The organism is Hydrogenophaga sp. GW823-FHT04C09 (assembly GCF_058796355.1).
Genome location: NZ_JBXAIO010000004.1, coordinates 254,852 through 309,287 on the forward strand (window position 1 = coordinate 254,852; position 54,436 = coordinate 309,287).

Here is a 54,436-nt window from a genome sequence, read left to right on the forward strand (position 1 = left end):
AAGAACGCCCCCGCCAGCAGCGACGCCTGGCATGCCCGTCCTGTCGACAAAACCAGCCAGACCGACGACGAACGCATCAAGGACATCACCGTGTTGCCCCCTCCTGAACACCTGATCCGCTTCTTCCCCATCGGCGGCACGCCGGTGGAAGCGCTCATCAGCCAGACCCGCCAGCGCATCCACCGCATCCTGCATGGGCAGGACGACCGTCTGCTGGTCGTGATCGGCCCGTGCTCCATCCACGATCCGGCCGCCGCGGTCGACTACGCGCGCCGTCTCAAGCCGCTGCGCGAGAAGTACGCCGACACGCTGGAGATCGTGATGCGGGTCTACTTCGAGAAGCCGCGCACCACGGTGGGCTGGAAGGGCCTGATCAACGACCCCTACCTGGACGAGAGCTACCGCATCGACGAGGGTCTGCGCATCGCGCGCCAGCTGCTGATCGAGATCAACCGCCTGGGCCTGCCCGCGGGCAGCGAGTTTCTCGACGTGATCTCGCCGCAGTACATCGGCGACCTGATCGCCTGGGGCGCCATCGGCGCGCGCACCACCGAAAGCCAGGTGCACCGCGAGCTGGCCTCGGGCCTCTCGGCCCCCATCGGTTTCAAGAACGGCACCGACGGCAACATCAAGATCGCCACCGACGCGATCCAGGCCGCCTCGCGCGGCCACCATTTCCTCTCGGTGCACAAGAACGGCCAGGTGGCGATCGTGCAGACCAATGGCAACAAGGACTGCCACGTGATCCTGCGCGGTGGCAAGGCGCCCAACTACGACGCCACCAGCGTGGCCGCTTCGGTGAAGGAACTCGAGGCCGCCAAGCTGCCGCCGCGCCTGATGGTCGACTGCAGCCACGCCAACAGCAGCAAGCAGCACGAGAAGCAACTCGAGGTGGCGCGCGACATCGCGGGCCAGATCGTCGGCGGCTCGCGCAGCATCTTCGGCGTGATGATCGAGAGCCACATCGAAGCCGGCGCGCAGAAGTTCACCCCGGGCAAGGACGAGGTGGGTGCGCTCAAGTACGGGCAGAGCATCACCGACGCCTGCCTGGGCTGGGGCGATTCGCTGCAGGCGCTCGAGGTCCTGTCGGCGGCGGTGCAGACCGCCCGCCACGCGCGGGGCTGATGCCGCCACGGGCTTTCACGGGGTGGATCGCGCACGGCGCGCGGTCCACAATGGGGCGAACCACCGATCAGGAGAACCCGACATGCGCAGCCAAGTCACCGTGAGCTGGGGCGGCACCGCCTCTTACCCGTTCGATCTCGAGGAGGTGCAGCCGATGCCGCACGACCATGCGCGCGCCTGGCTCGACGAACAGTTCACCACCCTGGGCTGTGACCCGATCCGGCCGACCGGCAAGGTGCTGACGGCCGACAAGATCCTGTGCGTGGCCGAAGCCGCTGGGGAGGGCCATTTCCGGGATGCGGCGCACCGTCCCTGGGCGGTGGCCTTTGCCCGCGCCGCGAGCGCGGCGCTGGCCAAACCGGTGGTGTCGATCGACGTGCCGAAGCACGTGCTGACGTACTGAGGGTCAGGCGGCCAGGGCCTTGAGCAGGCGGTCGTGCACACCGCCGAAGCCGCCGTTGCTCATGCAGACGATGTGGTCGCCGGGCTGGGCGGCCGCCGTCACCTGGGCCACCAGTTCGTCGATGTTGCGGCCGATCTGCGCCCGCGCACCCATGGGTGCCAGGGCCTCGGCAGCGTCCCAGTCCAGCCCGCCCGAGTGGCAGAACGCCAGGTCCGCCGCCTCCAGGCTCCAAGGCAGTTGGGACTTCATCGTGCCCAGCTTCATGGTGTTGCTGCGCGGCTCGAACACCGCCAGGATGCGACCGCGCGGCTGGACCAGCTTGCGTTGCAGGCCATCGAGCGTGGTGCGGATGGCGGTGGGGTGGTGCGCGAAGTCGTCGTAGACCGTGATCGCGCCGCCCGCGCGAGGCACCATGCCCCGCACTTCCATGCGCCGGCGCACGTTCTCGAAGCTGCTCAAGGCGCGCGCGGCGTCCGCCGGGGCCACGCCCACGTGCTCGGCCGCGGCGATGGCCGCCAGGCCATTGAGCTGGTTGTGCACGCCGGTGAGTGCCCACTCCACACGGCCGACTGGTTGGCCGCGGTGCAACACGTCGAAGGCGTGGGGTTCGCCCTGGGCGGTGAAATCACTCACCGCCGCACCGAAGCTGCGCAATTCGCTCCAGAGGCCCTTGTGCAGCACGCGCTCCAGGCTTTCTTCCAGGCCGTTGACGACCACACGGCCGTTGCCCGGCACGGTGCGGATCAGGTGGTGGAACTGGCGTTCGATCGCCGCGAGGTCGTCAAAAATGTCGGCGTGGTCGAACTCGAGGTTGTTCAGGATCGCGGTGCGGGGTCGGTAGTGCACGAACTTGCTGCGCTTGTCGAAGAACGCGGTGTCGTACTCGTCGGCTTCGATGGTGAAGGTCTTGCCCTGGCCCAGGCGGGCCGACACACCGAAGTTCATCGGCACGCCACCAATCAGGAAGCCGGGCTGCAGGCCGTTGGCCTCCAGGATCCAGGTCAGCATGCCGGTGGTGGTGGTCTTGCCGTGCGTGCCCGCGACGGCCAGCACATGGCGGCCCTGCAGCACGTGTTCGGCCAGCCACTGGGGCCCGCTGGTGTAGGCCGCGCCGCTGTCCATGATGGCTTCCATCAGCGGGAACTTGGGTGTGCCATCCGCCGTGCGGGCCCGGCTGACCACATTGCCGACCACGAACACGTCGGGCTGGAGAGCCAGCTGGTCGGCACCGAAGCCTTCGATGAGGTCGATGCCCAGCGCCCGCAGCTGGTCGCTCATGGGGGGATAGACGCCGGCGTCGCAGCCGGTCACGCGGTGGCCGGCTTCGCGGGCCAGGGCAGCGAGACCGCCCATGAAGGTGCCGCAGATGCCCAGAATATGAATGTGCATCCCGGGATTCTAGGGGGCGCACCCACCGGGTTTGCGGGTATGGACCGTGCGCGCCGTGGGCGCCGCCGCCAGCGGGCACAATCCCCCTCCATGGATGCCAGCCGAGACGACACTTCCCACGAGATCGCCGCCGTGGCCGCCCGACTGGTGGTCGAGGAGGGCCTGGAATATGCCGCGGCCAAGCGCCGCGCGGTCAAGCAGCTGGGCTTGCCGGCGCGCACGCCCCTGCCCGACAACGCGATGCTGGATGCCGCGGTGCGCGAGGACATCGCCGTGTTCTGCCCGGAAACCCAGGCCGTCGAGTTGCGCGCGTTGCGCGAACTCGCCTTGCTCTGGATGGACCGCCTGCAGGCCTTTCGCCCCCACCTGGGCGGCGCCGTCTGGCACGGCACGGCCACCCGGCACAGCGATATCTATCTTCAGCTGTTCTGCGAAGACCCCAAGGCGCCTGAGTGGACGCTGCTCGATCACCGCGTCGAATACCACCCGGGCACGGTCAACGGCTGGCGCGGCGAACCCGTGGAGGCGTTGACGCTGCGCGTGCGAAGCGAGGCGCTGGGCCAGTGGGTGCTGGTGCATCTGATGGTGCACGACCTGGACGACCAGCGCGGCGCCCTCAAGCCCGACGCCCAGGGGCGCAAGCCGCGCGGTGACGCGGCGGCCTTGCGCCGCCTGCTGGCCGGGGAGGTGGCGGCATGAGCCTGCAACGAAGAACCCTCTGGATGGCCGGCGTGGCGGTGGTCGCTGGCGGTGCCGGCGCCTTGCTGGCCACGCGGCGCCTTCAGCTCCAGCCGGTGATGAGCGAGGCCGAGGCCGCGTTCTGGGCCGGGTCGTTCGACGGACCGAACGGTGAAGCCGTGCGCATGAGCGATTTCCGTGGCAAGCCCTTGCTGGTGAATTTCTGGGCCACCTGGTGCCCGCCGTGCGTGGAGGAGCTGCCGATGCTGAACCAGTTCCACACCGCGCAGGCCGCCAAGGGCTGGCAGGTGCTGGGCCTGGCGGTCGATCAGCCCAGCGCGGTGCGCAGCTTCATGCAGAAGCTGCCGCTGAATTTCCCGGTGGGCATGGCAGGCTTCGCGGGCACGGAACTCAGCCGCAGCCTGGGCAACGCCACCGGGGCCTTGCCCTTCAGCGTGGTGTTCGGGGCCGACGGGGCGCTGCTGCACCGAAAGCTCGGCAAGGTGTCGGAGACCGATCTGGCGCAGTGGGCCGAGTTGGGTTGACCTTTCGTCAACCCACTCGAACTCGACGAGAAAAAGAGGTAAATTCGTCGTTTTCACAAAAATGACTCTTTGAGTCATCCCTCGCCCCGGGTCGAAAACCCTCCAGCGGGCGAGGTTGGGAAGCCGGTCCATTCGTGTACACTGCGGCACCCCGGCGGGTTGGTCAGCTCTCATTTCGTTGAAATTGAGTGCTTTTAGATCAACTTGACCGAACTTCGTTGGAGAAATCATGGATTTGAGAAAACTGAAGACACTGATCGACCTCGTGTCCGAGTCGAACGTGTCCGAGCTGGAAATCACCGAGGCCGAAGGCAAGGTGCGCATCGTCAAGAGCGCGCCTGTCGTGGCCGCCGCGCCCGTGACCTACAGCATGGCCCCCGCACCGGTGTCTCCACCCCTGGTGCCGGCCGTCGACGTGACGCCCGCCGCTCCGGTGGCCGCCGCCCCTGCCGCGCCGGCCGGGCACACCGTGAAGTCGCCCATGGTGGGCACCTTCTACCGTGCGTCGAGCCCGGGTGCGAAGCCCTTCGTCGAGATCGGTGACACCATCAAGGAAGGCGAGACGATCTGCATCGTGGAAGCGATGAAGATCCTCAACGAGATCGAGGCCGACAAGTCCGGCACCGTGACCCAGATCCTGGTGGAGAACGGCCAGGCGGTGGAGTACGGACAGCCCATGTACGTGATCGAATAAAGAAGAAGGCCCCGAGCCCATGTTCAAAAAAATCCTGATTGCCAACCGGGGGGAGATCGCGCTGCGCATCCAGCGCGCCTGCCGGGAAATGGGCATCAAGGCGGTGATGGTGTATTCCGAGGCCGACCGCGACGCCAAGTACGTGCGTCTGGCCGACGAGGCGGTCTGCATCGGCCCGGCGCCGAGCGCCCAGAGTTACCTCAACATGCCGGCCATCATCTCGGCCGCTGAAGTGACCGACGCCGAAGCCATCCACCCCGGCTACGGTTTCCTGTCGGAAAACGCCGATTTCGCCGAGCGCGTCGAGAAGAGCGGCTTCACCTTCATCGGCCCCACGCCGGAGTCCATCCGCACGATGGGCGACAAGGTGTCGGCCAAGCAGGCCATGATCCGCGCGGGCGTGCCCTGCGTGCCGGGTTCGGAAGGCGCGCTGCCCGACGACCCCGTCGTGATCAAGCGCACCGCCAAGGCGGTGGGCTACCCGGTGATCATCAAGGCCGCCGGTGGCGGCGGTGGGCGCGGCATGCGCGTGGTGCACACCGAAGCGGCCCTGCTGCACGCGGTGCAGACCACCAAGGCGGAAGCCGGTGCGGCCTTCGGCAATCCCGAGGTCTACATGGAGAAATTTCTCCAGAACCCGCGCCACATCGAGATCCAGATCCTGGCCGACCAGCACCGCAACGCGGTGTACCTGGGCGAACGCGACTGTTCCATGCAGCGCCGCCACCAGAAGGTGATCGAGGAAGCGCCTGCACCCGGCATCCCGCGCCGCCTGATCGAAAAGATCGGCGAGCGTTGCGCCGCGGCCTGCAAGAAGATCGGTTACCGGGGCGCCGGCACCTTCGAGTTCCTGTTCGAGAACGGTGAGTTCTACTTCATCGAAATGAACACCCGCGTGCAGGTGGAGCACCCGGTGACCGAGTGGATTTCGGGCGTGGACATCGTGCGCACCCAGATCGCGGTGGCCGCGGGCGAGAAGCTGCCGTTCACGCAGCGCCAGATCGAGCTGCGCGGGCATGCCATCGAGTGCCGCATCAACGCCGAAGACGCCTACAAGTTCACCCCGTCGCCCGGTCGCATCACGACCTGGCACGCGCCGGGTGGCCCGGGTGTTCGCGTGGACTCCCACGTCTACACCAACTACTTCGTGCCGCCGAACTACGACTCGATGATCGGCAAGATCATCGTGCACGGCGACACGCGGGAGCAGGCCCTGGCGCGCATGCGCACGGCGCTGGCCGAGACCGTGATCGAAGGCATCAACACCAACATCCCGCTGCACCGCGAGCTGATGGTGGATGCGAACTTCGTGACCGGCGGCACCAACATCCACTACCTGGAAGAGTGGCTGTCCCAACGTGAGCGCTGAAGCCTTCCAACTGACCCAGCCGCCGGCTGGGTCTCTTTTTGAGCTGGTGCTGCTGGTGCCCGAGGCGGCGGTGGACGACGTGGGCGATGCCCTGGTCGCGCTGGACGCGCTCAGCGTGTCGGTGGAAGACGCCGACGCGATGACCGACGCCGAATCGGCGCTGTTCGGCGAGCCTGGCATGCCGCCGCCCAAGGAGGGTTGGCAGCGCTCGCGCGTGGTGGCGCTGTTCCCCACCGACGCCGCGGCCCGCGACGCCGCGCAGTTGCTGGCGGTGCAGGACTTTTTTGCGGGCTGTGCGGTGCAGGGCGTGCGCCCGGTGCCCGATCAGGATTGGGTGCGGCTGACGCAGTCGCAATTCGAGCCGGTCGAGATCACGCCCAGCTTCTGGATCGTGCCGACCTGGCACGAGCCACCCGCCGCCGCGCAGCAGGTCATCCGGCTCGACCCCGGTCTTGCCTTTGGCACGGGCACCCACCCGACGACCCGCATGTGCCTGCGCTGGACCGCGCAACACGGCCCCGTGGGGCCGCGTGTGCTGGACTATGGCTGTGGCTCGGGCATCCTGGCCATCGGTGCGGCCAAGTACGGTGCGCGCGAGATCATCGCGGTGGACATCGACCCCGCGGCGGTGGAGTCCACCCGACTCAATGCCGAGGCCAACCACGCGGTGCTGTCGGCCGGCTTGCCCGATCTGGCGCGGGGCGAACACGATCTGGTGCTGGCCAACATCCTGGCCACGCCCTTGAAGGTGCTCGCACCGTTGCTGTGTTCGCACGTGCGCCCGGGCGGCCAGCTGGTGCTCGCGGGCATTCTGGCGCGCCAGGCCGATGAGCTGATCGAAGCCTATGCGCCGTGGGTGGCGTTGCAGGTCAGCGACGAAGAGGATGGCTGGATCCTCATGACCGCCGTCAAGGCCTGAGGCTGCCTGTCGCGCCCGCGATAATCGGCGCATGAGTTTCACCACCCGTTGCCCCTCGTGCGGAACGATGTTCAGGGTCGTCGCCGACCAACTGAAGATCTCCGAGGGCTGGGTGCGCTGTGGCCATTGCGCCGATGTGTTCGACGCCACGCTGTACCTGCAGCCGTGGATCCCTCCGGGCGAAGAAAGCACGCCCGACGATTTCGTGGCGGCGGCGCCTGCACCCGAACCGGCGCCGGCATCCGCGCACGCGGCGTTCGACGCCGACCTGGAAGCAGAGCTGGAGGCCGAGTCTCGGCGGTCCGTGGAAACGGTCGAGGAATCTGCCGATGCGATGTGGGGCACCGAGGCCGTCGCGGACGAACGTGCCGTCGAGACCTTGCCGCCACCGATCATCGATGCCCCGCCCGCTCAGGCCCGACCCGATGAGCAGGAGTCCGACTTCCACGCCGAACTGGAGCGCTTCGCCGCCGGTCTGGGTCGTTTGAAAGCCGATGGCGCTGCCGCCGATCCCACGGAACAGGTGGAGTCGGACGAAGAGGCGGTCGTGCCCCACGTCGATGCCATGCCCGATGCCCCCGGACCGCAGGACGTGGGTGACCTGGACGCTGATGGGCCGGACTCGCCCGAGCTGGTGCCCGGCTTCGTGAGGCAGGCGCAGCGGCAGGCCTTCTGGCAATCCCGCGGCATGCGTGCCGTGCTCTCGCTGCTGGCCGTGGTGTTGCTGGTCGTGCTCGTCGGGCAATGGGCCCTGCAGGAGCGCGATCGATTGGCCGCCTGGCGGCCCGGCCTGCAGCCCTGGCTGCAGCGGGCGTGCGAGCCCGTGGGCTGCGTGGTGGCACCGGTGCGCCGCATCGACGCGATCGTCATCGACAGCACTTCGCTGGTGCGCCGGCTCGGCAACTTCTATTCCTTTGACCTCGTGCTCAAGAACACGGCCTCCATGGCGCTGGCTGTGCCCGCGCTGGAGCTGAGCCTGACCGACATCAGCGATCAGGTGATTTCGCGCCGCGTGTTCCTGCCCGAGGAATGGCCCGATGCCCCGGCGCTGTTGCCGGCGAACGGCTCGGTGAACGTGAGTTTTCGACTGTCACTCGCCCTGGGCGACGCCACGCCCATGGCGGGTTACCGCGCCCTGATTTTTTACCCTTGATCTGGAAGATTTTTCATGTCCATTCTGGTTTGCGGCTCGCTCGCCTTCGACACCATCATGACCTTCGAGGGCCGCTTCGCCGAGCAGATCCTTCCGAGCCAGCTGCACATTCTCAATGTGTCCTTCCTGGTGCCGGGTCTGCGCCGGGAATACGGTGGCTGTGCCGGCAACATCGCCTACGGCCTGCGCCAGCTCGGTGCCGATGCGGTGCCGCTGGCCATGCTCGGCAACGACGGCGGCGAGTACCTCGATCGCCTGCGCGAACTGGGCGTGGACACGCGCCACGTGTCGTCCTCCGCCGAGAGCTACACCGCGCAGGCCATGATCATGACCGACCGCGACAACAACCAGATCACAGCCTTCCACCCCGGCGCGATGTCGACGGCGCACGACAACCCGGTGCCCCGGCGCGACGACCTCAAGGTGGCCATCATTTCACCCGATGGCCGCGATGCGATGCTCACGCACGCGCGCCAGCTGCACGAGGCCGGTGTGCCCTTCGTGTTCGATCCCGGCCAGGGCCTGCCCATGTTCAATGGCGAAGAGCTGCGGCAGTTCATCGGGCTGGCCAGCTGGGTCACGCTCAACGACTACGAAGCCCAGATGCTGTGCGACCGCACCGGCCTCACGCTCGACGCCATCGCCGCGCAGGTGCGCGGTCTGATCGTGACGCTGGGCGCGGAAGGTTGTGACGTCTGGGATGGTGGCGCGGCCAAGGTGCGGGTGGCGGGCCTCCCGGCGGCCACGGTGGTGGACCCCACGGGGTGTGGCGATGCGTTCCGCGCGGCCCTGCTGCATGGCCTGGAGCAGGGGTGGCCGCTGCAGCGCTGTGCCGAGTTGGGCAACCGCATGGGCGCGGTGAAGATCGCCAGCCGGGGCGGTCAGAACTACACGCTCTGAGCACGGGCAACGGGCATGAAAAAAGCCCGGCGCTTTCGCGCCGGGCTTGCAGGTCATCTCAACGAGAATCTCAGGGCTTGCTGGACGTGGGGAACGGCCACGCAGCCTGAGGGTTGAGCTTCGTCTGCGCCGCAGGAGCAGCAGGGGCCGCCGGCTTCTTGGCCGGCTCAGCTTTTTTTGCTGGGGCTGCCTTCTTCGCAGGGGCCTTCTTTGCAGGGGCCTTTTTCACAGCGGCTTTTTTGGCCGGCGCTTTTTTGGCTGCAACCTTTTTGGGAGCAGCTTTCTTGGCGACAACCTTCTTCGCCGGCGCTTTCTTGGCAGCGGCTTTCTTCGCCGGAGCCTTCTTGGCGACGACCTTCTTGGCCGCGGCCTTCTTCGCCGGTGCTGCCTTCTTCGCAGCAACCTTCTTCGCCGGTGCTGCCTTCTTGGCCGCAACCTTCTTCACGGCGGGCTTCTTGGCCGCGACCTTCTTGGCCGGAGCCTTCTTCGCCGGTGCTGCCTTCTTCGCAGCGGGTTTCTTGGCCGGAGCCTTCTTAGCCGGTGCGGCCTTCTTGGCCGGGGCTTTTTTTGCAGTTGCCATTGTTTTCTCCTTGATCAAGTTGCAAAGAGCACTTCAGCCAGCCTTGTTGCCGGTGAAGTGATTCAACGCCCTGGAGCCGTGTGGATGCATCCACGGCTGGCCCCAAGGTTTTGAATCCTGTGACAAAACCCTGCGCCCGGCGTCTGCGCGACGGTGACAGGGTTTTGATTGAGCGGAAATCATGTTGTTGGTCGGTATGGGCAATGCGGCTCCGGCTGCGTGGGCATCAATCCCAGGACAATGCCCCGCCGGTTTGGTATTCGATCACGCGCGTTTCGAAGAAATTGCGTTCCTTCTTGAGGTCGATCATCTCGCTCATCCAGGGGAACGGGTTCTCTTCGTTCGGGAACAGGGGCTCCAGGCCGATCTGCGTGGCGCGGCGGTTGGCAATGTAGCGTAGATAGCCCTTGAACATCGAGGCGTTCATGCCGAGCACGCCGCGCGGCATGGTGTCCTCGGCGTAGCGGTACTCGAGCTCGACAGCCTTGAGGAACAGCTCCTTGATCTCTTCCTTGAACTCGCTGGTCCACAGCATCGGGTTCTCCATCTTGATCGCGTTGATCAGATCGATGCCGAAGTTGCAGTGCATGGACTCGTCGCGCAGGATGTACTGGTACTGCTCGGCGGCACCGGTCATCTTGTTCTGGCGGCCCAGGGCCAGGATCTGGGTGAAGCCGACGTAGAAGAACAGGCCTTCCATCAGGCAGGCGAACACGATCAGGCTCTTGAGCAGGCGCTGGTCGGTCTCGGGCGTGCCGGTGTGGAAGTTCGGGTCCATGATCGCCTCGATGAAGGGGATCAGGAACTGGTCCTTGTCACGGATCGACTGGACTTCGTTGTAGGCGTTGAAGATCTCGGACTCGTCCAGGCCGAGCGACTCCACGATGTACTGGTAGGCGTGCGTGTGGATCGCTTCCTCGAACGCCTGGCGCAGCAGGAACTGGCGGCACTCGGGCGCGGTGATGTGGCGGTAGGTGCCCAGCACGATGTTGTTGGCGGCCAGCGAATCGGCGGTGACGAAGAAGCCGAGGTTGCGCTTGACGATGCGGCGCTCGTCTTCGGTCAGGCCGTTGGGGTCTTTCCAGAGCGCGATGTCGCGGCTCATGTTCACTTCCTGCGGCATCCAGTGGTTGGCGCAGGTGGCGAGGTACTTTTCCCAGGCCCATTTGTATTTGAACGGCACCAGCTGGTTGACGTCGGTCTGGCCGTTGATGATGCGCTTGTCGGCCGCGTTGACGCGGCGCGCAGGAGCGGCCGGCGCGGCGGCGGTGTTGATCGAAGCGGAGGGGAGAGGCGCGCGCTCACCGGACGGTGAGGACAGTGAGGCTTGCAGACCCGACGTGCCGGTGGGCAGTGGGCTGTTCGCTGGCTTCGAAGAGGGCGTGGTGTGATCGTCCCAGGTCAACATAGAGGTTTCCAATGTTCGGATTATGAAAGTGTGTGCATGAAATGCAAAGTGATCAGGCGAGATGCGCACATTTTGTGTTGCGGTGTTGCATCGAATTGCATTCGAGGGACACCGCAACACGTGCACGCATGACGGCCGAAATCACTGGCACGCTTCGCAACCCGGGTCGTCGATGGCGCAGAACTTGATGTCGGTGGCGGACTCCACGTCGGTGATATCCGCGGGTGCCGCAGCCGGAGCGGAGGCCGCGGCGGCGCTGGTGTTGCCGACGGAAACGGCGTTGAGCTGACCGGTGCGGCCGGTGGATTTTTCGATCTGCGTGGCCGAGGTCGTGCGCAGGTAGTAGGTGGTCTTGAGACCGCGCAGCCAGGCGAGCTTGTAGGTGTCGTCGAGCTTCTTGCCCGAGGCGCCGGCCATGTAGATGTTCAGGCTCTGCGCCTGGTCGATCCACTTCTGGCGGCGGGCGGCGGCTTCCACCAGCCACAGCGGTTCGACTTCGAAGGCGGTGGCATACAGCGCCTTCACGTCCTGCGGCACGCGGTCGATCGGGCGCAGCGAGCCATCGAAGTGCTTGAGGTCCATGACCATCACGTCGTCCCACAGGCCCAGGCGCTTGAGGTCTTTCACTAGGTAGCTGTTGATGACGGTGAACTCGCCGGACAGGTTGGACTTGACCGAGAGGTTGCCGAAGCAAGGCTCGATGGAGGCATCCACGCCGATGATGTTGGAGATGGTCGCGGTCGGCGCGATGGCCACGCAGTTGGAGTTGCGCATGCCGTCGGCCGCGATCTTCTGGCGCAGGGCGTCCCAGTCCAGGCTGCTGGAGCGGTCCACGTCCACGTAGCCGCCGCGCTCGCGCGCCAGCAGGTCCAGGGTGTCGGGCGGCAGGATGCCCTTGTCCCACAGCGAACCGCGGTAGCTGGCGTAGCGGCCGCGCTCGCGGGCGAGTTCGGTCGAGGCCCAGTAGGCGTAGTAGCAGACGGCTTCCATCGAGCGGTCGGCGAAGTCCACCGCTTCGTTGGAGGCGTAGGGAATGCGCAGTTCGTACAGCGCATCCTGGAAGCCCATGACGCCCAGGCCCACCGGGCGGTGGCGCATGTTGGAGTCGCGCGCCTTCTTCACCGCGTAGTAGTTGATGTCGATCACGTTGTCGAGCATGCGCATGGCGGTCTTGATGGTCGCCTGCAGCTTGGCGTGGTCCAGCACCTTGGCGCCGTCGTCACCGCGCTTGACGTGGTTGAGCAGGTTGACCGAACCGAGGTTGCACACGGCGGTTTCGGTGTCGCTGGTGTTGAGCGTGATCTCGGTGCACAGGTTGGAGCTGTGGACCACGCCGGCGTGCTGCTGCGGGCTGCGCACGTTGCAGGCGTCCTTGAAGGTGATCCAGGGGTGGCCGGTCTCGAACAGCATCGAGAGCATCTTGCGCCACAGGTCGCTGGCGGGCACTTTGCGGTACGGCTTGATTTCGCCGCGCGCGGCCTTCTCTTCATAGGCCAGGTAGGCTTTTTCGAAGTCGGCGCCGAACAGGTCGTGCAGGTCGGGCACGCTGTTGGGCGAGAACAGGCTCCATTCGCCCTTTTCCATCACGCGCTTCATGAACAGGTCGGGAATCCAGTTCGCCGTGTTCATGTCGTGCGTGCGGCGGCGGTCGTCACCGGTGTTCTTGCGCAGCTCCAGGAATTCCTCGATGTCCAGGTGCCAGGTTTCCAGGTAGGTGCAGACCGCGCCCTTGCGCTTGCCGCCCTGGTTGACGGCCACGGCGGTGTCGTTCACCACCTTGAGGAAGGGCACGACGCCTTGCGATTCGCCGTTGGTGCCCTTGATGTGGGAGCCCAGGGCGCGCACGCGCGTCCAGTCGTTGCCCAGGCCGCCGGCGAATTTGGAGAGCAGCGCGTTTTCCTTGATCGACTCGTAGATGCCGTCGAGGTCGTCGGGCACGGTGGTCAGGTAGCAGCTGGAGAGCTGCGAGCGCAGCGTGCCGCTGTTGAACAGCGTGGGCGTGGACGACATGAAGTCGAACGAGGACAGCACCTCGTAGAACTCGATGGCGCGGGCTTCGCGGTCGATCTCGTTGAGCGACAGGCCCATGGCCACGCGCATGAAGAAGGACTGTGGCAGCTCGATGCGCGTCTTGCGCACGTGCAGGAAGTAGCGGTCGTACAGCGTCTGCAGGCCGAGGTAGTCGAACTGCAGGTCGCGCTCGGGCTTGAGCGCGGCGCCCAGGCGGGCCAGGTCGAACTGCAGCAGTTTTTCGTCGAGCAGGTCGTTGTCCACGCCCTTCTTGATGAAGAGCGGGAAGTTCTCGGCGTAGCGCGCACCCATTTCGGCGGCGGGCACTTCCTCGCCCATCACTTCCTTGACGATGGTGTGCAGCAGCAGGCGGGCAGTGGCGTAGGTGTAGTCGGGATCTTTTTCGATCAGCGTGCGCGCGGCCAGGATGGAGGCCTTGTAGACCTCTTCCATGGGCACGCCGTCGTACAGGTTGCGCTTGGTCTCGGCGACGATGGGGTCGGCCTTGACGTCCTTGCCCAGGCCGCTGCAGGCGGCGGCGATCAGGCCTTGCAGGCGCTGCAGGTCCAGCGGCACGCGCTCGCCGCCGTCGAGCACGTGCAGCACGGGCTCGGCCGGGTGCGCCACTTCGGCCAGGTGCGCGCGCTCCTGCGTGCGGCGTTCGCGGTAGAGCACGTAGGCGCGGGCGACTTCGTGGTGGCCACTGCGCATCAGGCCGAGTTCGACCTGGTCCTGCACGTCTTCAATGTGGAAGGTGCCGCCACCCGGGCGCGAGCGCATCAGGGCGCGGGCCACGTTCTGCGTCAGCTCGTCCACCGTCTCGCGCACACTGGCCGATGCGGCGCCCTGGGTGCCGTGCACCGCCAGGAAGGCCTTCATCATGGCGACGGCGATCTTGCTGGGCTCGAACGGCACGACGGCGCCGTTGCGGCGGATGATCTGGTAGTTGGCGAAAACCGAGCTGCTCGCGGCCAGCGAAGCCGCGGCCGGGGTACCGGCGGTGGGCTTCAGCGAGGCGGGGGACGGGGTGGTGATGGGAGAAGCGGTCAGCATGGGTTCCTCTTTCATTTGTTGTTGGGTGAACTGCATCGGGGGCGCGGTGTCCGATGGCAGGTTGGTGGCTTGGGTGCCGGTATCAACGCAGGCCGCAGGGGGTGGACGCGGTCGTCTGAAGGGCATTGTTCAGGCGACGGCCATACTGGGCGGGGTAGGGTTCGGGACTCACAAGGCAACACTATATCTGGTGTGCATGTCCCGTTCAAGCCACTACGGGTAGTGTTTACGAGAAAAAGCGGTCGTTAGACGCGGCGCATTTTTCGTCAGACAAAAAATGCTGGTTCACATCCTCGCGCCCTGTGCGAATGATCGCTGGCGATTGGGCGGTTTGCTTGAATCCCGGTGGGCAACACCAATGCCGGCGGGGGCTTTGGCGCGATTTGTCTTGGCTGGCCGCGCCGTTGCACGGCCGGTGAGAACGGGGCGTTTTTGGCGTGGTCCTGGCTCAGTCGCCAGCGACGCTGTGACCGAGTGTGTCTTGTGGGAAACACGCTTCGGGCCAGTGAAGGTCGGCGCGCAGGCGCGACCAGTCGAAACCCGGTCCGGGGTCCTGCTTGCGTCCCGGCGCGATGTGCTCATGGCCCGCCACATGGCGCACCGGATAACGTTGCACCAGTCGGGTGCACAGCCGCGCCAGGGCGGTGTACTGCGCGGCCTCGAAACGTTCGCCCTCCAGCCCCTCGAGTTCGATGCCGATGGAATCGTCGTTGCAGTTGTCGCGCCCGCGCCAGCACGATGCGCCCGCGTGCCATGCGCGCGCATCGGCATCGACAAACTGCACCACTTCGCCGTCGCGGCGCACGAAGAAATGCGACGACACCTCCATGCCCCGGATCTGCTCGAAGTAGGGGTGGGCGCTCCAGTCCAGCTGGTTGGTGAAGAGCTGTTCCACCTCCGGGCCGCCGTACACGCCCGGGGGCAGGCTGATGGAGTGGATGACGATCAGGTCGATCTGTGCACCGTCGGGACGCGGGCCGAAGTTGGGCGAAGGGTTGTGGCGCGCCGTGCGCAGCCAGCCGCCCTGCCAGGGATCATCGCGCTCGGCGGAATCAGGTCGTGGTGGTGTCGTCATCGTCCGACGGCATGGCGATGCCCAGCCGCTGGATGCGGTAGCGCATCTGGCGCAGGTTCAGGCCCAGGCGGGCCGCGGCCGCGGTGCGGTTGAAGTCGCATTCGCGCAGCGCCTTGAGCAGCACCTGGCGCTCCTGTTCGTCCAGGTAGGTCTGCAGGTCGGCGGGAATCTCTTCGGGCGGGCGGGTCATGGGTGCGCCGAGGCCATCGGCGGGCGCGAGCTGGTCGGGCTGGGTGGGCACTTCGGTCTCGTCGGCCTCGCCGAAGTCGTCCGGTTCGAGCACCTCGCCGCTGCTCAGGGCCAGGGCGCGCTGCAACAGGTTCTCGAGCTCGCGCACATTGCCCGGCAGTTCGCGCGACTGCAGCCAGGCCAGGGCGCGGGCCGACACCCTGGGCACGTTTTGCCCGGATTCGGCGCACAGCCGCGCCAGCAGAGCCTCCACCAGCAGAGGCAGGTCTTCGCGCCGCTCCCGCAGGGCGGGCGAGCGCAGGCCGATGACGTTGAGGCGGTAGAACAGGTCCTGGCGGAACTGGCCCGACTGCACGAGCGCGTTGAGGTCGCGGTGGGTGGCGCTCACCAGCCGCACGTCGACGGCCTCTTCCTGTACGCCGCCAAGCGCGCGCACGCAGCGCTCCTGGATCACGCGCAGCAGCTTGGCCTGCATGGCCAGGGGCAGGTCGCCGATTTCATCGAGGAACAAGGTGCCGCCCCGCGCCGCCTGGAAGTAGCCTTCGCGGTCGGTGGTGGCGCCGGTGTAGGCGCCCTTGCGCGCGCCGAAGAATTCGGCCTCGATCAGGTTTTCCGGGATCGCGCCGCAGTTGACCGCCACGAACGGCCCGCCGCTGCGGTGGCTGCAGTCGTGCACCGCGCGCGCCACCAGTTCCTTGCCCGTGCCGGACTCGCCCAGGATGAGCACCGGTGCCATGCTGGAGGCCACCTTCTCGATGCGCGACTTGATCTGCGCGATGCTGGGCGAGGCGCCCACGATGCGGCGCAGCGATTGCGCGCCGCTGGAGGTGGCGGCTGGTTTTCTGGGGGCGTCGCCCGCACCGCTGGCGTTGGGCGCGGGCGCCGTCGCGCCGTTGGCCATGGCGGCCGGGGACCCGCGCTGGCTTTGCAGTGCCGCCGTCACCGCGCTGCGCAGCTGCTTGAGGTCCACCGGTTTGGTGAGGTAGTCGAAGGCGCCGGCCTTGAGCGACTCCACCGCGTTTTCTGCCGATCCGTACGCGGTGATGACGATGCATTTTTCAGGCCGCTGGGCGTCCGCGAGTTCGCGCAGCAGGTCCAGGCCCAGGCCGTCGGGCAGGCGCATGTCGGAGATCAGCACGTCGAAGCGCTGCTGGGCGAGCCATTCGCGCGCCTGGGTGATGTCCGGCGCGGCCACCACCGCGTGGCCTTCGCGCAGCAGGGTGAGCTCGTACAGCGTGCGCAGATCGGGTTCGTCGTCGACGACCAGCACGGAGGCGGAGGAGGGGGCGGTGGCCATTGGCGTCGTGTTCAGCGGGTCGCCAGGGGGGCGTCACCCGAGAGCGGGTGGCCTTGGTGCTCGGCGCGCGTGGCCACCGAATCGCCCATCGGGTACGACAGGCTTTGCTGTGTCGGCTCGCGGGTGGGCGCCGGGCTGGCGGCGGGGATCAGCGCATAGAACTCGTTGCCCTCGCGCTGGTCCAGGCGTGTGCGGCGGTAGGCGATCTGGGCGCCGTAGCGCTCGCAGAGTTCGCGGCAGATGTACAGGCCCAGGCCGCTGGAGCGGCTCTCGGAGGAGAAGAAGGGCTCGAACAGGTGGCGCATCACGCTGGCTTCGAGTGCCTGGCCGTCGCTCCACACCGAGAGGCGAACATGCTCGCTGCCACTGGGCTGGGTGATCAGGCGGATCGAGGAGGGTTTGCCGCTGGCGTGGCGCAGGGCGTTGTCCAGCAGGTTGATGAGCAGGCGGCGCAGGTGCTCCGGGTCGAAGCCCACATGGGCCGCAGGCGCGTGGGCATGCACGCCCAGGATGCGCTCGGCCTTGCTCTGGCGCACCCACTCGTGCGCGATCTGCCGCACGGTCTGGTCCAGTGGCAGGGAGGGGGCCGAGGTCGTGTCCTGACTGGGCTGCGCGCGCGCCACGTTGAGGATGTCGTCGACGATGCGCGAGAGCCGCTGGGCGTTCTGCTCGATCATGCGGGTCAGCCGCTTCTGGGCCGGTGCCTGCACCTCTTCATCGAGCAGCGCATTGGCCTGCGTGATGGCCGAGAGCGGGTTGCGGATCTCGTGCGCCACCGCGGCGGACATGCGGCCCATCGAAGCCAGTTTCTCGGTGCGCACGCGCGCCTCGACCTCGCGCAGGTCTTCGAGGAACAGCACGCACAGGCCCGCGCTGCGCCCGCTCTGCGCGGTCAGGCGGGTGCGCGCATGCAGGCGCTGGCTCGGCCGGTCCTCGTTGTCGATGGTGGTTTCGGTTTCCAGGGCCTCACCGCGCGCAAAGGTTTCGTTGACCAGATGGGCCAGGTGCTGCCAGCTGGAGCGGGCGGACAGCAGGAGCTTGGCCGCCTGGGGCGAGACCTGGCCGAGCAGCATGGCCTGGGCCGCCGGGTTGGCGCTGCGCACCACGCCGTGCGGGTCCACCACCAGCACGCCCACCGTCAGGCTTTCGATCACCAGTTCGTTCACCTGGGCCTGCGCGCGCGCGGCGGCCTGGCTGCTGGCGGTCAGGGCCTCTTCGCGGGCCAGCCGGATCGCCAGCTGGTTGGCCAGCACGCCCACCAGGAAAAAGCCGGTGCCGGTGAGCGCCGCCTGCAAGAAGCGGGCGGTGGACAGTTCGCTGAACAAGGGCGCATGCAGCGCCGCTTCGCCCAGCAGGTAGAGCGTGACGCTGGCGGCGGTGGCCAGGGCCAGCGTGAGCGAGCCCAGGATGGAGGCCAGCAGCACCGGCAGGGCGAACAGCGCCGTGTAGTTGATGCTGCCGACCTGGAACGACTGCAGCAGCGCGAACACCAGCACATCCACGCCGATGGTCAGCAGCCATTGGACGTGCATCGGGGCGGCCTGCTCCGCCGGGCGCCACAGGTAGAGCGTGACCAGCGCGGCGCAGAGGTGGGCCGAACACACCACCACCAGCCAGTTGGGGCCGCCGGTCTGAGAGACCAGCATGAACACCTGCAGGGCGAGCAGCACGGTGGCGATGAACACCCGGGCCCGCATGAAGGCGCGCCACAGCCGGACGAAGGCACGCATGCGCTGTTCGCGGCTCTGCACATGGCTGCCCTCGAAAGCGGAGTACCAGGACGGGGCGAACTGTGAGCTGACGTCCCGGGCCATGTCAGGCGTCCATCCGGAGGGAGGTCATGCCGAACCGCCTTCGCGCAGCCGGCGGTGCTCGGTGCTGCAGTACGCGCCCTGCTGGCCCCGCACCGCCTCGGTCTCGGGCAGGTGCGTGCCGCATTGCAGGCAGGCCACCATGATGGTGGGGACGTTGGCGCGCGGCTTGGGCGGGGGCGCCTGGCGGGCAGCCTCGGCGCGGTCGCTCAGGCGGTTGTTGCGCCAGATGTAGAACGCCACCATCACCACGGCCAGGACGAGCAGGTATTTCATGGTCAATGCCTCAGCCGCGGTGCAGCATCACTTCGAGCACGAAGCGCGAGCCCGCGTAGCCCAGCAGCAGGAAACCGGCGGCGACGTAAAGCGTGCGCACGGCGACACGGCCGCGCCAGCCCAGGCGCCAGCGGCCCCAGAGCAGCACCCCCATGGTGATCCAGGACAGCAGCGAGAAGGTGGTCTTGTGGTCCCAGATCCAGCGGTGGTTCAGGGTCTCGGAAAAATACCAGCCGGCCAGCAGCGTGGCGCTCAGCAAGGCAAAGCCGGCGGCGACGAAGCGGAAGGTGAGGCGCTCCAGCGTGAGCAGCGGCATGGACGCCTCGCTGGCATTGCCCAGCCGCATGGCCTTTTCGGCGCGCTGCATCAGCCAGGCATGCACCACCGCCGCGGCGATCAGGCCATAGGACGCGATGCCCAAGGCCCAGTGCAGCGGCAGCAGCGCGGAATGCAGGGCCGGGTAGCGCGTGCCCGGGAACACCAGCGCGAGCAGCACGACCACCATGCCCAGGATGGCCAGCGTCCAGCGCGCGCGCATCTGCGGATAGAGCCGGCTTTCGATCAGGTAGACGGTGAGCACCAGCCAGCCGGTGACGGAGAGGGCGGGCGCGAACCCGAAGCGCGCGGGTTGTTCGAACAGGCCGAGCACCAGCACGACCAGGTGCAGCAGCCAGGCCAGGCCGAGCAGGCCGCGGCTTTGCGGCGCCGACATGCGCGGGTGGGCGATGGCGAGCATCGCGTAGGCCAGCGCCGCGCCGCCGGAGAACACGGCAGCGGGCAGGTTGGACGCGAGTGCGGGCAGCAGGCTCATCACCGGGGCAGCGCGCCAAGCGTGAAAAGGAAGGGCGCAGCTAAAATCATCCTCACAGTTTAACGGCCTTGTCCCTCCTGGACGCGCCGGTCCGCCGACCCAGGCGCCCGCCTGACCGCCCGCCCGACGCGGGTTTCCGCCCTTTTCCCCTTCTACCCGAGGCAGCATGGCTTCAGCCCTTTCAGACCGACTTTCACGCATCGTCAAGGAAATGCGCGGGCAGGCCCGCATCACCGAGGGCAATGTCACCGACATGCTGCGCGAGGTGCGCATGGCCCTGCTGGAGGCCGACGTCGCCCTGCCGGTGGTGCGCGACTTCATCGCGCGGGTGAAGGAGAAGGCGCTGGGCCAGGAGGTGGTGGGCTCGCTCACGCCCGGGCAGGCGCTGGTGGGCATCGTCAACCGCGAGCTCGCCGCGACCATGGGCGACGGCGTGGCCGACATCAACCTCGCGGCGCAGCCGCCGGCGGTGATCCTCATGGCCGGTCTGCAGGGCGCCGGCAAGACCACCACCACCGCCAAGCTGGCCAAGCACCTGATCGAGAAGCGCAAGAAGAAGGTGCTCACGGTCTCGGGCGACGTCTACCGCCCGGCCGCCATCGAGCAGCTCAAGACCGTGACCGCGCAGGCCGGCGCCGAATGGTTCCCCAGCACGCCCGACCAGAAACCGGTGGACATCGCGCGCGCCGCGATCGATTACGCGCGCCGGCATTTCTTCGACGTGCTGCTGGTCGACACCGCCGGCCGCCTGGCGATCGACGAGGCGCTGATGCGCGAAATCCAGGAACTGCACGCCGTGCTCAAGCCGGTGGAGACGCTGTTCGTGGTGGACGCGATGCAGGGCCAGGACGCGATCAACACCGCCAAGGCGTTCAAGGACGCGCTGCCGCTCACCGGCATCGTGCTCACCAAACTCGACGGCGATTCGCGCGGCGGCGCGGCGCTTTCGGTGCGCGCCATCACCGGCGCGCCGATCAAATTCGCCGGCGTGTCCGAGAAGATCGACGGTCTGGAGGTGTTCGACGCCGACCGCCACGCGCAGCGTGTGCTCGGCATGGGCGACATCCTGGCGCTGGTCGAGCAGGTCACGGCCGGCGTGGACATGGCGGCGGCGCAGAAGCTCGCGGCCAAGGTCAAGAGCGGCGAGGGCTTCGACCTCAACGACTTCCTCGACCAGTTGCGCCAGATGAAGCAGATGGGCGGCCTCTCCAGCCTGATGGACAAGCTGCCCGCCGCGATGGCCGCCAAGGCCAGCGAGGTCGACATGGGCCGCGCCGAGAAGGACATCAAGCGCAAGGAAGGCATCATCTGCAGCATGACGCTCAAGGAGCGCCGCAAGCCCGAGATCATCAAGGCCACGCGCAAGCGCCGCATCGCCGCCGGCGCGGGCGTGCAGGTGCAGGAAGTCAACCGCCTGCTCAAGGAGTTCGAGCAGATGCAGGACATGATGAAGAAGATGAAGGGCGGCGGCATGATGAAGATGATGAAACGCATGGGTGGCATGAAGGGCATGCCCAAGCTGCCCGGCATGGGTTGAGGGAGCCACCGCCATGACCGCGCCCACCGACGACCTCCACACCATTCAGGATCTCGCTTCGCTGCAGGCGCTGTTCGGCCCGGTGGGCGACGCGTCGGTGCGCAAGGAGGTCTCGCGCCTGCACCCGGTCTACCAGCGCTGGATCGAGGCCTCGCCGTTCGCGGTGCTCGCCACCGTCGGCCCCGACGGGCTGGACGCCTCGCCGCGCGGCGATCCGCCCGGGCTCGTGAGCATTCAGGACGAACACACGCTGCTGCTGCCCGAGCGCGCCGGCAACAACCGCATCGACAGCCTCAAGAACATCCTGGCCGACCCGCGCGTGGCCCTGCTGTTCCTGGTGCCCGGCGTGGGCGAGACGCTGCGCGTGAACGGTCGCGCGCGCATCTCGGTGGCGCCGGACCTGATGCAGCGCCTGGCCATGGACGGCAAGCCGCCACGGTGCGTGCTGGTCATCACGGTGGACACGGTGTTCTTCCAGTGCGCCCGCGCCATGAAGCGCGCCAGCCTGTGGGACGCGCGCGAAGCCGCGGCGGCGGTGCCCACGGCCGGCGAGATGCTCGCGGCCCTGACGCACAACGCCATCGACGGCGTTGCCTACGACCGCGCCTTGCCCGCGCGCCAGCGCGACACGCTGTACTGAGGCGTCAGCCCAGGGTGCGGGCCAGCGCCTGCGCCGCCGCCTCCAGGCGCGGCAGCTGCAACCGGGCCTGTGCCAGCGCCATGCGCGCGGCCGGTGCCTGCAGGGCGAGCGCGCAGCGCACCGTGCGCTGGCCGGGCGCGAACACCGGCACCGCCACGCACACCAGGCCTTCGACGAACTCCTCGGCGTCCACCGCGTGGCCGTCGCGCCGGATCGCCTCCAGCTCCGCTTCGAGGGCCTCGCGCAGCGTCAGCGTGTTGGCGGTGTAGCGCGTGAGCACCAGCCCGTCGAGCACGGTGCGGCGCTGGCGCGCGCCCATCCAGGCCAGGAACAGCTTGCCGCTGGCCGAACAATGCGCCGGCACGCGCGTGCCCGGGCGCAGCTCCAGCCGCAACGGAAATGCCGACTCCACGCGGTCGAGGTAGACCACCTCCGCGCCCGACAGGGCGGTGAGGTTGCAGCTCTCGCCCACCTCGGCCACCAGCTGGCGCAGCACCGCGTGGCGCACGCCCTGCTGCGTGCTGTTGCTCAAGGCGGCCTCGGCCATGCGCAGCAGGCGCGTGGCCATCGCGTAGCGCCGGCCGTCGGGCTCGCGCACCAGCCAACCGCCTTGCTCCAATTGTGCGAGCATGCGGTGCACGGTGGGCTTGGGCCAGCCGGTCAATGCGACCACCTCGGGCAGGGCCATCGGTTGGGCGTGGCGCGTGAGCAGGTCCAGCAGCTCCATCAGCCGCAGGCCCGGGCTGTTGTCGGTTTCTGTGTTCATATCTCGAAAAATGAGACGAATCCATAAATTATTCCGAGACGAATTCTAGAGACCCCTACATTGCGGGCACAACTTCGAGGAGATGGGTGGTTTGACGACGACGCCGAGCTTTCACAACGCCGTGGTGACCGGCGCCTGCGGTGGCCTGGGCCAGGCGCTGGCGCGTGAGCTCATCGCCGGTGGCGCGCGCGTGGCCCTGGTCGGCCTGCAGCGTCCCGCGCTGCAGGCGCTGGCCGCGCTCGAGCCGGAGCGTTGCGCGATCTACCAGCCCGACGTGTCGGACGCGGCCGCGATGCAGGCCATGGCCGCCGACTGGATGGGCCGTTTCGGCGCGCCCGACCTGGTGATCGCCAACGCGGGCGTGGCCGGCGGCTTCGACACCGCTCAGGCCGGCGACCTCGCCGTGATGCGCCGCATGCTCGAGATCAACCTGCTCGGCGTGGCCACCACCTTCCAGCCCTTTCTGGCGCCCATGCGCGAGAGCGGCCGGCGCGGCGCGCTGGTGGGCGTGGCCAGCCTCGCGGGCTGGCGCGGCATGCCAGGCAACGGTGCGTACTGCGCGAGCAAGGCCGGCCTGATCGCCTACCTGCAAAGCCTGCGCGCCGAGCTGCGCCCCACGGCGCTGCGCGTGCACACCATCAGCCCGGGCTACCTGCGCACACCGCTCACGGCCGGCAACCGCTTCGCCATGCCCGGCCTGCTCGAAGCCGACGAGGCCGCGCGGCGCCTGCTCGCGGGCGTGGCCGCCGGCACCGAACACATCGTGCTGCCCCGGCGCATCGGTTGGCTTTCGCACGCGCTGGGCCTGCTGCCCGCGCGCCTGCACGACCGCATCCTGCTCGGCCAGCCGCGCAAGCCGCGCGCGGGCGAACCCGGCGCGACCGACATTCCAGGCCTGAAAAAATGACGACACCCACCGAACAACAGATCGCGCTCATCGGTGCCGGCCCCTCGGGCCTGGCCGGCGCGCGCTGCCTGCAGAAACACGGCATCCCCTTCCAGGGCTTCGAGGCCCACACCGACGTCGGCGGTCTGTGGAACATCCACAACCCGCGCTCCACGGTGTACCAGTCGGCGCACCTGATCTCCAGCAAGCGCATGACGGAGTTCAGCGAGTTCCCCATGCCCGAGCGCGTGGCCGACTACCCGAGCCACCGCGAGCTGCTGGACTACTTCAGCGCCTTCGCCGACCACTTCCGGTTGCGCGAGCACTACCGCTTCGGTGTGCGCGTGCTGAGCGTGGTGCCGGTGAGTGATGCGCCCGGCACGCTGTGGCGCGTCACCACCGAAGACGCGGACGGCCTTCAGACCACCGCCGACTACAAGGGCGTGGTGGTGGCCAACGGCACCCTGGCCGAGCCCAACATGCCGCGCTTCGAAGGCCACTTCTCCGGGGAGCTGCTGCACACCTCGGCCTACAAGAGCGCCGACCAATTCCGCTACAAGCGCGTGCTCATCGTGGGCGCGGGCAACTCGGGTTGCGACATCGCCGTCGACGCCGTGCACCAGGCGCGCAGCGTGGACATCTCGGTGCGGCGCGGTTATTACTTCGTGCCCAAGTACGTGTTCGGCCAACCCGCCGACACCCTCGGCGGCAAGATCCGGCTGCCGCCCTGGCTCAAGCAGAAGATCGACAGCACCATCCTGAAGTGGTTCACCGGCGACCCGGTGCGCTTCGGTTTTCCCAAGCCGACCTACAAGATGTACGAGTCGCACCCGGTGGTGAACTCGCTCATCCTGTACCACATCGGCCATGGCGACGTGGGCGTGCGCGCCGACATCGCGCGTTTTGACGGCCACACCGTGCACTTCAAGGACGGGCGCCAAGGCGAGTACGACCTGGTGCTCGCGGCCACCGGCTACAGGCTGCACTACCCCTTCCTCGACCCCGCGCTGCTCAACTGGCAGGGCATGGCGCCCCGGCTCTACCTCAACATCTTCGCGCCGCGCTTCGACCGCCTCGCCGTGCTCGGCATGGTCGAGGCCAGCGGCCTGGGCTGGCAGGGCCGCTATGAACAGGCCGAGCTGGTGGCGCGCTATTTCAAGGGGCTGGACGAAGGCAAGGCCAGCGCCAGCGCGTTCCGGATCGCCAAGGCGGGGCCGCCGCCCGACCTCTCCGGCGGCTACAAGTACCTGCAGCTCGAGCGCATGGCCTACTACGTGAACAAGAACGTCTACCGCGACACCGTGCGCCAGGCGGCCGAGGCCCTGGCCTGACATCCCGCCCGACGACAAAGACAACAAACACAGGAGACCCGCATGCTGCCCGTGGACGAAATCCGCCTCAACTTCAACCCGGCTTCGCTGGCCGTGCTCAACGCGGTGCTGGCCTTCCTGATGTACGGCATCGCGCTGGACACGCGCCTGGAGGATTTCCGCCGTGTCATGCGCATGCCGCTGGCGTTCACGGTGGGCATCGTGGCGCAGTTCATCGCGCTGCCGGCCATCACCTATGCGCTCACGCTGCTGCTGCAGCCAGGCCCCAGCATCGCGCTGGGCATGATCCTGGTGGCCTGCTGCCCGCCGGGCAACGTGAGCAACATCCTCACGCACCGCGCCAACGGCAACGTCGCGCTCAGCGTCTCGATGACGGCGGTGTCCAACGCCATCGCCATCGTGGCCATGCCGCTGAACTTCGCTTTCTGGGGCGGCATCCACCCCACCGCCGCGCCCCTGCTCAAGACCATCGCGCTGGACCCGCTGGAGATGTTCGGCCACATCCTGCTGATCATCGGCGTGCCCTTCGTGCTGGGCATCTGGTGCGCGCACCGCTTTCCGAACTGGACCGCGCGCTTCAAGAAGCCGGTGCGCATCCTCAGTTTTCTCGCGCTCATCGCCTTCATCGTCGGCGCCATCGCGGGCAACTGGCGCTACTTCCTCGACTACGTGGGCCTGGTGCTGCTGGCCGTGGTGATCCACGACGCGCTGGCCTTCGGCACCGGCTACGCCATCGCGCGCGCCGCCGGCCTGCCCGACTACGACCGCCGCGCGGTGTCGATCGAGGTCGGCATCCGCAACGCGGGCCTGGGCCTGGTCATCATCTTCAGCTTCTTCGGTGGCCTGGGCGGCATGGCCGTGGTGGCCGGCGTCTGGGGCTTCTGGGACATCATCGCCGGCCTGATCCTGGCGGGCTGGTGGGCGCGCAGACCGCTGCAGGGCGGCGTGCCGGGGATCGAAAAGCCATGAGCGCGGCCATGGACAAGGCGCCGGCCGCCCGGCGCGTGCTGGTCACGGGCGCCGACGGTTTCCTCGGGCGCGGGCTGATCGACGCCTTGGCGCGCGAGCCTCACATCGAACACCTGGTGGCGGTGGACGTGCGCGAGGTGCCCGTCGCGCGGCGTTCACCGCGCGTGGCCTACGTGGTGGAAGACGTGCGCGACCGCGCCCTGGCCGCCACGGTGGAGGCGCACGGCATCGACACCGTGGTGCACCTGGCCTCCATCGTCACGCCGGGCAAGGGGTCGAGCCGGGCCTTCGAACATTCGGTCGACGTGGGCGGCACGCGCAACGTGATCCAGGCCTGCCTCGCCCACGGCGTGGCCCACCTCGTGGTCTCGTCCAGCGGCGCGGCCTATGGTTACCACGCGGACAACCCGGCCTGGCTGACCGAAGACCACGCGTTGCGCGGCAACGAGGTGTTCGCGTACGCGCACCACAAGCGCCTGGTGGAAGAGATGCTCGCCGAAACGCGCGCGGGCCACCCGGCGTTGCGCCAGACCGTGCTGCGCATCGGCACCATCCTGGGCGAGCGGGTGGACAACCAGATCACGGCCTTGTTCGAGAAACCGCGCCTGATCGCGATCGCCGGCAGCGACAGCCCCTTCGTGTTCGTCTGGGACGAGGACGTGACCGGTGCGATCGTGCACGCGCTGAGTGGCGAGGCCGTGCCCGGCTGCTACAACGTGGCCGGTGACGGCGCGCTGACCATCCGCGAGATCGCCGCGCGCCTGGGCAAGAAACCGCGCGTGCTGCCGGCGGGCCTGTTGCGCACGCTGCTGCGCGTGGGCAGCTCGCTGGGCGTGAGCCGCTACGGCCCGGAGCAGCTCGATTTCCTGCGCTACCGGCCGGTGTTGCTCAACACCGCGCTGAAGCAGCGTTTTGGTTACACGCCGCGCAAGACCAGCGCGCAGGCGTTCGATGCTTTTGTGGCCGCGCGCGCTGCGCAGGGGCGACCGGTGAAAGTGATGGCGTGAACCCTGTGCCTCTTTCGCGCGGCGATCTGCTGCGCGCGCTCGCGGTGGTGGTGATCTGGGGTTTGAACTTCGTGGTGATGAAGATCGGCCTGCAGGGCATCGGCCCGATGTTGCTGGGCGCCTTGCGGTTTGCGGCGGCGGCCTTGCCGTTCCTGCTGTTCGTGAAGTTTCCGAAGCTGCCGTGGCGCTATGTGGTGGCGTATGGCCTGGCGCAGGGTCTGGGGCAGTTCGGTTTTCTGTTCCTGGGGCTGCAGATGGGGATGACGGCGGGCATGGCGTCGGTGGTGATGCAGACGCAGGCGTTTTTCACGTTGTTGCTGGCGGTGCCGGTGCTGGGTGAGCGGGCGCGCTGGTCGCAGGGGCTGGGTTTGCTGGTGGCCTTGGGTGGGCTGGTGCTGATCGCGACGGCGCACGGGGAGGGGCCGGGGCAGATGACGCTGGCGGGCTTTGTGCTGACCTTGTCGGCGGCGTTCATGTGGGCGGTGTCGAATCTGGTGGCGCGGTTGGCGAGTCGGGTGGCGGATTACGAGCCGTTTCCGTTCATTGTGTGGAGCAGCGTTGTTCCGATTGTTCCGTTCATGGCGTTGGCGCTGTGGATGGATGGGCCTTCGTTGGTGTGGGCGCAGGTGGCGGGCTTGAGTCTGTCGGCGGTGTTGGCGGTGTTGTTTCTGGCGTGGCTGGCGACCTTGTTGGCCTACACGCTGTGGACGCAGTTGCTCCAGCGCCATCCGGCTGGGCGGGTGACGCCGTTTTCTTTGCTGGTGCCGGTGGTGGGGCTTTCGGCGGCCTGGGTTTTCTTTGGCGAACTTCCCTTGTTTCAGCAGTGGCTGGGGACGGGGGCGGTGTTGATGGGGCTGGTGGTGAATCAGCTCGGGGGCTGGTTGGTTTCTCGTCGCTCTTCTTGAGGTTTCTGGCGTCTGCCTCGCGTCAGGCCGGTGGCGATGCCCGACTGCTCCGGCCCTGCTCGCGGGCGGCTGCACTGGTTCGCATGCACCCCTTCATCAACAGCGTTGCTGGTGCGCACCTTCTGTGGCAACCGCGAATGGGGGCCTGCGCATTCGGGCATCGCCACCGTCCTGCGAAACAACGTAGGCACGCCAAGCGTGGTGCGCCAGCATCTCTTTGGGGGCGGGTGGTTTGGGCATGCGGGCGCCGGCCCCATTCGCGGTTGCCACAAAAGTGGGCGTGCTCAAGCGGCGTTGACGAAGGGGTGAAGGCGGACCCGGGCAGTCGCCCGCGAGCGGCCGGCGCCCGCATGACCGGACCACCCGACCCTGCCCACCCGTTGGAATGAAGTAAGCCGTATCCTCACAAACCCCGTCAACCCAAGTGGAGCAAAACCCCATGAACACCCATCGCTGGCTGCAGAAAACCTCCCTCGCCATCGCCCTGGCTCTGGGGGCGGCAACGGCCCAAGCCGGAGCGCCCATGGTCAAGACCTCGGCGCCGGGTTACTACCGCATGATGTTGGGCGACTTCGAGATCACCGCGCTGTCCGACGGCACGGTGGACCTGCCGGTCGACAAGCTGCTCACCAACACCCAGCCGGGCAAGGTCACGACCGCGCTCAACCAGTCCTTCCTCAAGGCCCCGGTCGAAACCTCCGTCAACGCCTACCTCATCAACACCGGCAACCAACTCGTGCTGGTGGACACCGGCGCCGCCGGCCTCTTCGGCCCCACCCTCGGCAAACTGCTCGGCAACCTCAAGGCCGCCGGCTACCAGCCCGACCAGGTGGATGCGGTCATCGTCACCCACATGCACCCCGACCACGTCGGCGGCCTCCTGGCCGGCGACCAGCGTGCCTTCCCCAACGCCACCGTGCACGCCGACCAGCACGATGCCGACTTCTGGCTCAGCCAGGCCCAGATGGAAAAAGCACCGGCCGACGCCAAAGGCTTCTTCCAGGGCGCCATGGCTGCGCTCAACCCCTACATCAGCGCCGGCAAGTTCAAACCCTTCAACGGCAACACCGAACTCGTGCCCGGCATCAAGGCCCAGGCCTCGCGCGGCCACACACCGGGCCACAGCACCTACCTGGTGGAAAGCAAGGGCCAGAAGCTGGTGCTGTGGGGCGACCTGATGCACGTCGCCGCAGTGCAGTTCGCCAACCCCGCTGTCACCATCGCATTCGACACCGACAGCAAGGCCGCCGCCGCGCAGCGCCAGAAGGCCTACGCGGACGCCGCGAAGAACGGCTACTGGGTCGCGGCTTCCCACCTCTCGTTCCCCGGTATCGGCCACCTGCGCCGCGAGGGCAAGGGCTACCGCTTCGTACCGGCGAACTACAGCGTCGTGCGCTGAAACGACAACGCGCCGCAAGAGCGGCGCGTTGGACGGAAACGGGGGAGCCGGTCAGGCCGCGTGCGGCAGGCCGAAGCGGCTGGCATGGCGCCAGGCGCGGCGCAGCACCGCGGGTGACCACGATTCTTCGGGAATCAGCAGCACACCGCGCGAGCGCATCCAGGCACCCAGGTCCACATGGCTGGTGGCCACGGTCAGCGGCACCGCCAGCAGCAGCGGCATCGCCACCGGTGCCAGCCAGATCAGCGCGTTGGCGTTGATCGCGGCCACACCCACGGCCAGCAGGCCGATCACCAGCGTCATGGGGGCCAGCCGCGCCACGGCGTCGCGCCAGGTCACGCCGGCCGCTTCGCGCGGAGGCGACTTCCATTCCAGCTTCAGGCCGGTGATCGCCACCAGCACGAACAGCGAGTGCGCCAGCATGCGGATCGGCGCCTGCATCAGGGCCAGCACGGTTTCTACGGCCGAGCTGCCCAGCAGGCCCACGGTGCCACCGAAGGACTTCTGCTCACCCTTCATGAACACCGCCAGCAGGCCCAGCACGCGCGGCATGAAGAGCATGGTCAGCGTCCACATCCACAGCGCGCGCAGTTCTTCGGGCACGGCCTGCCAGCTCGGGATGGCGCTGGAATCGGCCGCCCACAGCGCGGTGCCGATGGACAGGAAGGCCAGCCACAGCGGGGCCGAGAGGTAGGACATGGCGCCGATGGCGAACATGGTGCGGTGCACGCGGTGGATGCCGGGTTCGGCCATCAGGCGCGAGTTCTGCAGGTTGCCCTGGCACCAGCGGCGGTCGCGCTGCAGTTCGCTCAGCAGGTCGGGCGGCTGCTGCTCGTAGCTGCCGGTCAGGTCGGACACCAGCCACACGTGGTAGCCGGCACGGCGCATCAGCGCGGCTTCGACGAAGTCGTGCGACATGATGCCGCCGGACATGCCGCCCGTGCCCTTGATGGGCGCCAGCGCGCAATGCTTCATGAAAGGCTCGACGCGGATGATCGCGTTGTGGCCCCAGTAGTGGGACTCACCCAGCTGCCAGAACTGCATGCCCAGCGTGAACAGGCGCCCGGTCACGCGCGAGCCGAATTGCTGCGCGCGCGCATGCAGGGTGGCGTGGCCGATGGCCTGGGTGGCGGTCTGGACGATGCCGGCGCGGGGGTTGGCTTCCATCAGCTTGACCATGGACACCAGGCAGTTGCCGCTCATGACGCTGTCGGCGTCGAGCACCACCATGTAGCGGTAGTCCTTGCCCCAGCGGCGGCAGAAATCGGCCACGTTGCCGGCCTTGCGGTGCGTGCGGCGGGTGCGCAGGCGGTAGTACACCTCGATCGACGGCAGCTCGGGCTGGGCGGCCAGCGCGGCGCGCAGGTCTTCCCAGGCCTTGCGTTCGGCCTGGGCGATCTCGGGGTTGTAGCTGTCGGAGAGCACGAACACGTCGAACTGGCCGGCGTGGCCGGTGGCGGCGAGCGATTCGCAGGTGGCGCGCAGGCCGGCGAACACGGTGGCCACGTCCTCGTTGCAGATCGGCATGATGATCGCCGTGCGCGCCTCGGGGTTCATGGCGTGGTCTTTCACGTCGGCCGCGCGCAGCGTGTGGCGGTCACCGAACAGCGAGACCCAGAAGCCCATGAGCGCCGTCACGAAGCCGGTGACGACCCAGGCCGAGAGCAGGCCGAACAGCGCGAGCTGGCCGTACTGCAGCCAGGCGTTGTGGTGCTCGGGCTGTGCATCGGCGAACAGGCTGGTGGCGAACGCGGTGCTCACCACGGTGAGCAGGGCGAACACCAGTCGGCGGCGGTTGGCCGCGCTCTGCCAGGCCATGGGCGCTTCGGCGACCTCGGCGGACGCCACGGCGGGCGTGCGCGGGGGCAGCACGCGGCTGGCCGTGCTCAGCAGCGCGGTGCCGATGCTGTTCCAGAAGCCGCGCCAGGGGCGGGGCACCATGGAGCCGCGGTTGATCGGGGGCGCCGTGACGGAATTGGGGTGGCGCTCTTCGCGCAGCTGGGTCAGGGCATGCTGGGGCATGGGAAGGCTTTCAGGCGCCGCACCGGGGTGCGAACTGGGGTGGGCCGTGCTCATTCGGGAAGCAGCAGATGTGTCCATGTTTCGCTCACGGTGTCGTTGTGGTGTTGCAGAAAGGCGCGCAGCTCGACCGGCTGGGTCGGGTCCACGCGCTCGACGCGCACGGTCACGCGCCAGGTGCGCGTGGCGGGATTGGGGTAGGCCAGGGTTTCGAGCACGCGGCCATTGGTGTTGGCCGTGACCACCGCCTTCACCGGTGCGCCGGCGGGCAGGCTGTCCAGCGCGGGGCCGGCGAAATCGATCACGTATTGCGGCTGGCGCGCCTGCTCGGCCGGCGAGAGGCGGGTGAAGCCATAACCTTTGCGGGTCTGGGTGACCCAGCTCGACGGGGGGCGCTGCTGGGTGTCGCCCTGCCAGGCCAGTTCGTAGCTCAGTTCCAGCGGCTGGCCGGCGGCAGGCAGTTGGGCGGGCACCCAGTAGGCGACGATGTTGTCGTGCGTCTCATCGGGCGTGGGCAGCTGCACCAGCTCCACACGGCCCGCGCCCCAGTCGCCCACCGGCTTGACCCAGGCGCTCGGGCGGCGCTCGTAGCGCGCTTCCACGTCTTCGTAATTGGCGAAGGCACGGTCGCGCTGCATCAGGCCGAAGCCGCGCGGGTTCTGCAGGGTGAAGGAGCTGACCGTGACCGCCTTGGGGCGCTGCAGCGGGCGCCACAGCCACTCGCCTTCGCCGCTGACCATCATCAGGCCGTCGGAGTCGTGCACCTCGGGGCGGAAGTCGCCGGGCATGGGCTGGTTCTCGCCCGAGAGGAACATGCTGGTGAGCGGGGCGATGCCCAGGGTGTTCACCGGGCCGGCGCCGGCGCGCAGGAACACGCGCGTGGTCACCGTGGTGGTGGTCTGCTGGCCGGGGCGGATCACGAAGCGGTAGGCGCCGGTGGCGCGCGGCGATTCGAGCAGCGCGAACACGGTGACCTCGGTCGCGCCCGCGGCGGGGCGCTGCAGCCAGAACTCGGAGAAGCGCGGGAACTCCTCGCCGCTGCCGCCCACGGTGTCGATCGCCAGGCCGCGCGCCGACAGGCCGTACTGCTGGCCCGCGCCGAGCGCGCGGAAGTAGCTCGCGCCCTGGAACACGATCAGCTCGTCCTTGTAGGCCTGGCCGTTGAGCGGGTAGTGCAGGCGAAAGCCCGCGTGGCCCAGGTCGCCCCAGCGGCTGGTGTCGAAGGTGTTCTTGCCGTAGTCGAAATCGGCGCCCCGGTAGGGCAGGTGGTTCACCGTGCCGTCGGCCGTCAGTTCATGGATGCGCACCGGCTCGGTCTGGTACAGGCCGAGGTGAAAAAACTGGGCTTCGAAGGGCAGGTTCTGCGCGCGCCAGACGGACTGGTCGGTCTTGAACCGGATGTCGCGCAGCTGGTCGTAGGTGATGGTGGCGAGCTCGGCGGGCAGCTTGTCGCTGTTTGCCTGATAGGGCTGCTGGGCACGCGCCTTGGCGAGCTGGGTGATCTGGTCCCAGTCCACACGCTGTGCGTGGGCCGACGCCCCGCAGAACGAGGCCAGCAGGGCGCCGAGCACGCCCCAGCCGCGCAGGCGGCGGGTGGTGAAAAACGGGCGAATCGTGAAGGGCATGCCGGTATAAGGGCAAACCCTGTGCCAACCCGAAAAAACCCAATCAGATCAACGACTTTTCCCGTATCCAGATGTGTTTTCGGCGTTTCGCCGCGCTGGCGGGCATTTCAAGCCCCGTTTTTGTCGCCGAATGGCGACAGGCTGGGCCTTCGTTCAGAAAAAAACCAGCAAAAACAAGGGCTTGGCCTTGTCACTCATCGGCGACAGCGTCGCTGGCGGCGCCCGGAGCATCGCTTTTGAACAGCCCCGGGGTCAGGGCGTGTTTCTGCAGCAGGCGGTAGAACTCGGTGCGGTTGCGCTGCGCCAGGCGGGCCGCGTCGGCCACGTTGCCGTCGGTCATCTTGAGCAGGTCCACCAGGTACTCGCGCTCGAAGCGCTGCTTGGCGTCGGCGAAGCTGAGCACCTCGATCGACGGGGTGCGCAGCGCGCGCTGCACCAGCGCGAGCGAGACCAGCGGCGTGGTCGACAGGGCGCAGACCTGCTCGACCACGTTGTAGAGCTGGCGCACGTTGCCGGGCCAGGCCGCCAGGGTGAGCGCCTTGAGCGCCTCGGGCGCGAAACCCGAGCTGCGCTTGCCGTACTTGGCCGCGAGCCGGGCCAGGAAGTGGTTGGCCAGCAGGGCGATGTCCTCGCGCCGCTCGGCCAGGGTGGGCAGCGTGAGCGTGACCACGTTGAGCCGGTAGTACAGGTCCTCGCGGAACTGGCCGGCGGCCATCGCGTCTTCCAGGTCGCGGTGGGTGGCCGAGATGATGCGCACGTCCACCGGCAGCGACTGGCTCGAGCCCAGCGGGCGCACCGCGCGCTCCTGCAGCACGCGCAGCAGCTTGACCTGCAGGGCCGGCGGCATGTCCCCGATCTCGTCGAGCAGCAGCGTGCCGCCGTCGGCCGCCTGGAACAGGCCCTTGTGGTTGGCCACGGCGTCGGTGAACGCGCCTTTCATGTGGCCGAACAGCTCGGATTCGAGCAGGGCCTCGGGGATCGCGCCGCAGTTCACCGCGATGAAGGGGCGGTTGGCGCGCGCGCTGGCCTTGTGGATGGCGCGCGCCAGCATTTCCTTGCCGGTGCCCGAGTCGCCGCGCAGCAGCACGCTGGCGTCGGACTGCGCGACCATGCGCGCCTCGGCCAGCAGGTCGGCCATGCGGTTGGAGCGGCTCACGATCTCGCTGCGCCAGGCCTCGTCCACGTGGGTGTTCTGGTGCGCGGGCGCGCCCAGGGCCAGGGCCTGCGCGATCTTCTCGAGCAGTTCCTTGGCGTCGTAGGGCTTGGTGAGGTAGGTGAAGACGCCACGCGCCGTGGCCTCCACCGCATCGGGGATGGTGCCGTGCGCGGTCAGCAGGATCACCGGCAGCGAGGGGTGGCGCGCGCGGATCTCGTCGAACAGCGCCAGGCCGTCGCGCCCGGGCAGGCGCACGTCGGAGAGCACCAGCTGGGGCCGTTCGATGTCGAGCTGGCTGAGCGCGGCCTCGGCCGAGCCGACCGAGGTCACCTGGTAGCCCGCCGCGCCCAGGCGCATGGCCAGCAGGCGCAGCATGTCGGCGTCGTCGTCGACAACCAGCAGCCGTGCGCGCGGCGCCGAAGGCCGCTCGGGGCTGGCGTTCATGGCGTGGTGGGGCGCGCGCCGTTGGGCGCGGCGGCCGGTGGGCGCGTGGTGAGGCTGCGCTCGATGGCGCGCATGGCTTCCAGCCGTTCGTTGAGCTGGTCGATGCGGCGCTGGCTGTCGCGCAACTGCTGGGCCTGGCGGTCCGTGGTTTCCTCCAGCTTGCGCTGGTCCAGCAGGCGGTTGGCCAGCAGCCGGGCGAGCGGCTTGAGCGGCAGGCTCTCGGGGCCGGGGTGGGCGATCACGCGTTGGAACAGACCGAGCGCGCGCGCGGTGTCGGCCGGCTGGCGCAGGTGGGTCAGCGCCAGGGCCAGCTGCATCTGGCGCAGCGCCACGTTGCCGGGGTCGCCCTGCACCACGATCTCGGCGGCGAGGTCGGCGGGGCTGAGCGCGTGCAAGCGGTCGGCGTAGCTCAGCAGGGCCGTGACCACGTCGGGCACCGGGGTCGTGTCACCGCTGAGCACCATGGGGGGTTGCGAGGGTGGGGCCGTCACCGGCGTCACCAGGGGCGGCGCGGTGGCCACGGTGACCGTGGGGTTGGTCATCTGGATGGTCACCGTGCCGTTGCCGACGGTCTCGGGCGCGGTCGGCGCCGTGCCGCAGGCGGCCTGCGACAGGGCCAGCGCGGCGACCAGGCCGGTGAGGCGCCCTGCGTGGGTGGGGTGGGATGGGCTAATGGGCATGGGGCAGTTCGATGCGGAAGTGGGCACCCTGGCGCTGGGGCAGCAGGGTGATGCGGCCCCCGTGGGCCAGAATGTACTCGTGCACGATGGACAGGCCGATGCCGGTGCCGCGCACGGCGCCGCTCGGTTGCCGTTCGCCACGGTAGAAGGGTTCGAAGATGCGGTCGCGGTCGGCTTCGGCCACGCCCGGGCCCTGGTCCACGATGTCGATGCAGGCGCGGCCCGGCAGGTCCAGCAGCACCAGGCGGATGTGGCCACCGGGCGGCGAGAAACGGATCGCGTTGGACAGCAGGTTGCCCACCGCCGAGGCGATCTTCTCGCGGTCCAGTGGCATCGTGGTCGGCACGCCCTCGACGCGCACGTTCAGCGACTGGGCCTGCCACTGCAGGCGCTGGGTGTCCACCTGGTCCTCGAGCAGTGCCAGCAGGTCGGTGCGCTCGCGCTTGAGCTGGCGGGCTTCGAAGGCCGCCGCGTTGAAGCGCAGCAGCGCCTCGATCTGGTGCTGCAGCAGCTGCGTGTTGTGCTGCAGGATGTTCACCACCTCGGCCTGGCTGGGGTTGAGCGCGCCGGCCACGCCGTCGCCCAGCACCGCCACGCCTTCGTGCAGCGAGGCCAGCGGCGTCTTGAGTTCGTGCGAGATGTGGCGCAGGAAACGCGCCTTGTCGGCATCGAGCTCGGTCAGCCGCAGGCGCAGCCATTCGAGCTGCTGGCTCACGCGGCGCACGTCGGACGGTCCGCGAATGTCGATCGGCACGTCGAGCCGGTTTTCGCCCAGGCCCTGGATGGCCTTCTCCAGCCGCTTGAACGGCCGCGCGAGCCAGATGCCGAAGCCCAGCGCCAGGATGGCCGCGATGCCGATGGAGCCCACCACCTGCTGCGTGAGTTCCTGTCGGCTGGTCTCGAAGCGGGCCTGCAGGGCCTCGTTGCGGCCGGTGATGATGGACTGCACCTTCTGCGCGATGGACGCGCTGTGGCCGTCGATCTCGCGAAAGGCCTGCGCCACCTCGCGCTCGCGGTCCAGCGCGGTTTCGGGCGGGCCGTCCAGCAGCACGGTGATCGCGTCCAGCCGGTCGCGCCAGTTGGTGGCGAAGTCGGGCGGCAGTTCGTTGTCCTCGAGCCGGCGCAGGATGTCGCGCGCGTTGCCGGCGGCTTCGTCGAAGCGCTGGCGCAGCTGCCGGTCGCGCAGCACCAGCGACTGGCGCGCCGCGCGCTCCATGGTCAGGCTGCGCTCGGAGAGCGACTGCGCGGCGGTCGACAGCGCGATCGCCTGCGCCGCGCTCTCGCGGCTCTGCGCCATCAGGGTCTCGAGCGAGAACAGCGCGCGCACCGCCGCCACGCCGAGCAGCGCCCCGATCAGCAGGAAGGCGACCAGCAGCAGCTGCTGGAAGGAGAAGCGCAGCGGTTTCACCGAGGGGTGCTCAATCCAGAAACACCGCGGAACCGGCTTTGCCGGGCGGCAGGTGTTGCCCCATCGAGGGGGTCGCGCGCAGCGCGGCGGGGGTGATTTCCAGACTGCCGCGCAGCGAATGCGGGCGCGCCTCGGTGATGCGCACGTCGAGCATCTGGCCGAGCAGGCGCTCGGCCCGCGGGCCGCCGTCGAAGTTGACGATGCGGTTGCACTCGGTGCGGCCCATCAGCTCGAGCTCGCCGTTCTTGCCGGGGCGGCGCGAGCGGCCCTCCACCAGGATGCGCTGCACCGTGCCTTCGCGGCTGGCGCTGATACGGCGCACGTTCTCCTCGATGACCGCCTGCAGGTGCTGCAGCCGCTTGAGCTTGACCTCGTGCGGCGTGTCGTCGGTGAGGTTGGCCGCCGGCGTGCCGGGGCGCGGGCTGAAGATGAAGCTGAAGCTGGTGTCGAAACCCACGTCGGTGATGAGCTTCATCATCTTCTGGAAGTCGTCCTCGGTCTCGCCGGGGAAGCCGACGATGAAGTCGCTGCTCATGGCCAACTCGGGCCGGATCGCGCGCAGCTTGCGGACGGTGCTCTTGTATTCCATGGCGGTGTAGCCACGCTTCATCGCCATCAGGATGCGGTCGCTGCCGTGCTGCACCGGCAGGTGCAGGTGGTTCACCAGCTGCGGGATCTTGCCGTAGGCCTCGATCAGGCGCGGCGTGAACTCGTTGGGGTGGCTGGTGGTGTAGCGGATGCGCTCGATGCCAGGGATCTCGGCCACGTACTCCAGCAGCAGGGCGAAGTCGGCGATCTCGCTGGTCTCGCCCATCGCGCCGCGGTAGGCGTTCACGTTCTGGCCCAGCAGGGTCACTTCCTTCACGCCCTGGTCGGCCAGGCCCGCGACCTCCACCAGCACGTCGTCGAACGGGCGGCTGACCTCTTCGCCGCGCGTGTAGGGCACGACACAGTAGCTGCAGTACTTGGAGCAGCCTTCCATGATGGACACGAAGGCCGAGGCGCCCTCGACCTTGGCCGGCGGCAGGTGGTCGAACTTCTCGATCTCGGGGAAGCTGATGTCCACCTGCGGCAGCGCCTGGCGCGCGCGCTGGTTGAGCAGTTCCGGCAGGCGGTGCAGGGTCTGCGGGCCGAACACCACGTCCACATAGGGCGCGCGCTTGATGATCTCGGCGCCTTCCTGGCTGGCCACGCAGCCGCCCACGCCGATCAGCACGCCCTTTTCCTTGAGGTGCTTGACGCGGCCGAGGTCGCTGAACACCTTCTCCTGCGCCTTCTCGCGCACCGAGCAGGTGTTGAAGAGGATCAGGTCGGCCTCTTCCACGTCCTGCGTGGGCTCGTAGCCTTGCGCGGCGCCCAGCACGTCGGCCATCTTGTCCGAGTCGTACTCGTTCATCTGGCAGCCGAAGGTTTTGATGAAGACTTTTTTGCTCATGGGGAATTCCGTTCGGGAAAGGGCGTCGCGCCGCGGGCGCGCGCCATGGGCGGGGCCGCGGCCATGGTGACCGCGGCAGGCGCCGGGGGACTCAGTTCGTGGTGCGGGCCGGCGCGCCGGCGGGCAGGGTCTGTTGCGACTCGAAGACGAAGTTGCGCTGCGTGCCGTAGCCCGGGCGCTTGACCTTCGCTTCGGCCTCGGTCAGCAGCCACACCTGGTGGACCTGACCGCGCTGGTCGAGGGTGTAGTTCACCACCAGTTCCTGGTTGACCAGGGTGGAGGACATCACCAGCTTGTTGGTGCTGTCGAGGATGCGCGCGCCCGGTGCGAAGCGCGTGGCGCGGTCGTCCATGGCCACCAGTGGCGGTTGCACCACCACCATGGTGCCGCGCAGCGCCTTGGCCGGGAACTCGCGTTGCACGGCCTGCGCGTGGGCGGCGCTGGCGGGAATCAGGAGGAGGGTGGCGGCGAGCGCGGTGCTCAGGCCGGCGAGGGTGGCCACGAGGGCGGGTCGGCAGCGGTTCATGGTATGTGTCCAGAGGCTGTGAGGAGGGGCGATTGTCTCACGCGGGGGCGGGGCGCTTCTGCATCAGAACCACGTTGGCGCCAGGCACTTCGCAGTGCCAGCCATGGTGGCGCGCCAGCCAGCGCAGCGTGGCCTCGCGGTAGAACACCACGTGGGTCGGGTCGCGGCGGTAGTGCCACTGCGCGAAGCGCGCGTCGTCGGTCTGGAAGCGCGTCATCAGCGCCAGCCAGCCACCCGGGCGCAGCAGCGCGTCCAGGCGGCGGAACTCGGCGGCGGGGTCGTGGAAGTGCTCGGCCACCTCGGTGCAGGTGATGAAGTCGTGGGGGGTGGCCAGTGCGCCCGTGTCGGGGTGGAAGAACGGGTCGTACAGGGCCACCGTGTGGCCGGCCTCGCGCAGCAGGTCGGCCAGCACCGGGCCGGGGCCGCAGCCGTAGTCGAGCCCGCTGCACCCGGGCGCCAGGCGCTGCAGCAGCGGTGTGGCCACCTGGGCCAGGAAGGCGCGGTAGCCCGCGTCGTCGCCGGTGTTGCGGTGCAGTTCGTACTCGGCGCGTTCGGCCTCGGGCGAGGGCCGGTGTTCGGGGAACAGAAAGGTGGCCTCGCAGCGCCCGCAACGGCCATAGGCGCGCTCGCCGATGACCTGGAACGCCCGGCCCTCAAGGCCTTCGCAAACGGGGCAGCGCATGGCGCGAAGGCCGGCCGGCTACTTCCAGCGCACCGGCTCGATGTGCACGCTGCCGCGCTCGCTGGAGAGCGTGAGCGCGCCTTCCTGCACCGTGGCCTGCAGCTGCATGCTGCGCTCGGCGAGCTGGGCCAGCGCGGGCGCCACCTCGGTCGGCAGGCGCCAGGCCTGCAGGCGGTCGAGCCGCGTGAGTTTGCCCTCGATGCCGCGCCACCACACGTCGGCCGCGCTGCCGAATGCGTAGACGACCACCGCGTCGGCCTTGCTGCAGGCCTTGGCCAGCGGCTTGTCTTCCGGCTGGCCGACCTCGATCCACAGGCGCTTGCGGCCGGTGAAATCGGTCAACGAGACGTCCGGGTCGTCCGGGTCGGAGAGGCCGGCGCCGAAAGCCAGCGTGCCGTCGCCCCGGCAGGTGTCCTGCAGCTCGTGCGCGTGCAGCGCCATCGCCACCAGCCGGACCATCATGCGCTCGTCGGTCTCGCTGGGATGGCGGGCCAGGGTGAGCGCGTGGTCGGCGTAGTAGCCGTGGTCGATGTCGGCGATCTGCAGGTTTGCCTTGAAGATGGTGGACTTGATTGCCATGACGAGACGGACCGGAAATGAAAAAAGCGGGCCCCGTTGCCGGAACCCGCTTTTTGAGATGCTGGTGGCGATAGGTGGACTTGAACCACCGACATCAGCATTATGAATGCTGCGCTCTAACCAACTGAGCTATATCGCCAGCGAAGCGCGCATTATAGACAGTTTTTTTGGACGACTCAGCGGTGCTGGAAAGCCGGCTTGCGTTTGTTGACGAAGGCGTCCATGCCTTCCTTCTGGTCTTCGGTGGCGAACATCGCGTGGAACAGGCGGCGCTCGAACATCACGCCGTCCGACAGCGTGCCTTCGAACGAGCGGTTCACCGCTTCCTTGGCCGCCATCACGCTGGGCAGCGAGAGGCCGCAGATCACCAGCGCGGCGCCCAGGGCCTCGTCCATCAGCTTGTCCAGCGGCACGACGCGGCTGACAAGGCCGGCGCGCTCGGCCTCGGCGGCGTCCATCATGCGGCTGGTGAGCACCATGTCCATGGTCTTGGCCTTGCCCACCGCGCGCGGCAGGCGCTGCGTGCCACCCGCGCCGGGGATGATGCCCAGCTTGATCTCGGGCTGGCCGAACTTGGCGTTGTCGGCCGCGATGATGAAGTCGCACATCATGGCGAGTTCGCAGCCGCCGCCCAGCGCGAAGCCGCTCACGGCCGCGATCACCGGCTTGCGGATGCCGCGGATGGTTTCCCAGTTGCGCGTGATGTAGTCGCCGTTGTAGACGTCGGCGAAGGTGTAGGTGGCCATGGCGCCGATGTCGGCGCCGGCCGCGAAGGCCTTTTCGCTGCCGGTGATGACCATGCAGCCGATGCCCTCGTCCGCGTCGAAGGCCTTGAGCGCCGCGCCCAGCTCGTCCATGAGCTGGTTGTTGAGCGCGTTGAGCTGCTTGGGCCGGTTGAGCGTGACGATGCCCACGCGGCCTTCGGTGCGCACGGTGATGCATTCGGGTGGGGTGGCGGCGGTCATGGTGTCTCCTCGGGCAATGGCGTCGGGTTGAAAGCCCACCACTATATCGGGCCCGCCCTCCGGGAAAACATTAGCCGACCGATTGGTTGGTTAATGGTAAATTGCGATCCAACGCCCAACGACAACAGCAGGAGACCGCCGACATGAGCAACAACGCCACCGTGGTGTACGAAGAGCGCGGGGCCGTGGCCCTGGTCACGCTCAACCGCCCCGAAGCCCTGAACAGTTTCACCCGCCAGATGCACCGCGAGCTGTGGGCCGCGCTGGACCAGGCCGAGGCCAACCCGGCGGTGCGCGCGCTGGTGCTCACTGGCGCCGGGCGCGGTTTCTGCGCCGGCGCCGACCTGGCCGAATTCGATTTCGAGCCCGGCCCCGATCTGGTGAAGCGCGCCGACCCCGGCCCGGTGATCGAGCAGGCCTTCAACCCCACGGCGCGCCGCCTGCAGGGGCTGCGCATGCCCACCATCGCCGCCGTCAACGGCGTCGCGGCGGGTGCGGGCGCCTCGCTGGCCATGGCCTGCGACATCGCCATCGCCGCCACCGGCGCGAGCTTCATCCAGGCCTTCAGCAAGATCGGCTTGATACCGGACGCGGGTGGCAGTTGGTTCCTGGTCGAGCGCCTGGGCCTGGCGCGCGCCATGGCCTTGGCCCTGACGGGCGACAAGCTGCCGGCCACGCAGGCCAAGGAATGGGGCCTGGTCTGGGACGTGTCCGACGACTGCGTGGGCGCGGCACTGGCCCTGGCCGCGCGCCTGGCCACCATGCCCACCAAGGCCCTGGTGGCCACGCGCGGCCTGCTGCGCGATGCCGGCACGCGCACGCTGGACCAGCAGCTGGACGTGGAGCGCGACACCCAGTCGGCCCTGGGCCGCACGCACGACTACATCGAAGGCGTGATGGCGTTCCGCGAAAAGCGTCCGGCGCAGTTCAAGGGCGAATGAGGATGAGCCCCGAAGACAAGGCCCGCAAGGTGGGCGAGACGATGTTCGCGGTGGACACCGCGAGCAAGGACACCATGGGCATGGAGCTGCTGGCCTGCGAACCCGGTCGCGCCGTGATGCGCATGGCCGTGCGCCCGCTGCATCTCAACGGCCACCAGATCTGCCATGGCGGCTTCATCTTCACGCTGGCCGATTCCACCTTCGCCTTTGCCTGCAACAGCCACAACAAGAACGCTGTGGCCGCGGGCTGCGGCATCGAGTTCCTGCGGCCCGCGCACGCGGGCGACGTGCTCACCTGCGAAGGCATCGAACAGACGCTGTCGGGCCGCCACGGCATCTACGACATGCGGGTGAGCAACCAGCGCGGCGAAGTGGTTGCGATGTTCCGCGGCAAGAGCGCGGTGATCGCCGGCACCGTGTTTCCCGAGGACGAGCAGCCATGAAGACCTTTCCCCTCGAACCGATCGAAAAAGCCGGCATCGACGAACTGCGTTCGCTGCAACTCAAGCGCCTGCAGGCCACGCTGCGCCACGCCTACCAGAACTCGCCGGTGTACCGCGCGAAGTTCGATGCGGCCGGCGTGCACCCCGACGACTGCCGCAGCCTGGCCGACCTGGCGAAGTTCCCTTTCACGACCAAGAAGGACCTGCGCGACAGCTACCCCTTCGGCATGTTCGCGGTGCCGCGCGAGCAGTGCGCGCGCATCCACGCCAGCAGCGGCACCACCGGCAAGCCGACGGTGGTGGGCTACACGCTCAAGGACATCGACACCTGGGCCACGGTGATGGCGCGCAGCATCCGCGCCAGTGGCGCCCGCCCGGGTGATCTGGTGCACGTGAGCTATGGCTACGGCCTGTTCACCGGCGGCCTGGGCGCGCACTACGGCGCCGAGAAGCTGGGGCTCACGGTGGTGCCTTTCGGCGGCGGCCAGACCGAGCGGCAGGTGCAGCTGATCCAGGACTTCCGGCCCGACATCATCATGGTCACGCCGAGCTACATGCTGGCGATCGCCGACGAGTTCGAACGCCAGGGCTTGGACCCGCGCGAGAGCAGCCTGCGCCTGGGCATCTTCGGCGCCGAACCCTGGACCAACGACATGCGGCTGGCGATCGAGCAGCGCATGGGCATCGACGCGGTGGACATCTACGGCCTCTCCGAGGTGATGGGGCCCGGCGTGGCCAACGAGTGCGTGGAAACCAAGGACGGCCCGACGATCTGGGAAGACCACTTCTACCCCGAGATCATCGACCCCGACACCGGCGAGCCGGTGCCCGACGGCGAGCTGGGCGAGCTGGTGTTCACCAGCCTGACCAAGGAGGCGTTGCCCATCATCCGCTACCGCACGCGCGACCTCACGCGCCTGCTGCCCGGCACGGCGCGCCCCATGCGCCGCATGGAGAAAATCACCGGCCGCAGCGACGACATGATGATCGTGCGCGGCGTCAACGTGTTTCCCACGCAGATCGAGGAGCTCATCCTCAAGCGCGCCGAACTCAGCGCGCACTACCAGTGCGTGCTCACGCGCCAGGGGCCGATGGACGACCTCACCGTGGTGGTGGAGACGCGCTCGGGCCTGTCACCGGACAGCGAGGAGGCCCAGGGGGCCGCGCGCCTGCTGCAGCACGACATCAAGGTGTTCGTGGGCAGCAGCGTGATGGTGCAGTTGAAGCCCGAGGGCGGTGTCGAACGCAGCCAGGGCAAGGCCAAGCGCGTTCTGGATCAGCGAGGGCGCTAGTTCAGCCAGCTGGCGAGCTTGGGCGCATCGCCCACCGCCAGCCGCACGGTGAAGGACTCGGTGGGCCAGTCCAGCGGCAGGCGCAGCAGGCGCTTGTCGCGCGAGACCAGCGCGGTCAGCTTGGCGCGCCGCGCGCGCAGGGGCGGCAGTTCGTCGAGCTTGTGGAGGCGCCAGGCCTCGGCCTCGCCGCCGCGCTGCGCGGGCGCGAACTCCACGCCCAGCCACTCGTCGTTCGCGGCCATGCCGGCGGCCTCAGCCGCGCCGCCGCGCAGCACGGTCTTGAGCACCACGCTGCCCCCGGTCTCGCTCACGCGCAGGCCGAGTTGCTGCGCCAGCGGCGCCTTGTCGTGCGCCACCTTCACGCCATGGTCCTGCAGCAGCGAGGGCAGGGGCAGCTCGTCGGTGCTGTGCACCCAGGCCGCGATCTCACCTTCGTAGCTGCGTTGGCCCAGGCGCTTGAGCGCGCGCAGCACGTCGGCCTCGCGCATCGGGCCGCCTTCGCAGCGCTGCCAGAGTTCGCGCATCACCGCGTCGAGCGAACCGTGGCCTTCGGCGCGCAGCGTGAGGTCCAGGCACAGCGCCACCAGCGAGCCCTTGGTGTAGTAGCTCACCGTCGCGTTGGGCGTGTTCTCGTTCATGCGGTAGTACTTCACCCAGGCGTCGAAGCTGGCCTCGGCGACGGTCTGCACCAGGCGGCCCGGCGTCTGCTGCACCTGGTTGAGGGTCTTGGCCACCAGCTGCAGGTAGGTCGCGTCGTCGATCAGCCCGGCGCGGCGCAGCATGAGATCGTCGTAGTAGCTGGTGAAGCCTTCGAAGAACCAGAGCAGCTCGGTGTGGTTCTCGCTGTCGTAGTCGTAGCGCGCGAACTCGGCCGGGCGCAGGCGCTTGACGTTCCAGGTGTGGAAGTACTCGTGGCTGATCAGGCCCAGCAGCGTGGTGTAGCCGTCCGTGGCCTTGAGGGCGGCGGGTTTTTCGCCCGGCGCGGGCGTGCGCGGCAGATCGGCGCGCTGGCAGATCAGCGCGGTGGAGTTGCGGTGCTCCAGGCCGCCGTAGCCGTCGGCGCTGGCGTACAGCATGAACACGTAGCGCGAGAAAGGCGGGGGCTGCTGGCCGTGCCAGAAGGCGATCTGCGTCTCGCAGATCTTGCGGGTGTCTTCGATCAGGCGCTCGCCATCCATCCACTCGCCCGCGCCGGCCACCACGAAGCGGTGCTCCACGCCGCCGGCGGTGAAGCTGGCGCTCCAGAAGCGGCCCATTTCCACCGGGCAGTCGGCGAGCTCGTCGTAACCCTCGGCGAGGTAGTGGCCGAAGCCCTGGGCGTCCACGGTCTGCGGCGTCAGGCCGGTGGCGACCTGCCAGCCGGCGGTGGCCTCGCCACCCACGAGTTCGAGCGCGTGCGGCGTGTCCTCCTGGCCGAGCACGCGCAGGCACAGGCTGGTGGCGTTGAAGAAACCGCGCGAGGCGTCGAGGAAGGCGGTGCGCACCGAGGCGTCGAAGGCATACACCTCATACCGCAGCTCCAGCGGCTCGCCGGCCTCGGCCTGGGCCTGCCAGCGGTGTTTGTCGAGCTGCCTGAGGGCGACGGGTTGCCCGTTCTGCCAGGCGCGCAGTTGTTGCAGGTTCTGCGAGAACTCGCGCACCAGGTAGCTGCCCGGTATCCACACCGGCAGGGCCACGCGCTGGTTCTTCGCGGGCTGCTCGATGCGCAGCGTCACGGCGAACAGGTGGGCGTGCGCGCTGAGCACCGAGACGGTGTAGCGCACGCCCGCGTTGCGCGCGGCCTTGGCCGCCCTGGCGCGGGTGCTCAAGGCTTGGCTTCCGCGAGCTGTTTCTCGATCTGCTCGGCACCGATGGCGCCGGGCACGCGCGTGCCGTTGGCGAAGATGATGGTCGGGGTGCCAGTGATGCGGGCCTTCTTGCCGAACTCGAAGTTGCGCGCCACGGCAGCCGCGTCGCAAGTCGCCGAGGGCGGGGTCACGTCGCGCACCATCCAGTCGATGAAGGTCTTGCCCTTGTCCTTGGCGCACCAGATGTTGCGCGACTTCTCGCCCGAGTCGGCGCTCAGGATTGGGTACAGGAACACGTGCACCGTCACGTTGTCGATCTTCATCAGGTCGCGCTCGAAGCGCTTGCAGTAGCCGCAGTTGGGGTCCTCGAACACCGCCAGCTTGCGCTTGCCATTGCCGCGCACGATGGTGAAGGCGTCTTTCAGCGGCAGGTCCTTGAAGGCGATGGCGGTGAGCTTGTCCATGCGCTGCTCGGTCAGGTCCACGCGGGCCTTGGTGTCGATCATCGAACCCTGGATCAGGTAGTTGCCTTCGGCGTCGGTGTAGAACAGCTCGCTCTGGTTGACGCGCACCTCGTAGATGCCCGGCATGGGCGTCTTGCTGACCTCGTCGATGGCCGGCAGGTTGGGCAGGCGCTCGGCGAGGTTCTTGCGGATGGTGGCTTCCTGGGCGATGGCGGCCATCGACAGGGCAGCCAAGGCCGCGATCAGGAGGGATTTGAAGAGTTTCATCGTGGGAGCCTTGGAGGGCGTGCGGGATTCGAAAGAGGGTTTCAGAAGTGCGGCTGGCCCATGGCCTGGCGGGCGATCCAGCGCTTGAGCGGGCCGCTGCGGTCGAAGCCGTTGAGGCCCCAGTTGCGCAGCGCCTGCACGCGCGAGTCGCCGTGGGCGAACAGGCCGAACAGACCGTCGGTAACCCAGCCCATGGCGCCCACTTCGGCGGCGCGCGCGCGTTCGTAGCGGCGCAGCAGCTTGAGGTCGCCCAGCTCGCGCCAGTATTCGCGCTGCTGCAGCACGCGCGCCAGCTCGGCGGCGTCGGCCAGACCCACGTTCAGGCCCTGGCCCGCCAGCGGGTGCATGGCGTGCGCCGCGTCGCCGGCCAGCGCCACGCCGCCCTGGGCGGTGCGGGCGATCCAGCGTTGGGCGCGCGAGAGTTCGAGGGGCCAGGCCTGGGCGGGGCTTTCCATGTGCATGTGGCCCAGGGCCTGGGCGCAGCGCGCCTGCACGGCCTGGGTGAAGGTGGTCGGGTCGGCTTGCAGCCAGGCGTCGGCCTGCTGTGCAGGGACAGACCACACCAGCGCCACGGAGTTCCCGAACGCGCCGCCCAGGGGCAGCAGGGCCATCACCTCGCCGTTGGAAAACCACTGCCGGGCGATGCCGCCGTGCGGCTGGTCGCAATGCAGCCGCGCGGCCACCGCCTTGTGTGGGTAGGGGCGCACGTCGAATTCCAGGCCCAGTTCCGCGCGCGTCTGGCTGCGCTTGCCCTCGCACACCACCGTCAGGGCGGCGTTGGGCGCTTCGCTCACGCGCTCGATGCCGCCCTGGAAGCCGATCGCGTCGGACAGGCGCTGCTCCAGCGCGGGCACGTCCACGATCCAGGTCAGCGCGTCCGCGCCCTGGTCGTCGGCCGAGAACTGCAGCTCGCCGCCGTCGTCGCCCCACACCTGCATGGCGCTCACCGGGGTGATGGGGGGCACGCGGTCGTCCTGCGGATCGGCCTCGGGCCAGGCGCGCACCGAGCGCAGCACGTCGCGCGAGGCCGCGTTGATCGCGTAGGCGCGCACGTCGGGGGTGTCCTGCGGGCCGCGTGGCGCGCCGACCAGGGCCACGCGCAGGCGGTCGCGGGCCAGCAGCAGGGCCAGGGTCTGGCCCACCACGCCGGCCCCTCGGATGGCGATGTCGAAACGCCGGGTAGAGCCGGTGCGGGGGGCAGGGGAGTTCATGGGGGGATTCTAGGAGCAGGGCACAATCCGGGCCTTCCCCCGGGCGATACCCGGTACCCCCATCCTGACCATCCACCATGAGTGCTGAACCCATTGCCGCCGACGTGCAGGCCACCATCGCCCAGCTCTGGGTCTATCCGGTCAAGTCCTGCGCCGGCATTTCGCTGACCGAGGTCGAGCTGACCGACACCGGCCTGCTGTACGACCGCGCCTGGATGGTGGTGGACGCGGACGGCGAGTTCGTGACCCAGCGCGAGCTGCCCCGCATGGCGCTCATCCAGACCGCTTTCAAGATGGGCCAGCTGGTGCTGCGCGCCCCCGGCATGCTCGCGCTGCACCTGGCGCTGGACGCGGCCGAAGGCCCGCTCCAGGTGCGCGTGTGGGACGACGAGGTGCAGGCCTACGACATGGGCGATCTGGCCGCGCAGTGGTTCAGCGATTTCCTCGGTCAGCCCCTGCGCCTGGCGCGCTTCGACCCCGAGGTGCGGCGCGTGTGCAGCCTGAAGTGGACCGGGGGCCGCGAGGCCGTCACGCAGTTCGCCGACGGTTTCAGCCTGCTGGTGACCAGCACCGCGTCGCTGGACGAACTCAACACCCGCCTGGGCGCGGCCGGCCACGGGCCGGTGGAGATGCTGCGTTTCCGGCCCAACGTCGTGTTGGCCGGCGTGGAAGCGCACGACGAAGACCGCGTGGGCGCGATGCGCATTGGCACCGGGGACGGCGCGTCCGCGCTGATCGAGCCGGTCAAGCCCTGCGGCCGCTGTCCCATTCCCAACATCGACCCGGCCACCGCCATCTCCAGCCCCGAGGTGAACGACACGCTGCAGGTCTACCGGCAGGACCCGCGCCTCAACGGCGCCATCACCTTCGGCATGAATGCCATCGTGCTCGAAGGCGACGGGCAGGTGCTGCGGATCGGCCAGCCCGTGAGCGCCGACTGGAAGTTCGACTGAACTCAGCCCTGGGCTGATCGTGGCGGGCTGGCCCGCTCGCTCGCGTAGCGCGCCAGCGTGGCCGCCAGTTCGCCCAGGTCGCGCTGCACCGTGGCGAAACTGGCGTTGCGCTCCCGGGTGATCTCGTCCATGTACACCGGGCGGCGGATCTCGATCTGCAGGCTGTGGCGCCCTTGTGCGGGCTGGCCGATGCGAGCGATCAGCTGCACGCCCTTGTACGGGTCGTTGCGGGCCACCGAATAGCCGCGCGAGCGCAGCTCGCGCTCCACCAGGTCGACAAACGCCGGGTCGCAGGTGGTGCCGTCGCGGTCGCCCAGCACGAAGTCCGCGAGTGGGCGGGTGCTGCGGATCTGGAGCCGCTCGTAGGCGTTGTCGGGCATGGAATGCAGGTTCAGGTGCCAGAGCGCGCCGAAGCGGGCCATGGTCTCGTCGATGCATCGCGACAGGGCCGCGTGGTACGGGCGGTAGCAGCGGGCGATGCGCGCCTGCACCTCCGCCACGGTGAGCCGACGGTGGTAGATCGGCGTGCTGGCATCGATGTTGCGCCACACCAGGCCGAAACCCAGGCGGGTTTTCTCGCTCGGGTTCAGCGGCGCCGGCCACGGGCCGTCGAGCAGGTCCGGGTCGAGGTCGTCCTCCGAGCGGTTGCAGTCCATGTAGGTGCGGGGAAAGTGGGCCGCCAGCAGGCTGCCGCCCACCGAGGGCACCGCCGCCCACAGCGCCTCCACATGCGTGTCCTCGCCGCGCCGCAGCAGCGCCCGGGGCACGGCGTGGTCGTAGTCCGCCGGGTAGTCGGTGCCGCTGTGCGGCGAGTCGCACACCAGGGGCACGGGCGTGGCGACAGGGCGGTGCAGCGTGAACGGCGGTGCGTCGATCGGCATGGCTCAGTCCAGCGAGATCTTGGCCATCTTGGCCACGCGCTCGTAGCGCTCCATGGCCTGCTGGATCTGCTGGGCGAACGCCTCGGGCGTGCCGGGGATCAGCGTGGAGCCCGAGGCTTCCATCTGCTTGATGAACTCGGGGTGCTTCATGCCTTTGTGGATGGCAGCGTTGAGCCTGGCCACCACCTCGGGCGGCGTGCCCGCCGGCGCGACCACGCCGAACCAGCCGCCACCGCCCATCTGGGGGAAACCGAGTTCGCCGTAGGTGGGCACCTCCGGCAGCGAGGGCGAGCGCTTCTCGCTCAGCACCGCCAGCGCGCGCAGCTTGCCGGACTGGATGTTCGGCAGGGCCGACGGCAGGTTGTCCGTGATGGCGGTCACCTGGCCCGCCATGGCGTCGGTCATGGCCTGCCCGGCGCCCTTGTACGGCACGTGCAGCAGGTTCATCTTGGACAGGGCCATGAAGTGCTCGATGTTGGCGTGGCCCAGGGAGCCAATGCCCGGCGAGGCGAAGCTGTACTTGCCCGGGTTGGCCTGGGCCAGGGCGATGAACTCCTTCATGTCCTTGGCCGGTGTGGCGGGATGCACCGCGAAGACGCTGGGCGTGGTCGCCACGTTGGTGATCGGCGCGAAGTCCTTCACCGGGTTGTAGCGCAGCTTGTTGCCATAGACCGCCGGGTTGCTGCCGTGCGTGCTGACGGTGGCCATGCCCAGGGTGTAGCCATCGGCCGGCGCGCGGGCGACGAATTCCATGCCCGTCGAGCCACCGGCGCCCGCCTTGTTCTCCACCACGATGGACTGACCGAGCTCGCGACCGCCGTATTCGGCCACCAGGCGCGCGGCCAGGTCGGTCGAGCCGCCGGGGGCGAAAGGCACGATCAGCTTGATCGGCCGGTTGGGGTAGGCGGTCTGGGCCTGGGCGGCAGCGCCCAGAACGAGCGCGGTGGTCAGGGTCAGCGCGGTGCGCAGCAGGGTTCGGGTGGTCATGTGAGGTCTCCTCCTCGGGGATGGGAGCCGAAGGGTAGGAAATCCGACCAAGGCAGGCAAACGACATTTTCGCCGTGTGCGATGACATGATGTAATCAGCCGCATGCGCATCCGAAGCCCTTCTCTGGTGGAGCTGCACGCCTTCCTGGGCGTGGCCCGCCATGGCAATTTCCACCGCGCGGCCGACGAGCTGTGCGTGACCCAGGCGGCGGTGAGCCGCGCGGTGGCCCGGCTCGAGAAACACCTGGGGGTCCAGCTGCTGGACCGCGCGGCCAGCGGCGTGCGCCTGACCCCGGCCGGCGCCGACTTGCGCCGCCAGGTCGAAGGGCCCGTGGCCGCGCTGGAGGCCGCGGCGGGCCAGGTCAGGGCCCTGCCCGAAGCCCTGCGGCTGCGGCTGTCCGTGGTGCCCAGCCTGGGCAACCTCTGGCTGATGCCGCGCCTGGAGGATTTCCGGCACCGCCACCCCGAGATCGACATCGAGTTCCGCCAGTACCACCACGACGAGGACTTCACCCGCGCGGACGTGGATCTGTGGGTGGCGCTCAAGGCGCGGGCCGGCAAGCACTGGCCCCGCCAGGTGGCGGCGCAGTACCTCATCGGCCGCGAGATCGTGGCCGTGTGCGCGCCCGCGCTGGCGCAAGGCATCGACGGCGTGGACGCGCTGCTGAACCTGCCCCTGCTGTACCACAGCAACTACCGCGACAACTGGGCCCTGTGGGCCGATTCCGTGGGCGGGCAACTGCCGCCGCACTGGCGGGGAACGGGCTTCGACCTGGTCATGAACCTGATCGAAGCGGCCCGCGCGGGCATGGGCGTGGCGGTGGTCCAGCGCTGCATGGTGCAGGCCGAACTGGCCACCGGCCGCCTGGTCACCCCCGTGCCCGGCAGCGCCAGCACCGGGCGGGGCTACTACCTGTGCCGTCCGCGCGCGACCGCCGGCTCCCGCGCGGTGGAGGCCTTCTCGCTCTGGGTCCGTGAACAGGCCCGGCGCGCGGGCGGCTGAGCGTCCGGGACGCTTCAGCGCGAGAGATTCACCCATCAGTACAATCGACACCCGTTTCCCCTTGGCAAGACGAGGACAACGTCCTCACGGAACCCGGTACCTCTCACCTCGGTTCGCAGCACTGCCAGACAGGCGCTACACAGTGCCACAGGGGTTGATTCATAAGGAATTTCCATGAGCCTCCAATGCGGCATCGTGGGCCTGCCCAACGTCGGCAAGTCCACCCTTTTCAACGCGCTGACCAAGGCCGGCATCGCGGCCGAGAACTACCCCTTCTGCACCATCGAGCCCAACACCGGTGTGGTGGAAGTGCCCGATCCGCGCCTGCAGCAGCTCGCCGAGATCGTCAAGCCCGAGCGCATCGTGCCGGCCATCGTGGAGTTCGTGGACATCGCCGGCCTCGTGGCGGGCGCGAGCACCGGTGAAGGCCTGGGCAACAAGTTCCTCGCGCACATCCGCGAGACCGACGCCATCGTCAACGTGGTGCGCTGCTTCGAAGACCCGAACGTCATCCACGTGGCCAACAAGGTCGACCCGATCGCCGACATCGAGGTCATCCAGACCGAGCTCTGCCTGGCCGATCTGGCCGCCGTGGAAAAGGCCCTGCACCGCGTGAGCAAGACCGCGCGCTCGGGCGACAAGGAGTCGATCAAGCAGGTCGCCATCCTCGAGAAGTGCCAGGCCGCGCTCAACGACACCCAGCCGGTGCGCACCATCGACTTCAGCAAGGAAGAGCAGGCGCAGCTCAAGCAGTTTTTCCTGATCACCGCCAAACCCGCGATGTTCGTGGCCAACGTGTCGGAAGACGGCTTCGAAAACAACCCGCTGCTGGACCGCCTCAAGGAATTCGCGCAGAAGCAGAACGCGCCCGTGGTCGCCATCTGCGCCAAGATCGAGGCCGAACTCTCCGAGATGGACGACGCCGACCGGCTCGAATTCCTCAAGGAACTCGGGCAGGACGAGCCGGGCCTGAACCGCCTGATCCGCGCGGCCTACCAGCTGCTCGGCCTGCAGACCTACTTCACGGCCGGCGTGAAAGAGGTGCGCGCCTGGACCATCCACGTAGGCGACACCGGCCCGCAGGCCGCTGGCGTGATCCACACCGATTTCGAGAAGGGCTACATCCGCGCCCAGACCATCGGTTTCGACGACTACATCGCCTACAAGGGCGAGCAGGGCGCCAAGGACGCGGGCAAGATGCGCGCCGAAGGCAAGGACTACGTCGTCAAGGACGGCGACGTGATGAACTTCCTGTTCAGCAGCTGAACTCGATCCGCCTTGGCTGAGCCAGCGGGCGTCAGTCCGCGGGCTGCGCCTTGCCCCGCCAGTGGCGGACGTTGAACGGGAACACCGGGCGGTGGTCCTTCATCGCCAGGGCGGCGTCCGGCGTGGCGCCCAGATCGCCCCAGCCACTGCCGTCGCCCCAGTGCCGGAAACCGTGCTGGAGCACGCTGTGGCTCTCGCCGGGAATGCCCAGCGCCGTGGTCTCGTAAACGCCCTCCCGGGCGGGGTTGCCGTTGGTCTCGATCGTGAACCAGGAAGAGAACTCAGTGGACATGGAAGATCCTTTGTCAAACAAAGAGAGCCCCCACCTTAAGACAGAACGACACGCTTCGACTGTTCGCTGGGAAACACTCGATCGGCCGCGTGGCACGTGCTGCCAAAGCATGAAGGGGAAGTGGCATGCCGAAATGGTCACCCGCCTGGACACACCCGAACAGCGCGTAGAGTCGGCGGCATGAACGAACACGCTCCGATCCGTCCCGAACCCCAGCGCCTGGCCAAACGGCTCGCGGCCCAACTGCCGTGCTCGCGCCGCGACGCCGAACACTACATCGCTGGCGGTTGGGTGCGGGTTGACGGCACCGTGGTCGAGGAGCCCATGGCGCGCGTGCGCGACGAGCAGGCCGTGGAGCTCGATCCGAAGGCGCGGCTGGAACCGCTGGTGCCGGTCACGCTGGTCTGGCACAAGCCCTCGGGCCAGGCCCTGCCCGACGAATCGCCTTTGCCCGACGAGCTGGCCGCGCGCTGGTTCGCCCCGGGTGCGCGCTTCAAGGGCGACCGCTCGGGCGTGCGCCCGCTCAAGGCGCATGGCCACAAGCTGCTGCCGGTCTCGCCGCTGGAGGTGCTTGCCAGCGGCCTGATGGTGTTCACGCAGAACCCGGGCGTGGCGCGCAAGATCACCGATGCCTCCTCGCCGCTGGAACACGAGTGGCTCGTGGAGGTGCAGGACGATGCCGAACTCGACGACGACGCGCGGCGCGAAGCGGTGCTGCAGTCGCTGGGCAAGGCGCTGTTCTTCGACGGCTGGGCCGTGCCCACGGCGCGCGCGAGCTGGCAGAGCGAGCGGCGCCTGCGGCTGGCGATCAAGGGCACGCTGCCGGGGCAGGTGGCGCACCTGGCCGAGCGCGCCGGCCTGCGCCTGGCCTCGGTGCGGCGCCAGCGCCTGGGCCGCATCGGCCTGGACGGCCTGCCTTCAGGCCAGTGGCGCTACCTCGCCGCGCACGAGCGTTTCTGAAGCCACGCGGCCCACAGGCTCACGGCCATCGCGACCAGCATCACGGCCAGGCCGACCTGGTGCAGGTTCATCATGCGGCCCTGGGCGATCATCACGCCGCCCAGCGCCGCGCCCAGGGCCTGCCCGCCATACAGGGCCGAGGTGTTGAGCGCCACGGTGGCCGGGGCCAGCTCGGGTGAGATCTGCACCAGCCGCGCCTGCTGCGCCGAGTTGCACGAGAAGCAGCCCAGCGCCCAGGGGATGAGCACGAAGGCCTGGGCCCAGACGCCGTAGCGGCCCAGCGGCCAGAGCAGCAGGCTCAGCACGATGGCGCACAGCGTGATCAGCACGGCCCGGGGCGCGCCGATGCGGTCGATGGAGCGCGTGACCGCGACATTGCCTGCCAGGCCGAAGACGCCGAACCACAGGAAGATCAGCGACAGCAGTCCGCCGCCCGCGCCCAGGGTCTGCGCGAAGTAGGGGGCGAAGTAGGAGAACAGCGTGAACTGCCCGAAGGAGAAGAGCAGCGTCACGGCCACGGCGGTCATCAGCGGGGCCGAGCCCAGGGTGCGGCCCCAGGCCTCGCGCGACAGCGCGGCCGGTTTGATGCCGTCGGGCATCTCGCGCCACACCCAGGCGCCGCTGAGGAACGAGGTCAGCGCCACCAGCCCGAAGGCCCAGCGCCAGTTGAGTTCGCTGCTGATCCAGGCCGACAGCGGCATGCCCAGCACCGAGGCCAGCGACCAGCCCAGGAAGATGAAGGTGATGGCGCGCCCGCGCATCGCCGGGCCGACCAGGAGGCCCACGCTGGCCGCCGCCTGCGGCGTGAAGATGGCCGGCGCGATGACGGCCAGCACGCGCAGCGGCATCAGGCTGGCGTAGTTGGGTGCCAGCGCGCAGGCCAGCAGCAGCACGCCGTACCAGATCAGCGAGATCGTGAGCAGGCGGCGCCGGTCCCAGCCCGCGACCAGGCTGGCGAACAGCGGCGCGCCCAGGCCCATCAGGATGGCCGCGGCCGTGATCAGCTGGCCGGCCTGCGGGATCGACACGCCCAGCGAGTGGCTGA

Annotated in this window: 51 protein-coding genes and 1 tRNA gene (2 of these 52 cut by a window edge); 24 read left to right on the plus strand and 28 right to left on the minus strand. The window is 68.5% G+C overall.

What is annotated here, in order from left to right:
- Window positions 1–1,125 carry the 3' portion of a 3-deoxy-7-phosphoheptulonate synthase gene (locus AC1Q9M_RS13490; RefSeq protein WP_492434248.1) on the plus strand. It extends 9 nt beyond the left edge of the window, so the window shows 1,125 of its 1,134 coding nt (coding positions 10–1,134); its start codon lies beyond the left edge, outside the window; its stop codon occupies window positions 1,123–1,125.
- Between the two features lie 82 nt (window positions 1,126–1,207).
- Complete coding sequence (locus AC1Q9M_RS13495; RefSeq protein WP_291119309.1) at window positions 1,208–1,528, plus strand: hypothetical protein; 321 nt, start codon at window positions 1,208–1,210, stop codon at window positions 1,526–1,528.
- Between the two features lie 3 nt (window positions 1,529–1,531).
- Here the strand turns inward: AC1Q9M_RS13495 and mpl are convergent, their stop codons facing one another.
- The gene (gene mpl, locus AC1Q9M_RS13500) at window positions 1,532–2,917 is read right to left on the minus strand and encodes a UDP-N-acetylmuramate:L-alanyl-gamma-D-glutamyl-meso-diaminopimelate ligase (protein WP_492434250.1); all 1,386 of its coding nucleotides are present in this window, start codon (window positions 2,915–2,917) and stop codon (window positions 1,532–1,534) included.
- 90 nt (window positions 2,918–3,007) lie between these two features.
- Between mpl and AC1Q9M_RS13505 the strand changes: the two genes are divergently transcribed.
- From AC1Q9M_RS13505 to AC1Q9M_RS13535, 7 genes are all read left to right on the plus strand, one after another.
- The gene (locus AC1Q9M_RS13505) at window positions 3,008–3,616 is read left to right on the plus strand and encodes a hypothetical protein (RefSeq protein WP_492434252.1); all 609 of its coding nucleotides are present in this window, start codon (window positions 3,008–3,010) and stop codon (window positions 3,614–3,616) included.
- On the plus strand, window positions 3,613–4,140 hold the full coding sequence (locus tag AC1Q9M_RS13510; protein WP_382154629.1) for a TlpA family protein disulfide reductase: 528 nt from the start codon (window positions 3,613–3,615) through the stop codon (window positions 4,138–4,140). The genes AC1Q9M_RS13505 and AC1Q9M_RS13510 overlap by 4 nt, the downstream gene beginning before the upstream one ends.
- Window positions 4,141–4,369: 229 nt before the next feature.
- Entirely contained in the window at window positions 4,370–4,834 is a 465-nt protein-coding gene (gene accB / locus AC1Q9M_RS13515; protein ID WP_444687322.1) for an acetyl-CoA carboxylase biotin carboxyl carrier protein, read from the plus strand.
- A gap of 19 nt (window positions 4,835–4,853) precedes the next feature.
- On the plus strand, window positions 4,854–6,203 hold the full coding sequence (accC, locus tag AC1Q9M_RS13520) for an acetyl-CoA carboxylase biotin carboxylase subunit (protein ID WP_291119323.1): 1,350 nt from the start codon (window positions 4,854–4,856) through the stop codon (window positions 6,201–6,203).
- The gene (prmA, locus tag AC1Q9M_RS13525; RefSeq protein ID WP_492434255.1) at window positions 6,193–7,122 is read left to right on the plus strand and encodes a 50S ribosomal protein L11 methyltransferase; all 930 of its coding nucleotides are present in this window, start codon (window positions 6,193–6,195) and stop codon (window positions 7,120–7,122) included. The genes accC and prmA overlap by 11 nt, the downstream gene beginning before the upstream one ends.
- A 31-nt stretch (window positions 7,123–7,153) precedes the next feature.
- Window positions 7,154–8,275 (plus strand): DUF3426 domain-containing protein, encoded by a 1,122-nt coding sequence (locus AC1Q9M_RS13530; protein ID WP_492434257.1) that lies wholly within the window; start codon window positions 7,154–7,156, stop codon window positions 8,273–8,275.
- A 15-nt stretch (window positions 8,276–8,290) separates the two neighbouring features.
- A complete protein-coding gene (locus AC1Q9M_RS13535; protein ID WP_382154641.1) occupies window positions 8,291–9,175 on the plus strand; it encodes a carbohydrate kinase family protein in 885 nt (294 codons plus the stop codon).
- A gap of 70 nt (window positions 9,176–9,245) precedes the next feature.
- Here AC1Q9M_RS13535 and AC1Q9M_RS13540 read toward each other — a convergent pair whose 3' ends face one another.
- From AC1Q9M_RS13540 to AC1Q9M_RS13575, 8 genes are all read right to left on the minus strand, one after another.
- Window positions 9,246–9,755: a histone H1-like DNA-binding protein gene (locus AC1Q9M_RS13540; RefSeq protein ID WP_382163865.1), complete on the minus strand. Its 510-nt coding sequence runs from the start codon at window positions 9,753–9,755 to the stop codon at window positions 9,246–9,248.
- A 226-nt stretch (window positions 9,756–9,981) separates the two neighbouring features.
- Window positions 9,982–11,163 carry a ribonucleotide-diphosphate reductase subunit beta gene (locus AC1Q9M_RS13545; RefSeq protein ID WP_291119333.1) on the minus strand — a complete coding sequence of 394 codons (1,182 nt, stop codon included), beginning with the start codon at window positions 11,161–11,163 and terminating at the stop codon, window positions 9,982–9,984.
- A gap of 141 nt (window positions 11,164–11,304) precedes the next feature.
- Window positions 11,305–14,226 (minus strand): ribonucleoside-diphosphate reductase subunit alpha, encoded by a 2,922-nt coding sequence (locus tag AC1Q9M_RS13550; protein ID WP_444687320.1) that lies wholly within the window; start codon window positions 14,224–14,226, stop codon window positions 11,305–11,307.
- Between the two features lie 448 nt (window positions 14,227–14,674).
- Entirely contained in the window at window positions 14,675–15,301 is a 627-nt protein-coding gene (gene ampD, locus AC1Q9M_RS13555) for a 1,6-anhydro-N-acetylmuramyl-L-alanine amidase AmpD (protein WP_492434260.1), read from the minus strand.
- Window positions 15,279–16,787: a sigma-54-dependent transcriptional regulator gene (locus AC1Q9M_RS13560; protein ID WP_492434262.1), complete on the minus strand. Its 1,509-nt coding sequence runs from the start codon at window positions 16,785–16,787 to the stop codon at window positions 15,279–15,281. Before AC1Q9M_RS13560 ends, ampD begins: the two co-directional genes overlap by 23 nt.
- A gap of 11 nt (window positions 16,788–16,798) precedes the next feature.
- Window positions 16,799–18,601, minus strand: a complete 1,803-nt coding sequence (locus AC1Q9M_RS13565) for a sensor histidine kinase (protein WP_444687317.1) — start codon at window positions 18,599–18,601, stop codon at window positions 16,799–16,801.
- A gap of 24 nt (window positions 18,602–18,625) precedes the next feature.
- The gene (locus AC1Q9M_RS13570; RefSeq protein WP_382154656.1) at window positions 18,626–18,874 is read right to left on the minus strand and encodes a PP0621 family protein; all 249 of its coding nucleotides are present in this window, start codon (window positions 18,872–18,874) and stop codon (window positions 18,626–18,628) included.
- Between the two features lie 10 nt (window positions 18,875–18,884).
- The gene (locus AC1Q9M_RS13575; RefSeq protein WP_382154659.1) at window positions 18,885–19,685 is read right to left on the minus strand and encodes a cytochrome C assembly family protein; all 801 of its coding nucleotides are present in this window, start codon (window positions 19,683–19,685) and stop codon (window positions 18,885–18,887) included.
- A gap of 166 nt (window positions 19,686–19,851) precedes the next feature.
- Here AC1Q9M_RS13575 and ffh point away from each other — a divergent pair, with 166 nt between their 5' ends.
- The gene (gene ffh / locus AC1Q9M_RS13580) at window positions 19,852–21,222 is read left to right on the plus strand and encodes a signal recognition particle protein (RefSeq protein WP_382321685.1); all 1,371 of its coding nucleotides are present in this window, start codon (window positions 19,852–19,854) and stop codon (window positions 21,220–21,222) included.
- Window positions 21,223–21,235: 13 nt separating this feature from the next.
- Window positions 21,236–21,862: a pyridoxamine 5'-phosphate oxidase family protein gene (locus AC1Q9M_RS13585; protein WP_492434265.1), complete on the plus strand. Its 627-nt coding sequence runs from the start codon at window positions 21,236–21,238 to the stop codon at window positions 21,860–21,862.
- Between the two features lie 4 nt (window positions 21,863–21,866).
- Here AC1Q9M_RS13585 and AC1Q9M_RS13590 read toward each other — a convergent pair whose 3' ends face one another.
- Complete coding sequence (locus tag AC1Q9M_RS13590) at window positions 21,867–22,628, minus strand: IclR family transcriptional regulator (protein ID WP_382321681.1); 762 nt, start codon at window positions 22,626–22,628, stop codon at window positions 21,867–21,869.
- 91 nt (window positions 22,629–22,719) lie between these two features.
- Between AC1Q9M_RS13590 and AC1Q9M_RS13595 the strand changes: the two genes are divergently transcribed.
- The 6 genes from AC1Q9M_RS13595 to AC1Q9M_RS13620 all read left to right on the plus strand — a co-directional run bounded on the left by AC1Q9M_RS13595 (window position 22,720) and on the right by AC1Q9M_RS13620 (window position 29,125).
- Window positions 22,720–23,535 (plus strand): SDR family oxidoreductase, encoded by an 816-nt coding sequence (locus AC1Q9M_RS13595; RefSeq protein ID WP_444687315.1) that lies wholly within the window; start codon window positions 22,720–22,722, stop codon window positions 23,533–23,535.
- Window positions 23,532–24,845, plus strand: a complete 1,314-nt coding sequence (locus AC1Q9M_RS13600) for a flavin-containing monooxygenase (protein ID WP_492434268.1) — start codon at window positions 23,532–23,534, stop codon at window positions 24,843–24,845. The genes AC1Q9M_RS13595 and AC1Q9M_RS13600 overlap by 4 nt, the downstream gene beginning before the upstream one ends.
- A 42-nt stretch (window positions 24,846–24,887) precedes the next feature.
- Window positions 24,888–25,814, plus strand: coding sequence for a bile acid:sodium symporter family protein (locus tag AC1Q9M_RS13605; RefSeq protein WP_382321679.1), 927 nt, complete (start codon window positions 24,888–24,890; stop codon window positions 25,812–25,814).
- On the plus strand, window positions 25,811–26,821 hold the full coding sequence (locus AC1Q9M_RS13610; RefSeq protein ID WP_492434270.1) for an SDR family oxidoreductase: 1,011 nt from the start codon (window positions 25,811–25,813) through the stop codon (window positions 26,819–26,821). Before AC1Q9M_RS13605 ends, AC1Q9M_RS13610 begins: the two co-directional genes overlap by 4 nt.
- A complete protein-coding gene (locus AC1Q9M_RS13615) occupies window positions 26,818–27,726 on the plus strand; it encodes an EamA family transporter (RefSeq protein ID WP_492434272.1) in 909 nt (302 codons plus the stop codon). Before AC1Q9M_RS13610 ends, AC1Q9M_RS13615 begins: the two co-directional genes overlap by 4 nt.
- Before the next feature lie 439 nt (window positions 27,727–28,165).
- Window positions 28,166–29,125, plus strand: a complete 960-nt coding sequence (locus AC1Q9M_RS13620) for an MBL fold metallo-hydrolase (protein ID WP_382321673.1) — start codon at window positions 28,166–28,168, stop codon at window positions 29,123–29,125.
- A gap of 51 nt (window positions 29,126–29,176) precedes the next feature.
- Here the strand turns inward: AC1Q9M_RS13620 and mdoH are convergent, their stop codons facing one another.
- The 11 genes from mdoH to AC1Q9M_RS13675 all read right to left on the minus strand — a co-directional run bounded on the left by mdoH (window position 29,177) and on the right by AC1Q9M_RS13675 (window position 40,644).
- Window positions 29,177–31,147 (minus strand): glucans biosynthesis glucosyltransferase MdoH, encoded by a 1,971-nt coding sequence (gene mdoH, locus AC1Q9M_RS13625; protein ID WP_444687311.1) that lies wholly within the window; start codon window positions 31,145–31,147, stop codon window positions 29,177–29,179.
- A 50-nt stretch (window positions 31,148–31,197) separates the two neighbouring features.
- A complete protein-coding gene (locus AC1Q9M_RS13630) occupies window positions 31,198–32,769 on the minus strand; it encodes a glucan biosynthesis protein G (protein WP_382321668.1) in 1,572 nt (523 codons plus the stop codon).
- Window positions 32,770–32,959: 190 nt separating this feature from the next.
- Entirely contained in the window at window positions 32,960–34,369 is a 1,410-nt protein-coding gene (locus AC1Q9M_RS13635) for a sigma 54-interacting transcriptional regulator (RefSeq protein ID WP_382154692.1), read from the minus strand.
- Complete coding sequence (locus AC1Q9M_RS13640; protein ID WP_382321665.1) at window positions 34,366–35,049, minus strand: hypothetical protein; 684 nt, start codon at window positions 35,047–35,049, stop codon at window positions 34,366–34,368. Before AC1Q9M_RS13640 ends, AC1Q9M_RS13635 begins: the two co-directional genes overlap by 4 nt.
- Window positions 35,039–36,457 (minus strand): sensor histidine kinase, encoded by a 1,419-nt coding sequence (locus AC1Q9M_RS13645; protein WP_382154698.1) that lies wholly within the window; start codon window positions 36,455–36,457, stop codon window positions 35,039–35,041. Before AC1Q9M_RS13645 ends, AC1Q9M_RS13640 begins: the two co-directional genes overlap by 11 nt.
- 10 nt (window positions 36,458–36,467) lie before the next feature.
- Window positions 36,468–37,892, minus strand: coding sequence for a tRNA (N6-isopentenyl adenosine(37)-C2)-methylthiotransferase MiaB (gene miaB, locus AC1Q9M_RS13650; RefSeq protein WP_444687308.1), 1,425 nt, complete (start codon window positions 37,890–37,892; stop codon window positions 36,468–36,470).
- A 91-nt stretch (window positions 37,893–37,983) separates the two neighbouring features.
- On the minus strand, window positions 37,984–38,418 hold the full coding sequence (locus AC1Q9M_RS13655) for a hypothetical protein (protein WP_444687307.1): 435 nt from the start codon (window positions 38,416–38,418) through the stop codon (window positions 37,984–37,986).
- 37 nt (window positions 38,419–38,455) lie between these two features.
- Window positions 38,456–39,100: a class I SAM-dependent methyltransferase gene (locus AC1Q9M_RS13660; protein WP_492434277.1), complete on the minus strand. Its 645-nt coding sequence runs from the start codon at window positions 39,098–39,100 to the stop codon at window positions 38,456–38,458.
- An 18-nt stretch (window positions 39,101–39,118) separates the two neighbouring features.
- Window positions 39,119–39,679 carry a YaeQ family protein gene (locus AC1Q9M_RS13665; RefSeq protein WP_291120512.1) on the minus strand — a complete coding sequence of 187 codons (561 nt, stop codon included), beginning with the start codon at window positions 39,677–39,679 and terminating at the stop codon, window positions 39,119–39,121.
- Window positions 39,680–39,741: 62 nt separating this feature from the next.
- Window positions 39,742–39,818 (minus strand) — tRNA-Met (locus AC1Q9M_RS13670).
- A 37-nt stretch (window positions 39,819–39,855) separates the two neighbouring features.
- A complete protein-coding gene (locus AC1Q9M_RS13675; protein WP_444687305.1) occupies window positions 39,856–40,644 on the minus strand; it encodes an enoyl-CoA hydratase in 789 nt (262 codons plus the stop codon).
- Window positions 40,645–40,787: 143 nt separating this feature from the next.
- Between AC1Q9M_RS13675 and AC1Q9M_RS13680 the strand changes: the two genes are divergently transcribed.
- Genes AC1Q9M_RS13680 through paaK form a run of 3 tightly spaced genes read left to right on the plus strand, consistent with a single transcriptional unit; the run spans window position 40,788 to window position 43,320 of the window.
- Window positions 40,788–41,585 carry an enoyl-CoA hydratase-related protein gene (locus AC1Q9M_RS13680; protein ID WP_444687304.1) on the plus strand — a complete coding sequence of 266 codons (798 nt, stop codon included), beginning with the start codon at window positions 40,788–40,790 and terminating at the stop codon, window positions 41,583–41,585.
- A 2-nt stretch (window positions 41,586–41,587) separates the two neighbouring features.
- On the plus strand, window positions 41,588–42,028 hold the full coding sequence (gene paaI, locus AC1Q9M_RS13685) for a hydroxyphenylacetyl-CoA thioesterase PaaI (RefSeq protein WP_382328305.1): 441 nt from the start codon (window positions 41,588–41,590) through the stop codon (window positions 42,026–42,028).
- Window positions 42,025–43,320: a phenylacetate--CoA ligase PaaK gene (gene paaK / locus AC1Q9M_RS13690; protein WP_382328307.1), complete on the plus strand. Its 1,296-nt coding sequence runs from the start codon at window positions 42,025–42,027 to the stop codon at window positions 43,318–43,320. Before paaI ends, paaK begins: the two co-directional genes overlap by 4 nt.
- Here paaK and AC1Q9M_RS13695 read toward each other — a convergent pair.
- The 3 genes from AC1Q9M_RS13695 to AC1Q9M_RS13705 are packed head-to-tail and all read right to left on the minus strand — an operon-like array spanning window position 43,317 to window position 47,049.
- The gene (locus AC1Q9M_RS13695) at window positions 43,317–45,128 is read right to left on the minus strand and encodes a M61 family metallopeptidase (RefSeq protein ID WP_382321654.1); all 1,812 of its coding nucleotides are present in this window, start codon (window positions 45,126–45,128) and stop codon (window positions 43,317–43,319) included. The genes paaK and AC1Q9M_RS13695 overlap by 4 nt on opposite strands.
- On the minus strand, window positions 45,125–45,838 hold the full coding sequence (locus AC1Q9M_RS13700) for a DsbC family protein (protein WP_291120718.1): 714 nt from the start codon (window positions 45,836–45,838) through the stop codon (window positions 45,125–45,127). The genes AC1Q9M_RS13695 and AC1Q9M_RS13700 overlap by 4 nt, the downstream gene beginning before the upstream one ends.
- A 41-nt stretch (window positions 45,839–45,879) precedes the next feature.
- The gene (locus tag AC1Q9M_RS13705) at window positions 45,880–47,049 is read right to left on the minus strand and encodes an FAD-dependent monooxygenase (RefSeq protein WP_492434281.1); all 1,170 of its coding nucleotides are present in this window, start codon (window positions 47,047–47,049) and stop codon (window positions 45,880–45,882) included.
- Between the two features lie 77 nt (window positions 47,050–47,126).
- Between AC1Q9M_RS13705 and AC1Q9M_RS13710 the strand changes: the two genes are divergently transcribed.
- Entirely contained in the window at window positions 47,127–48,002 is an 876-nt protein-coding gene (locus AC1Q9M_RS13710) for an MOSC domain-containing protein (RefSeq protein WP_382321650.1), read from the plus strand.
- Between the two features lie 2 nt (window positions 48,003–48,004).
- Here the strand turns inward: AC1Q9M_RS13710 and AC1Q9M_RS13715 are convergent, their stop codons facing one another.
- A complete protein-coding gene (locus AC1Q9M_RS13715) occupies window positions 48,005–48,883 on the minus strand; it encodes an N-formylglutamate amidohydrolase (protein ID WP_492434284.1) in 879 nt (292 codons plus the stop codon).
- A 3-nt stretch (window positions 48,884–48,886) separates the two neighbouring features.
- Window positions 48,887–49,870: a tripartite tricarboxylate transporter substrate binding protein BugE gene (locus AC1Q9M_RS13720; RefSeq protein ID WP_444687299.1), complete on the minus strand. Its 984-nt coding sequence runs from the start codon at window positions 49,868–49,870 to the stop codon at window positions 48,887–48,889.
- A gap of 103 nt (window positions 49,871–49,973) precedes the next feature.
- On the opposite strand from AC1Q9M_RS13720, the gene AC1Q9M_RS13725 reads away from it, so the two are divergent.
- On the plus strand, window positions 49,974–50,873 hold the full coding sequence (locus tag AC1Q9M_RS13725) for a LysR substrate-binding domain-containing protein (RefSeq protein ID WP_444687298.1): 900 nt from the start codon (window positions 49,974–49,976) through the stop codon (window positions 50,871–50,873).
- A gap of 174 nt (window positions 50,874–51,047) precedes the next feature.
- The gene (gene ychF, locus AC1Q9M_RS13730; protein WP_382154740.1) at window positions 51,048–52,139 is read left to right on the plus strand and encodes a redox-regulated ATPase YchF; all 1,092 of its coding nucleotides are present in this window, start codon (window positions 51,048–51,050) and stop codon (window positions 52,137–52,139) included.
- A gap of 31 nt (window positions 52,140–52,170) precedes the next feature.
- Here ychF and AC1Q9M_RS13735 read toward each other — a convergent pair whose 3' ends face one another.
- On the minus strand, window positions 52,171–52,431 hold the full coding sequence (locus AC1Q9M_RS13735; RefSeq protein WP_382154743.1) for a hypothetical protein: 261 nt from the start codon (window positions 52,429–52,431) through the stop codon (window positions 52,171–52,173).
- Window positions 52,432–52,611: 180 nt separating this feature from the next.
- Here AC1Q9M_RS13735 and AC1Q9M_RS13740 point away from each other — a divergent pair, with 180 nt between their 5' ends.
- Window positions 52,612–53,391: an RNA pseudouridine synthase gene (locus tag AC1Q9M_RS13740; RefSeq protein WP_382321637.1), complete on the plus strand. Its 780-nt coding sequence runs from the start codon at window positions 52,612–52,614 to the stop codon at window positions 53,389–53,391.
- Here the strand turns inward: AC1Q9M_RS13740 and AC1Q9M_RS13745 are convergent.
- A protein-coding gene (locus tag AC1Q9M_RS13745) for an MFS transporter (RefSeq protein ID WP_382321635.1) crosses the window boundary here: on the minus strand, window positions 53,364–54,436 show its 3' portion. 106 nt of this gene lie beyond the right edge of the window; only the last 1,073 of its 1,179 coding nucleotides appear in the window; its start codon lies off the right edge, out of view; the stop codon is at window positions 53,364–53,366. The two genes, AC1Q9M_RS13740 and AC1Q9M_RS13745, sit on opposite strands and share 28 nt — an antisense overlap.

What these genes read in the sequence shown, in the direction of transcription:
- AC1Q9M_RS13495 (WP_291119309.1), top strand. Translation starts at nt 1,208, where the DNA reads ATGCGCAGCCAAGTCACCGTGAGCTGGGGCGGCACCGCCTCTTACCCG.
- mpl (WP_492434250.1), bottom strand. Translation starts at nt 2,917, where the DNA reads ATGCACATTCATATTCTGGGCATCTGCGGCACCTTCATGGGCGGTCTC.
- AC1Q9M_RS13505 (WP_492434252.1), top strand. Translation starts at nt 3,008, where the DNA reads ATGGATGCCAGCCGAGACGACACTTCCCACGAGATCGCCGCCGTGGCC.
- AC1Q9M_RS13510 (WP_382154629.1), top strand. Translation starts at nt 3,613, where the DNA reads ATGAGCCTGCAACGAAGAACCCTCTGGATGGCCGGCGTGGCGGTGGTC.
- accB (WP_444687322.1), top strand. Translation starts at nt 4,370, where the DNA reads ATGGATTTGAGAAAACTGAAGACACTGATCGACCTCGTGTCCGAGTCG.
- accC (WP_291119323.1), top strand. Translation starts at nt 4,854, where the DNA reads ATGTTCAAAAAAATCCTGATTGCCAACCGGGGGGAGATCGCGCTGCGC.
- AC1Q9M_RS13530 (WP_492434257.1), top strand. Translation starts at nt 7,154, where the DNA reads ATGAGTTTCACCACCCGTTGCCCCTCGTGCGGAACGATGTTCAGGGTC.
- AC1Q9M_RS13535 (WP_382154641.1), top strand. Translation starts at nt 8,291, where the DNA reads ATGTCCATTCTGGTTTGCGGCTCGCTCGCCTTCGACACCATCATGACC.
- AC1Q9M_RS13540 (WP_382163865.1), bottom strand. Translation starts at nt 9,755, where the DNA reads ATGGCAACTGCAAAAAAAGCCCCGGCCAAGAAGGCCGCACCGGCTAAG.
- AC1Q9M_RS13545 (WP_291119333.1), bottom strand. Translation starts at nt 11,163, where the DNA reads ATGTTGACCTGGGACGATCACACCACGCCCTCTTCGAAGCCAGCGAAC.
- AC1Q9M_RS13550 (WP_444687320.1), bottom strand. Translation starts at nt 14,226, where the DNA reads ATGCTGACCGCTTCTCCCATCACCACCCCGTCCCCCGCCTCGCTGAAG.
- ampD (WP_492434260.1), bottom strand. Translation starts at nt 15,301, where the DNA reads ATGACGACACCACCACGACCTGATTCCGCCGAGCGCGATGATCCCTGG.
- AC1Q9M_RS13560 (WP_492434262.1), bottom strand. Translation starts at nt 16,787, where the DNA reads ATGGCCACCGCCCCCTCCTCCGCCTCCGTGCTGGTCGTCGACGACGAA.
- AC1Q9M_RS13565 (WP_444687317.1), bottom strand. Translation starts at nt 18,601, where the DNA reads ATGGCCCGGGACGTCAGCTCACAGTTCGCCCCGTCCTGGTACTCCGCT.
- AC1Q9M_RS13570 (WP_382154656.1), bottom strand. Translation starts at nt 18,874, where the DNA reads ATGAAATACCTGCTCGTCCTGGCCGTGGTGATGGTGGCGTTCTACATC.
- AC1Q9M_RS13575 (WP_382154659.1), bottom strand. Translation starts at nt 19,685, where the DNA reads ATGAGCCTGCTGCCCGCACTCGCGTCCAACCTGCCCGCTGCCGTGTTC.
- ffh (WP_382321685.1), top strand. Translation starts at nt 19,852, where the DNA reads ATGGCTTCAGCCCTTTCAGACCGACTTTCACGCATCGTCAAGGAAATG.
- AC1Q9M_RS13585 (WP_492434265.1), top strand. Translation starts at nt 21,236, where the DNA reads ATGACCGCGCCCACCGACGACCTCCACACCATTCAGGATCTCGCTTCG.
- AC1Q9M_RS13590 (WP_382321681.1), bottom strand. Translation starts at nt 22,628, where the DNA reads ATGAACACAGAAACCGACAACAGCCCGGGCCTGCGGCTGATGGAGCTG.
- AC1Q9M_RS13600 (WP_492434268.1), top strand. Translation starts at nt 23,532, where the DNA reads ATGACGACACCCACCGAACAACAGATCGCGCTCATCGGTGCCGGCCCC.
- AC1Q9M_RS13605 (WP_382321679.1), top strand. Translation starts at nt 24,888, where the DNA reads ATGCTGCCCGTGGACGAAATCCGCCTCAACTTCAACCCGGCTTCGCTG.
- AC1Q9M_RS13610 (WP_492434270.1), top strand. Translation starts at nt 25,811, where the DNA reads ATGAGCGCGGCCATGGACAAGGCGCCGGCCGCCCGGCGCGTGCTGGTC.
- AC1Q9M_RS13620 (WP_382321673.1), top strand. Translation starts at nt 28,166, where the DNA reads ATGAACACCCATCGCTGGCTGCAGAAAACCTCCCTCGCCATCGCCCTG.
- mdoH (WP_444687311.1), bottom strand. Translation starts at nt 31,147, where the DNA reads ATGCCCCAGCATGCCCTGACCCAGCTGCGCGAAGAGCGCCACCCCAAT.
- AC1Q9M_RS13630 (WP_382321668.1), bottom strand. Translation starts at nt 32,769, where the DNA reads ATGCCCTTCACGATTCGCCCGTTTTTCACCACCCGCCGCCTGCGCGGC.
- AC1Q9M_RS13635 (WP_382154692.1), bottom strand. Translation starts at nt 34,369, where the DNA reads ATGAACGCCAGCCCCGAGCGGCCTTCGGCGCCGCGCGCACGGCTGCTG.
- AC1Q9M_RS13640 (WP_382321665.1), bottom strand. Translation starts at nt 35,049, where the DNA reads ATGCCCATTAGCCCATCCCACCCCACCCACGCAGGGCGCCTCACCGGC.
- miaB (WP_444687308.1), bottom strand. Translation starts at nt 37,892, where the DNA reads ATGAGCAAAAAAGTCTTCATCAAAACCTTCGGCTGCCAGATGAACGAG.
- AC1Q9M_RS13655 (WP_444687307.1), bottom strand. Translation starts at nt 38,418, where the DNA reads ATGAACCGCTGCCGACCCGCCCTCGTGGCCACCCTCGCCGGCCTGAGC.
- AC1Q9M_RS13660 (WP_492434277.1), bottom strand. Translation starts at nt 39,100, where the DNA reads ATGCGCTGCCCCGTTTGCGAAGGCCTTGAGGGCCGGGCGTTCCAGGTC.
- AC1Q9M_RS13665 (WP_291120512.1), bottom strand. Translation starts at nt 39,679, where the DNA reads ATGGCAATCAAGTCCACCATCTTCAAGGCAAACCTGCAGATCGCCGAC.
- AC1Q9M_RS13675 (WP_444687305.1), bottom strand. Translation starts at nt 40,644, where the DNA reads ATGACCGCCGCCACCCCACCCGAATGCATCACCGTGCGCACCGAAGGC.
- AC1Q9M_RS13680 (WP_444687304.1), top strand. Translation starts at nt 40,788, where the DNA reads ATGAGCAACAACGCCACCGTGGTGTACGAAGAGCGCGGGGCCGTGGCC.
- paaI (WP_382328305.1), top strand. Translation starts at nt 41,588, where the DNA reads ATGAGCCCCGAAGACAAGGCCCGCAAGGTGGGCGAGACGATGTTCGCG.
- paaK (WP_382328307.1), top strand. Translation starts at nt 42,025, where the DNA reads ATGAAGACCTTTCCCCTCGAACCGATCGAAAAAGCCGGCATCGACGAA.
- AC1Q9M_RS13700 (WP_291120718.1), bottom strand. Translation starts at nt 45,838, where the DNA reads ATGAAACTCTTCAAATCCCTCCTGATCGCGGCCTTGGCTGCCCTGTCG.
- AC1Q9M_RS13705 (WP_492434281.1), bottom strand. Translation starts at nt 47,049, where the DNA reads ATGAACTCCCCTGCCCCCCGCACCGGCTCTACCCGGCGTTTCGACATC.
- AC1Q9M_RS13710 (WP_382321650.1), top strand. Translation starts at nt 47,127, where the DNA reads ATGAGTGCTGAACCCATTGCCGCCGACGTGCAGGCCACCATCGCCCAG.
- AC1Q9M_RS13715 (WP_492434284.1), bottom strand. Translation starts at nt 48,883, where the DNA reads ATGCCGATCGACGCACCGCCGTTCACGCTGCACCGCCCTGTCGCCACG.
- AC1Q9M_RS13720 (WP_444687299.1), bottom strand. Translation starts at nt 49,870, where the DNA reads ATGACCACCCGAACCCTGCTGCGCACCGCGCTGACCCTGACCACCGCG.
- AC1Q9M_RS13725 (WP_444687298.1), top strand. Translation starts at nt 49,974, where the DNA reads ATGCGCATCCGAAGCCCTTCTCTGGTGGAGCTGCACGCCTTCCTGGGC.
- ychF (WP_382154740.1), top strand. Translation starts at nt 51,048, where the DNA reads ATGAGCCTCCAATGCGGCATCGTGGGCCTGCCCAACGTCGGCAAGTCC.
- AC1Q9M_RS13735 (WP_382154743.1), bottom strand. Translation starts at nt 52,431, where the DNA reads ATGTCCACTGAGTTCTCTTCCTGGTTCACGATCGAGACCAACGGCAAC.
- AC1Q9M_RS13740 (WP_382321637.1), top strand. Translation starts at nt 52,612, where the DNA reads ATGAACGAACACGCTCCGATCCGTCCCGAACCCCAGCGCCTGGCCAAA.